The sequence below is a fragment of the Virgibacillus litoralis genome, assembly GCF_017873675.1.
GTDB lineage: Bacteria > Bacillota > Bacilli > Bacillales > Amphibacillaceae > Lentibacillus > Lentibacillus litoralis.
Genome location: NZ_JAGGKK010000003.1, coordinates 115,343 through 173,013, shown reverse-complemented (window position 1 = coordinate 173,013; position 57,671 = coordinate 115,343). Strand labels below are relative to the sequence as shown.

Annotated in this window: 64 protein-coding genes and 1 riboswitch (2 of these 65 running past the window's edge); of the genes, 57 read left to right on the top strand and 7 right to left on the bottom strand. The window is 38.2% G+C overall.

Annotated elements, in window-relative coordinates:
• Positions 1–299, bottom strand: the 5' portion of a protein-coding gene (locus J2Z82_RS04640; RefSeq protein WP_209479613.1) for a YheC/YheD family protein. It extends 2,218 nt beyond the left edge of the window; the window shows 299 of its 2,517 coding nt (coding positions 1–299); the start codon lies at positions 297–299; the stop codon falls past the left edge of the window.
• A gap of 235 nt (positions 300–534) precedes the next feature.
• On the opposite strand from J2Z82_RS04640, the gene fabI reads away from it, so the two are divergent.
• Positions 535–1,314, top strand: a complete 780-nt coding sequence (gene fabI, locus J2Z82_RS04635) for an enoyl-ACP reductase FabI (protein ID WP_209479612.1) — start codon at positions 535–537, stop codon at positions 1,312–1,314.
• 340 nt (positions 1,315–1,654) lie between these two features.
• The gene (locus tag J2Z82_RS04630; RefSeq protein WP_209479611.1) at positions 1,655–1,750 is read left to right on the top strand and encodes a putative holin-like toxin; all 96 of its coding nucleotides are present in this window, start codon (positions 1,655–1,657) and stop codon (positions 1,748–1,750) included.
• Between the two features lie 288 nt (positions 1,751–2,038).
• Here J2Z82_RS04630 and J2Z82_RS04625 read toward each other — a convergent pair whose 3' ends face one another.
• Positions 2,039–4,081: a methyl-accepting chemotaxis protein gene (locus tag J2Z82_RS04625; protein WP_209479610.1), complete on the bottom strand. Its 2,043-nt coding sequence runs from the start codon at positions 4,079–4,081 to the stop codon at positions 2,039–2,041.
• A 250-nt stretch (positions 4,082–4,331) separates the two neighbouring features.
• Between J2Z82_RS04625 and J2Z82_RS04620 the strand changes: the two genes are divergently transcribed.
• The 6 genes from J2Z82_RS04620 (at position 4,332) to J2Z82_RS04595 (ending at position 9,566) form a co-directional block, all read left to right on the top strand.
• Positions 4,332–5,531 (top strand): CynX/NimT family MFS transporter, encoded by a 1,200-nt coding sequence (locus tag J2Z82_RS04620; RefSeq protein ID WP_209479609.1) that lies wholly within the window; start codon positions 4,332–4,334, stop codon positions 5,529–5,531.
• Positions 5,532–5,581: 50 nt separating this feature from the next.
• Positions 5,582–6,304, top strand: coding sequence for a 5-oxoprolinase subunit PxpB (pxpB, locus tag J2Z82_RS04615; RefSeq protein ID WP_209479608.1), 723 nt, complete (start codon positions 5,582–5,584; stop codon positions 6,302–6,304).
• Positions 6,288–7,052 (top strand): LamB/YcsF family protein, encoded by a 765-nt coding sequence (locus J2Z82_RS04610; RefSeq protein WP_209479607.1) that lies wholly within the window; start codon positions 6,288–6,290, stop codon positions 7,050–7,052. The genes pxpB and J2Z82_RS04610 overlap by 17 nt, the downstream gene beginning before the upstream one ends.
• 288 nt (positions 7,053–7,340) lie before the next feature.
• Positions 7,341–8,279, top strand: a complete 939-nt coding sequence (locus J2Z82_RS04605) for a 5-oxoprolinase subunit C family protein (protein WP_209479606.1) — start codon at positions 7,341–7,343, stop codon at positions 8,277–8,279.
• Positions 8,280–8,298: 19 nt separating this feature from the next.
• Positions 8,299–8,793 carry a DUF1648 domain-containing protein gene (locus J2Z82_RS04600; RefSeq protein WP_209479605.1) on the top strand — a complete coding sequence of 165 codons (495 nt, stop codon included), beginning with the start codon at positions 8,299–8,301 and terminating at the stop codon, positions 8,791–8,793.
• Positions 8,794–8,834: 41 nt separating this feature from the next.
• The gene (locus J2Z82_RS04595) at positions 8,835–9,566 is read left to right on the top strand and encodes a Cof-type HAD-IIB family hydrolase (RefSeq protein WP_209479604.1); all 732 of its coding nucleotides are present in this window, start codon (positions 8,835–8,837) and stop codon (positions 9,564–9,566) included.
• A 28-nt stretch (positions 9,567–9,594) separates the two neighbouring features.
• Here the strand turns inward: J2Z82_RS04595 and J2Z82_RS04590 are convergent, their stop codons facing one another.
• Positions 9,595–10,596 (bottom strand): YeiH family protein, encoded by a 1,002-nt coding sequence (locus J2Z82_RS04590; RefSeq protein WP_245251097.1) that lies wholly within the window; start codon positions 10,594–10,596, stop codon positions 9,595–9,597.
• 188 nt (positions 10,597–10,784) lie between these two features.
• Between J2Z82_RS04590 and J2Z82_RS04585 the strand changes: the two genes are divergently transcribed.
• The 15 genes from J2Z82_RS04585 (at position 10,785) to J2Z82_RS04515 (ending at position 24,480) form a co-directional block, all read left to right on the top strand.
• Positions 10,785–10,967: a cold-shock protein gene (locus tag J2Z82_RS04585; RefSeq protein WP_209479603.1), complete on the top strand. Its 183-nt coding sequence runs from the start codon at positions 10,785–10,787 to the stop codon at positions 10,965–10,967.
• 347 nt (positions 10,968–11,314) lie between these two features.
• Positions 11,315–12,835, top strand: coding sequence for an aldehyde dehydrogenase (gene adh, locus J2Z82_RS04580; protein WP_209479602.1), 1,521 nt, complete (start codon positions 11,315–11,317; stop codon positions 12,833–12,835).
• 183 nt (positions 12,836–13,018) lie between these two features.
• Entirely contained in the window at positions 13,019–13,354 is a 336-nt protein-coding gene (locus J2Z82_RS04575) for a DUF779 domain-containing protein (RefSeq protein WP_209479601.1), read from the top strand.
• A gap of 135 nt (positions 13,355–13,489) precedes the next feature.
• Positions 13,490–13,786 (top strand): hypothetical protein, encoded by a 297-nt coding sequence (locus J2Z82_RS04570; RefSeq protein ID WP_209479600.1) that lies wholly within the window; start codon positions 13,490–13,492, stop codon positions 13,784–13,786.
• A gap of 34 nt (positions 13,787–13,820) precedes the next feature.
• Positions 13,821–14,774, top strand: a complete 954-nt coding sequence (locus J2Z82_RS04565; protein WP_209479599.1) for an ABC transporter ATP-binding protein — start codon at positions 13,821–13,823, stop codon at positions 14,772–14,774.
• Positions 14,771–15,547, top strand: a complete 777-nt coding sequence (locus J2Z82_RS04560; RefSeq protein ID WP_209479598.1) for an ABC transporter permease — start codon at positions 14,771–14,773, stop codon at positions 15,545–15,547. Before J2Z82_RS04565 ends, J2Z82_RS04560 begins: the two co-directional genes overlap by 4 nt.
• Positions 15,548–15,613: 66 nt before the next feature.
• Positions 15,614–16,396 (top strand): carbon-nitrogen family hydrolase, encoded by a 783-nt coding sequence (locus J2Z82_RS04555; RefSeq protein WP_209479597.1) that lies wholly within the window; start codon positions 15,614–15,616, stop codon positions 16,394–16,396.
• An 89-nt stretch (positions 16,397–16,485) separates the two neighbouring features.
• Positions 16,486–17,493 carry a hypothetical protein gene (locus J2Z82_RS04550; protein ID WP_209479596.1) on the top strand — a complete coding sequence of 336 codons (1,008 nt, stop codon included), beginning with the start codon at positions 16,486–16,488 and terminating at the stop codon, positions 17,491–17,493.
• A 156-nt stretch (positions 17,494–17,649) separates the two neighbouring features.
• Positions 17,650–18,087 carry an IDEAL domain-containing protein gene (locus J2Z82_RS04545; RefSeq protein WP_209479595.1) on the top strand — a complete coding sequence of 146 codons (438 nt, stop codon included), beginning with the start codon at positions 17,650–17,652 and terminating at the stop codon, positions 18,085–18,087.
• Positions 18,088–18,462: 375 nt separating this feature from the next.
• Positions 18,463–20,337 (top strand): OPT family oligopeptide transporter, encoded by a 1,875-nt coding sequence (locus J2Z82_RS04540; RefSeq protein ID WP_209479594.1) that lies wholly within the window; start codon positions 18,463–18,465, stop codon positions 20,335–20,337.
• Between the two features lie 167 nt (positions 20,338–20,504).
• Positions 20,505–21,068, top strand: a complete 564-nt coding sequence (locus J2Z82_RS04535) for a chromate transporter (RefSeq protein ID WP_209479593.1) — start codon at positions 20,505–20,507, stop codon at positions 21,066–21,068.
• Positions 21,065–21,592: a chromate transporter gene (locus J2Z82_RS04530; protein WP_209479592.1), complete on the top strand. Its 528-nt coding sequence runs from the start codon at positions 21,065–21,067 to the stop codon at positions 21,590–21,592. The genes J2Z82_RS04535 and J2Z82_RS04530 overlap by 4 nt, the downstream gene beginning before the upstream one ends.
• A 281-nt stretch (positions 21,593–21,873) precedes the next feature.
• A complete protein-coding gene (locus tag J2Z82_RS04525) occupies positions 21,874–22,212 on the top strand; it encodes a hypothetical protein (RefSeq protein WP_209479591.1) in 339 nt (112 codons plus the stop codon).
• 444 nt (positions 22,213–22,656) lie between these two features.
• On the top strand, positions 22,657–24,081 hold the full coding sequence (locus J2Z82_RS04520) for a zinc ribbon domain-containing protein (protein WP_209479590.1): 1,425 nt from the start codon (positions 22,657–22,659) through the stop codon (positions 24,079–24,081).
• A 12-nt stretch (positions 24,082–24,093) separates the two neighbouring features.
• The gene (locus J2Z82_RS04515; RefSeq protein ID WP_209479589.1) at positions 24,094–24,480 is read left to right on the top strand and encodes a zinc ribbon domain-containing protein; all 387 of its coding nucleotides are present in this window, start codon (positions 24,094–24,096) and stop codon (positions 24,478–24,480) included.
• Positions 24,481–24,517: 37 nt separating this feature from the next.
• Here J2Z82_RS04515 and J2Z82_RS04510 read toward each other — a convergent pair whose 3' ends face one another.
• The 3 genes from J2Z82_RS04510 to J2Z82_RS04500 all read right to left on the bottom strand — a co-directional run bounded on the left by J2Z82_RS04510 (position 24,518) and on the right by J2Z82_RS04500 (position 28,252).
• Positions 24,518–26,539: a penicillin-binding transpeptidase domain-containing protein gene (locus J2Z82_RS04510; RefSeq protein ID WP_209479588.1), complete on the bottom strand. Its 2,022-nt coding sequence runs from the start codon at positions 26,537–26,539 to the stop codon at positions 24,518–24,520.
• A 96-nt stretch (positions 26,540–26,635) separates the two neighbouring features.
• Positions 26,636–27,580, bottom strand: coding sequence for an LCP family glycopolymer transferase (locus J2Z82_RS04505; protein ID WP_209479587.1), 945 nt, complete (start codon positions 27,578–27,580; stop codon positions 26,636–26,638).
• A 75-nt stretch (positions 27,581–27,655) separates the two neighbouring features.
• Positions 27,656–28,252, bottom strand: coding sequence for a class D sortase (locus tag J2Z82_RS04500; protein ID WP_209479586.1), 597 nt, complete (start codon positions 28,250–28,252; stop codon positions 27,656–27,658).
• 193 nt (positions 28,253–28,445) lie between these two features.
• Positions 28,446–28,530: riboswitch (cyclic di-GMP riboswitch) on the top strand.
• A gap of 24 nt (positions 28,531–28,554) precedes the next feature.
• Here J2Z82_RS04500 and J2Z82_RS04495 point away from each other — a divergent pair.
• The 8 genes from J2Z82_RS04495 to nagB all read left to right on the top strand — a co-directional run bounded on the left by J2Z82_RS04495 (position 28,555) and on the right by nagB (position 34,042).
• On the top strand, positions 28,555–28,683 hold the full coding sequence (locus J2Z82_RS04495) for an anti-repressor SinI family protein (RefSeq protein ID WP_209479585.1): 129 nt from the start codon (positions 28,555–28,557) through the stop codon (positions 28,681–28,683).
• Between the two features lie 79 nt (positions 28,684–28,762).
• Positions 28,763–29,095 (top strand): helix-turn-helix domain-containing protein, encoded by a 333-nt coding sequence (locus J2Z82_RS04490; protein ID WP_209479584.1) that lies wholly within the window; start codon positions 28,763–28,765, stop codon positions 29,093–29,095.
• 190 nt (positions 29,096–29,285) lie between these two features.
• On the top strand, positions 29,286–29,810 hold the full coding sequence (locus tag J2Z82_RS04485) for an RNA polymerase sigma factor (protein ID WP_209479583.1): 525 nt from the start codon (positions 29,286–29,288) through the stop codon (positions 29,808–29,810).
• Positions 29,800–30,837, top strand: coding sequence for an anti sigma factor C-terminal domain-containing protein (locus J2Z82_RS04480; protein ID WP_209479582.1), 1,038 nt, complete (start codon positions 29,800–29,802; stop codon positions 30,835–30,837). The genes J2Z82_RS04485 and J2Z82_RS04480 overlap by 11 nt, the downstream gene beginning before the upstream one ends.
• Before the next feature lie 12 nt (positions 30,838–30,849).
• The gene (locus tag J2Z82_RS04475) at positions 30,850–31,335 is read left to right on the top strand and encodes a VanZ family protein (RefSeq protein WP_209479581.1); all 486 of its coding nucleotides are present in this window, start codon (positions 30,850–30,852) and stop codon (positions 31,333–31,335) included.
• A 112-nt stretch (positions 31,336–31,447) separates the two neighbouring features.
• Complete coding sequence (locus J2Z82_RS04470) at positions 31,448–31,597, top strand: hypothetical protein (protein ID WP_209479580.1); 150 nt, start codon at positions 31,448–31,450, stop codon at positions 31,595–31,597.
• A gap of 547 nt (positions 31,598–32,144) precedes the next feature.
• Positions 32,145–33,311, top strand: coding sequence for an N-acetylglucosamine-6-phosphate deacetylase (gene nagA, locus J2Z82_RS04465; RefSeq protein WP_209479579.1), 1,167 nt, complete (start codon positions 32,145–32,147; stop codon positions 33,309–33,311).
• Between the two features lie 5 nt (positions 33,312–33,316).
• On the top strand, positions 33,317–34,042 hold the full coding sequence (nagB, locus tag J2Z82_RS04460) for a glucosamine-6-phosphate deaminase (RefSeq protein WP_209479578.1): 726 nt from the start codon (positions 33,317–33,319) through the stop codon (positions 34,040–34,042).
• Between the two features lie 55 nt (positions 34,043–34,097).
• Here nagB and J2Z82_RS04455 read toward each other — a convergent pair whose 3' ends face one another.
• Positions 34,098–34,730 (bottom strand): YigZ family protein, encoded by a 633-nt coding sequence (locus J2Z82_RS04455; protein WP_209479577.1) that lies wholly within the window; start codon positions 34,728–34,730, stop codon positions 34,098–34,100.
• Between the two features lie 151 nt (positions 34,731–34,881).
• Between J2Z82_RS04455 and J2Z82_RS04450 the strand changes: the two genes are divergently transcribed.
• The 26 genes from J2Z82_RS04450 to J2Z82_RS04325 all read left to right on the top strand — a co-directional run.
• On the top strand, positions 34,882–36,021 hold the full coding sequence (locus tag J2Z82_RS04450) for a sensor histidine kinase (RefSeq protein ID WP_209479576.1): 1,140 nt from the start codon (positions 34,882–34,884) through the stop codon (positions 36,019–36,021).
• Between the two features lie 138 nt (positions 36,022–36,159).
• Positions 36,160–36,852 (top strand): response regulator, encoded by a 693-nt coding sequence (locus tag J2Z82_RS04445; RefSeq protein WP_280922967.1) that lies wholly within the window; start codon positions 36,160–36,162, stop codon positions 36,850–36,852.
• 188 nt (positions 36,853–37,040) lie between these two features.
• The gene (locus J2Z82_RS04440; protein ID WP_209479575.1) at positions 37,041–37,883 is read left to right on the top strand and encodes a DegV family protein; all 843 of its coding nucleotides are present in this window, start codon (positions 37,041–37,043) and stop codon (positions 37,881–37,883) included.
• 346 nt (positions 37,884–38,229) lie between these two features.
• The gene (locus J2Z82_RS04435) at positions 38,230–39,345 is read left to right on the top strand and encodes an ATP-dependent helicase ComFA (protein WP_342453599.1); all 1,116 of its coding nucleotides are present in this window, start codon (positions 38,230–38,232) and stop codon (positions 39,343–39,345) included.
• Between the two features lies 1 nt (position 39,346).
• Positions 39,347–40,030, top strand: a complete 684-nt coding sequence (locus J2Z82_RS04430) for a ComF family protein (RefSeq protein ID WP_209479573.1) — start codon at positions 39,347–39,349, stop codon at positions 40,028–40,030.
• Between the two features lie 35 nt (positions 40,031–40,065).
• A complete protein-coding gene (locus J2Z82_RS04425; RefSeq protein WP_209479572.1) occupies positions 40,066–40,479 on the top strand; it encodes a TIGR03826 family flagellar region protein in 414 nt (137 codons plus the stop codon).
• A 108-nt stretch (positions 40,480–40,587) separates the two neighbouring features.
• Positions 40,588–40,851: a flagellar biosynthesis anti-sigma factor FlgM gene (gene flgM, locus J2Z82_RS04420; RefSeq protein WP_092491963.1), complete on the top strand. Its 264-nt coding sequence runs from the start codon at positions 40,588–40,590 to the stop codon at positions 40,849–40,851.
• Between the two features lie 17 nt (positions 40,852–40,868).
• Positions 40,869–41,357: a flagellar protein FlgN gene (locus tag J2Z82_RS04415; RefSeq protein WP_209479571.1), complete on the top strand. Its 489-nt coding sequence runs from the start codon at positions 40,869–40,871 to the stop codon at positions 41,355–41,357.
• Positions 41,358–41,390: 33 nt separating this feature from the next.
• The gene (gene flgK / locus J2Z82_RS04410) at positions 41,391–42,929 is read left to right on the top strand and encodes a flagellar hook-associated protein FlgK (protein ID WP_209479570.1); all 1,539 of its coding nucleotides are present in this window, start codon (positions 41,391–41,393) and stop codon (positions 42,927–42,929) included.
• Between the two features lie 10 nt (positions 42,930–42,939).
• A complete protein-coding gene (gene flgL / locus J2Z82_RS04405) occupies positions 42,940–43,845 on the top strand; it encodes a flagellar hook-associated protein FlgL (RefSeq protein WP_209479675.1) in 906 nt (301 codons plus the stop codon).
• Between the two features lie 140 nt (positions 43,846–43,985).
• On the top strand, positions 43,986–44,558 hold the full coding sequence (locus J2Z82_RS04400) for a DUF6470 family protein (RefSeq protein WP_209479569.1): 573 nt from the start codon (positions 43,986–43,988) through the stop codon (positions 44,556–44,558).
• Between the two features lie 21 nt (positions 44,559–44,579).
• The gene (gene fliW, locus J2Z82_RS04395) at positions 44,580–45,029 is read left to right on the top strand and encodes a flagellar assembly protein FliW (protein WP_209479568.1); all 450 of its coding nucleotides are present in this window, start codon (positions 44,580–44,582) and stop codon (positions 45,027–45,029) included.
• A gap of 2 nt (positions 45,030–45,031) precedes the next feature.
• Positions 45,032–45,262 (top strand): carbon storage regulator CsrA, encoded by a 231-nt coding sequence (gene csrA, locus J2Z82_RS04390; protein WP_209479567.1) that lies wholly within the window; start codon positions 45,032–45,034, stop codon positions 45,260–45,262.
• 94 nt (positions 45,263–45,356) lie between these two features.
• Entirely contained in the window at positions 45,357–45,707 is a 351-nt protein-coding gene (gene flaG / locus J2Z82_RS04385; RefSeq protein ID WP_209479566.1) for a flagellar protein FlaG, read from the top strand.
• Positions 45,708–45,722: 15 nt separating this feature from the next.
• On the top strand, positions 45,723–47,264 hold the full coding sequence (locus J2Z82_RS04380) for a flagellar hook-associated protein 2 (RefSeq protein WP_209479565.1): 1,542 nt from the start codon (positions 45,723–45,725) through the stop codon (positions 47,262–47,264).
• A 21-nt stretch (positions 47,265–47,285) separates the two neighbouring features.
• Complete coding sequence (gene fliS / locus J2Z82_RS04375) at positions 47,286–47,687, top strand: flagellar export chaperone FliS (RefSeq protein ID WP_209479564.1); 402 nt, start codon at positions 47,286–47,288, stop codon at positions 47,685–47,687.
• The gene (locus J2Z82_RS04370) at positions 47,687–48,040 is read left to right on the top strand and encodes a flagellar protein FliT (RefSeq protein ID WP_209479563.1); all 354 of its coding nucleotides are present in this window, start codon (positions 47,687–47,689) and stop codon (positions 48,038–48,040) included. The genes fliS and J2Z82_RS04370 overlap by 1 nt, the downstream gene beginning before the upstream one ends.
• A 201-nt stretch (positions 48,041–48,241) precedes the next feature.
• On the top strand, positions 48,242–48,793 hold the full coding sequence (gene hpf, locus J2Z82_RS04365; RefSeq protein WP_092491974.1) for a ribosome hibernation-promoting factor, HPF/YfiA family: 552 nt from the start codon (positions 48,242–48,244) through the stop codon (positions 48,791–48,793).
• Between the two features lie 429 nt (positions 48,794–49,222).
• A complete protein-coding gene (locus J2Z82_RS04360) occupies positions 49,223–49,378 on the top strand; it encodes a hypothetical protein (RefSeq protein WP_175476714.1) in 156 nt (51 codons plus the stop codon).
• A gap of 290 nt (positions 49,379–49,668) precedes the next feature.
• Positions 49,669–52,182, top strand: a complete 2,514-nt coding sequence (gene secA / locus J2Z82_RS04355; protein WP_209479562.1) for a preprotein translocase subunit SecA — start codon at positions 49,669–49,671, stop codon at positions 52,180–52,182.
• A gap of 70 nt (positions 52,183–52,252) precedes the next feature.
• A protein-coding gene (gene prfB / locus J2Z82_RS04350; protein ID WP_209479561.1) for a peptide chain release factor 2 occupies positions 52,253–53,354 on the top strand; the annotation gives its coding sequence in 2 pieces (ribosomal slippage) (positions 52,253–52,324 and positions 52,326–53,354; 1,101 coding nt in all).
• A gap of 187 nt (positions 53,355–53,541) precedes the next feature.
• Positions 53,542–53,925 (top strand): cytochrome c551, encoded by a 384-nt coding sequence (gene cccB, locus J2Z82_RS04345; RefSeq protein ID WP_209479560.1) that lies wholly within the window; start codon positions 53,542–53,544, stop codon positions 53,923–53,925.
• 383 nt (positions 53,926–54,308) lie between these two features.
• Positions 54,309–54,995, top strand: coding sequence for a cell division ATP-binding protein FtsE (gene ftsE / locus J2Z82_RS04340; RefSeq protein ID WP_092491978.1), 687 nt, complete (start codon positions 54,309–54,311; stop codon positions 54,993–54,995).
• A complete protein-coding gene (gene ftsX, locus J2Z82_RS04335; protein WP_092491979.1) occupies positions 54,985–55,878 on the top strand; it encodes a permease-like cell division protein FtsX in 894 nt (297 codons plus the stop codon). Before ftsE ends, ftsX begins: the two co-directional genes overlap by 11 nt.
• Before the next feature lie 46 nt (positions 55,879–55,924).
• Positions 55,925–57,235 carry a murein hydrolase activator EnvC family protein gene (locus J2Z82_RS04330; protein WP_209479559.1) on the top strand — a complete coding sequence of 437 codons (1,311 nt, stop codon included), beginning with the start codon at positions 55,925–55,927 and terminating at the stop codon, positions 57,233–57,235.
• A gap of 203 nt (positions 57,236–57,438) precedes the next feature.
• Positions 57,439–57,671: the 5' portion of a S41 family peptidase gene (locus tag J2Z82_RS04325; protein ID WP_209479558.1), read on the top strand. It continues 1,228 nt past the right edge of the window; only the first 233 of its 1,461 coding nucleotides appear in the window; it begins with the start codon at positions 57,439–57,441; its stop codon lies beyond the right edge, outside the window.

Sequence of the window (57,671 nt, the reverse complement as noted above, 5' to 3'; positions counted from 1 at the left end):
AGTGGTATAAATGAAAACTGCAGTATTTCTGCAATCTTGGTAAGCTTCCCATTTTCAAGGTTCTGTGCGATTAAGAGTAATTGCTTCTCTGCTTTATCTTTTTGTGGAGTAAATTCAGTCATTGAGGAAGTGATGATTTTATTAACCGTCTCAGCCCCTTCAAGCATGGAACTAAAGATGAATATACTTTGATTTAATTCTTTATTTTTTACCAATTTATAGAAGTGATCTGACGCTTCTAATAATGTATCTATTATATTTAATGCCTGGTGAAGTTGTTTATCTTTTGTATTTTCCATAATATCTGACACTCCTGTATATAACTTATTTCTAATAAGAGGACTTATATATATTATCGGACAATCATCATAATTATTAAAGGTGATAGTAGTAGCAATTGTTATTTGTTATGTACGTTTTTGCTAAATGACTTATATAATTAAGTGTAGGGTAAAATTAACTTCCCATTTAACACCTGGTCCTAATTATGCTACATTATAAGTAAGACATATCCAATCAATCGGAGGTACATAAATGAACACATTATTGAAAAATAAAAACATAGTTGTTATGGGTGTTGCAAACAACCGCAGTATTGCGTGGGGTATTACTAAATCGCTTCACAATGCTGGGGCGAACTTGATTTTCACCAACCGCCAGGAACGTTCGAAACAAAAGCTGGAAAAACTCCTCGCGCAAAATGAAATTGATCCAACACTAATTGTATCTTGTGATGTTGCTGATGATGAGAGTATCGTTAATGCATTTCAGGAAATTGGTGAGAAAGTGGGCACCATTCATGGGCTTGTCCATTCGGTTGCGTTTGCGAACCGTGACGAGCTGAATGGTGAATATGCTGATACGTCTCGTGAGGGTTATCTTCTAGCACAAAATATTAGCTCGTATTCGCTCGTTGCTGTGACGCGAGAAGCTAAAAAGCTGATGACTGAGGGTGGCGGTATAGTTACGCAAACATACCTTGGTGCTGAACGTGTTGTGCCTAATTATAATGTAATGGGTGTTGCTAAGGCTGCGCTTGAAGCGAGTGTGCGTTACTTGGCTGAAGATGTTGGTAAGTATGGTATTCGTGTGAATGCTGTTTCTGCTGGTCCGATTCGCACGCTGTCAGCTAAAGGTGTGTCTGGATTCAATGACAAAATGTCGGTTATTGAAGAAAAAGCGCCGCTTCGTCGTCAGATTGATCAGGACCAGGTAGGCGATGCTACAGCATTTTTACTTAGTGACATGGCACGTGGTGTTACTGGTGATGTGCTGCATGTTGATTCTGGTTTCCATATTATCGCTGGATCTTAATACTAGGCGAGCATTCTAACATAGGGTGCTCGTTTTTTAATTCCATCCTCCAAATGCATTACGAACTCCCACACGTCAGTGCATATACTAAAGTATACAAGCACACTATAGAGTTCCTTCTATTACTACTATTATCGAACCAGAGTCTTAAAAAGTGGCATCAATTCCTAAACTAATTCTATATACCTAAAGTCTAAAGGCTTAGCAAGAACTTGTACCAAGACTTAAAACCAAACATTTGTTCGTATTTTTACGGAATTTTATGCTATACTATCTAGTAGATAAAGTTCCTTATAGGGATGAATCAGCTACCCCAGTATAATAAAAGGGGGTGAGGCGATTGGGTGTTTTTGAAGTCTTTTTCTTGCTGATCGGTTTTGGAACATTTATGACAGGTTTTCTGACGCTGATTGTGCACATGATCAATAAAAAATAGACCTCCCTGTAAAGCCGCAAAGCGTTAATGGGAGAGGCCTATTTGTGGATAGCTGATCCCCCTAAGGGAACCGCTTATCACATGGCCACAGCTGTAACTGTGGCCTATTTAGTATATGCATATTTCTACCTACATTATACCACAAAGTTGGGTGATGAAAAGAAATAAGATTGAGGTATTAATTACCATTAGAGTGCGGGAAACTAGTATCGACATGATTCGATAATTATTTCCTGGGCAATAATACCCTTTAAAAAGAGGGACGAGTTATACCGTCCCTCTACAAAATTAATTATTTTCGTCTATTTTAAACTTGTTTACCTGCTGCTGCATTTCTATAGCATATGTTTCCAGTTCTTCTGCAAGGTGGTTTAATTGTTCCATTGATGCTGTTTGTTCTTCGATTGATGCTGAGGTTTCTTCTGTTCCTGCTGCAGTTTCCTCGCTTATTGATGCGATGCTTTGCGTATTGCCGGAAATAATCTGCTCCTGACTTATGATTGTTTCCATTATATCCATTACCTTGTTAATTAATTGGTTATTGGTATGAATTGTTTGCTGTATACTTGTGAATGCTTGTTCTGTTTCACCAACTGATTGTGATTGGGTCTGGATGACTTTATTAGTTTTACCAATCAATGTTACAGAATGCTTTGTTTCAGCTTGCATTTCTCCGATTAACGTGGATATATCTCCAAGTGCGCTTTCGGATTGTTCTGCTAGCTTCCTTACTTCATCTGCTACTACTGCAAATCCGCGTCCATTTTCACCAGCGCGGGCAGCCTCGATTGCTGCATTTAATGCGAGAAGATTTGTTTGACTGGCGATATCAGCGATTTTGGTGACAATCTCATTTATGTTTGTTGATTTGTCATCAAGTGATTGGATTGCTCTGACAACTTCACTGGTTATCTGGCCTGTTTCTTCGGATTGTTTACGGAGACCGCTTACTGTTTCTGCTCCTTTTTCAGAGACTTCATCCATGACTCGAGCTTCATCATATACTTTTTTATTATATTCTTCTATTTGTTTAATCAATGTTGACAGTTTTTCGGTTGCAGCTGCATTTTGTTCCATAATTTCTGATTGCTCGCCAGCACCTGTTGCAATTTGTTCCATGGTTGTTGCGACTTCATTTGAGGATGCAGTATTCTCTTCTGCACTTGCAACTAGTGTTTGTGATGCTTCGGACACATTGAATGAAACATCTTTAATTTTAATCATCATCATCCGCATTTGCTGGAGCATATTATCAAAACTTTCGGAAAGCTGGCCGATTTCATTATGCGTTTGGATAGTTGTTTTGGCTAAAAGATTCCCGTTCTCAACTTCCTTCATCGTTCCTTGCAGGTTCTTAATAGGTTTTGTGATTCTTCGTGTTGTAAAAAAAGAAATGACGATTGCCAGCAGCAAAATAATTAGCAAGGTAGCGATAATCGGAATTAAAATACTGCTTGCTTGGTCACTAAAATCACTTTTAAATACTGTTTCTCCAAGAACCCATCCTGTTGTGTTGTTCGTGGTGAATCCTAGGATTTTTCCTTCGTCATTTTCCGTATATTCAATAACACCGTTTTCCCCATTGCTGCTAAGTTTACTATAGAATGCGGCCTTTTCAGCACTTTTTCCAACAAGTTCATCATTAGGGTGAGCAATGAATGTTCCTTGCTGATCAATGATCATCGCATATCCTGATTCACCAGTTTGAATGTTGTTTGTCATGGATATTAACGTATCGACAAGAACATCAGCACCAATTACACCAACGACTTGTCCATATTTGCTATAGGATTGTGCAGCAGTAACAATTGTTTTTCCTGATGCAGCATCAACGTAAGGCTGAGTCCAAATTACTTCTCCGTCAGCTTCAAGGGCGGCTTTATACCAGTCTCGTTCACGCGGATCAAAGTCATCTGGCAGGTCCGTTTCTGGATAAATGGTTGTTTCACTGGAAAGTTCAACACCTGTATAGATGTTTGCAATATTGGTATTCGCCTCTACAGTCTCTCCTAAGTAATTGACAATAGCTTGCCGGTTGTTTTCGTCATAGTCAATAAATAATTCGTTTTGAGTAAGACGGTTTAAGATACTTGTCGTATTGTCAAAAAATACATTAAATGTATCGTTAAGGTTAGTCATTTGTGTTTCAACACTTTGTGCTTTTTGATCAATTATCATGTTTTTGCTTAACGTGTAATTGGTGAAAGCTATCACTGCTCCGGCAATAATAATTAATGATAAAAAAGGTATAAGTATTTGTCGCTGTAGTGATTTACTTAGGAAGCTGCCTTTTTTCTTTATCTCCTGTTTCTTTTTCTTATTTTCCCCCATATATGTATCTCCTTCTGCTTTTGCTATGAATATTATTTATATCGGAAAATTTTGCCTGAAGTTGTAGTGGATTATGACGTTTAACCATTTAAATTATGAGGCATATAGTGATAGCGAGGAAGTTTATCTGCCAAACGTTGTACGGGGGAGAGGTTTTTCTGATTCGGCAGGGAATCGTCTTTTTTAACTATGTAATTCTGTTATGCTATATTGTTAGGAAGAGGATTTTTGGAAGGGATTTGTACATATAATGGCAGCAACTGATAATCAAAAAAAGATATATAATTTTTTACTTATAGCAGGTATTATAATCGTGGCGTTTAATCTGCGACCAGCAATTACATCTGTTGGTCCGTTAATTGGAATTATACGAGATGATGTGGGGCTTTCCAATTGGAGTGTAGGGATTTTGACTAGTCTGCCTCTCGTTGCGTTTGCGGTGATGTCGCCAGTTGCGCCTAAGCTTGGTAACAAGTTTTCGAATGAACGAACATTAATTGCAGGTCTTATTCTTCTTTTATTTGGTATTACGGTTCGTTCGTTTCCATTTGCAGCACTACTATTTATTGGAACATTATTTGTCGGGCTTGGAATTGCAATTTGCAATGTTCTTTTGCCTGGTGTCGTAAAAGAAAAGTTTCCGACAAAGGTAGCATTAATGACTAGTGTATATTCAACAGCTATGGGGATCTTTGCTGCGACGGCTTCTGGATTAAGTATTCCATTTGCACGTGGGTTGAATATGGGCTGGCAATTTGCACTAATCATATGGACAGTCCCCACAATCGTTGGAATTATCATCTGGATGTATCTGTCCAAAAAGAATAAAGCAGACAATGATGTCGAGATGCAATATGTTACTGTGAGTGACAATCGAATGTGGAAATCACCGCTCGCATGGCAGGTTGCCTGTTTTATGGGGCTTCAATCGTTCATGTTTTATGTGACGATTTCATGGCTTCCAGAAATTTTGCATGATTATGGTGTTAGCATGGGAACTGCTGGATGGATGCTTTCATTTATGCAATTTATCGGATTACCTGCAAGTTTCTTCGTTCCGATGATTGCTGGTCGTTTCAATTCACAGCGGGGAATTGTGCTTGTCATGACAACCTGTGCATTGGGAGGCTATGGAGGTCTTTTAATAGGAGAGTCATATGCTGTTATGGTTATTAGTACGATATTAATTGGAATTACGTTAAGTGGAACGTTTGCTCTGGCATTGGCTTTTTTGGGAATGCGGGCGCGTAACTCACGTCAGGCTGCAGAACTGTCAGGTATGGCGCAGTCGCTCGGTTACACACTTGCCGCAGTTGGTCCTGTGTTTATCGGGTATTTATATGATGTAACCCATGTCTGGACGGTTCCATTGCTTACTTTAATAGGGGTAGCACTATTGGTCATGGTTTTCGGAATGGGTGCTGGCCGTAATCGTTATGTGTTGGATTAGGTTTGAATATGCTATCATGCTAGTAACAGAGATTCCGGGAGGCGTTCGGTATGCATTTTACCTTGCACGCTATGGGTGATTCGGCAATTAAGGTAGACTTTGATGGTGAAGTTTCACCTGAGTTAAACAGGGATATCCAGTTTTTTTGCAGTAAATTAGGTTGTGCTGCAATTCCTGATATCGTGGAATGGGTGCCAGCATTTGATTCGGTTACAATTTACTATCGACCACATCGTTTAAGCTACACGGAAGTTTGTGACAAAATTTATCAGATTAATCGAATGAATATTGATAGAGTTGAGCGTAAGTCACGACTAATCTCGATTCCGGTTGTCTACGGTGGGAAGTATGGTCCAGATTTAGGACGTGTTGCTGAATCGAACAAGCTCTCAGAGGATGAGGTTATACAGATTCATAGCGAACAGGAATACCTTGTTTTTATGCTAGGTTTTTTGCCAGGCTTTCCATACTTAGGAGGTCTTAATAAACAGATTGCAACGCCACGTTTAGATGAACCTCGGGCAAAGACGGTTGCAGGCTCTGTAGGAATCGCCCACGAACAGACGGGAATTTATCCGATAGACTCGCCAGGTGGCTGGAACATTATTGGAAAAACAGCCCTTACGTTATTTGATAGGGAAAAAGAAGATGCTTTTCTGTTTCGTGCAGGTGACCGTGTTACGTTTTACGAAATATCGGAAAGTGAATTTGAAAAACAAGCATGGAGCGGGGAGTTAGTGGTAGAGGAGGTTGACGATGGCAAAGCGGATTGACTTGAATTGTGATATGGGTGAGAGCTTTGGTGCCTATACAATTGGTTCGGATGAAAAATTACTGGAATCTGTTACATCAGCGAATATTGCATGTGGTGCACATGCTGGTGACCCTACTGTTATGGACAGGACAGTTCGCTTGGCAAAAGAACATCACGTTGGTGTTGGCGCACATCCAGGATTTCCTGATATTGCTGGATTTGGACGACGTATGATCGACTTTTCGCCAAATGAAATTTATCGGATGGTAGTTCATCAGATTGGTGGCTTGCAGGCGTTTTGCAAGGTGCATAGTGTTCAGATGCAGCATGTGAAGCCTCACGGTGCGATGTATAATTTGGCAGCCAAGAATCGCGACGTAGCAAATGCTGTCGCGCGTGCTGTGTATGACGTCGACTCCAAATTGATGTTGTATGGTTTAGCCGGGAGTGAACTGCTTGTGGCTGGCCGTGAACTGGAATTAACTGTTGCATCAGAAGTTTTTGCTGACCGGACATATCAAGCTGACGGCACCTTAACCCCCAGAGGCAGAGCGGATGCCGTGATTAGTGATGTGGATGATGCTGTTCAACAGGTAGAGCGGATGGTGAATGAAGGTGTTGTGCGCACAGTAAACGGAGAAACTGTAGATATTAAAGCAGACACGATTTGTGTTCATGGTGATAGTGCACATGCTGTATCGTTTGTCGAGAAGTTACGCGTGATGTTAGAGAGTGCTGGGATTGTGGTTCGCTCGATGGTCGATTAAACTCGAGCGACGGAGAGCCGAACTCAAGCGACGAAACCTCAAACTCGAGCGACGAAGCCTCAAACTCGAGCGACGAAGCCCCAAACTCGAGCGACAGAGGTCCAAACTCGAGCGACGGCGAGCCAAACTCGAGCGACAGAGCCCCAAACTCGAGCGACGGAGGACCAAACTCGAGCGACGGCGAATCAAACTCGAGCGACGGAGCCCCAAACTCGAGCGACACCTCACCCAATCGTCAATCAGCACGGGCTCCAAAGTTCCAAATACATAAGTGAAGTGGTGAATAGGATGCAGAGTGAGAAAATATTCCATGTTATAAAGCCTGGTGTTCTTACAACTTTTCAGGATCTTGGTCGGACTGGCTATCAGAAATTTGGTGTGCCTGTTTCTGGTGCGATGGATACTTTTGCACTGCAAATAGCTAATATTCTGGTTGGGAATCAACGGTCTGCTGCATGTCTTGAGGTGACGCTTGTTGGACCTCATCTTGAAATGACTGCACCGAATCCAATCACGGTTGCTCTTACAGGTGCGGGACTGGAGCCGAAACTTAATGACAATCCCATCAAGATGTGGAAAACATTTACAATGGAGAAGGGGGATAGGTTAAGCTTTGGCAAGCATCAATCAGGGGTGCGTGCATACATTGCGGTGGCCGGAGGATTTGATGCACCAGTGTTTTTTGGCAGTCAGTCAACTGATGTGAAGAGTGGGTTTGGTCGTTCGCTGGATAAAGATGATTCTATTTATGGGTATCCGGCTAAAGCAATATGCGGTATCGGGTTCACCAATCCGCCAACCTATCAAAAGTCGGTAGAGGTTGCTGTTATTGAAGGGCCGCATACAGATTTTTTTACGAAACAAGGGCGAGATAATTTTTTTAACAATCCTCATACTGTAAATGCGAATTCGAATAGAATGGGGTATCGCCTGAAATCTGAGCCGGTCACACATGAAGAAAATATGGAAATTTGGTCTGATGCTGTTCCCTTCGGCGGCATTCAAATTCCGAGTAATGGCTCGCCGATTATCCTAATGGCTGACAGGCAGACGACAGGAGGATATCCCAGGATAGGAACTGTCATTTCATCAGATCTGCCAAAGATTGCTCAGCTTGTACCTCAAGGAGAAATTCGCTTTACTCCAATAACAATTGAAGAGGCTCAACGGCGAGCAATTCAAATGGAAAAATTCTTATTTAAATTAGAAACATTTAAGCTAAACTAATGGTGAAGGGGGAGAAGTCTTGAAGAATCACCCAAAAATAAAAGTTTCTGCAACTAAATGGGAGAAGTTTTTTAACACAGCTTCAGTAATCATACTTATTTGTTCTATTGTATACGTCGTACAGGCGTATAACAGTTTGCCGGAATCAGTTCCCACTCATTTTAATGCAAAAGGTGAAGCGGATGCGTGGGGAAACAAAGGTACAGTTCTTCTTATGCCGGCCATTGCGTTTGTTTCCTTTATTATTATGTATTTTGTAACAAAAGCACCACACACATTCAATTATATGGTAAAAGTGACTGAAGAAAATGCAACACGATTGTACACCCCGGCACGAACGTTTATGGCAGCAATCAATTTAGAAATGGTCGCAATTTTTTCCTATATTGCCTGGGCTATGGTACAATCTGCAACAAGTGGGACAGGGCTCGGAATAAGCTTTATTTTTTTCGTAATATTAGTCCCTATCGCAACAATTATTTCTTTCATGATTAAAATGAATCGAGTAAAATGACTTTATACCAAGATGGCATAGCAGAGTGGAGGAGCGTATAAATGGATGAACTAAAATTAGTAGCATTAGATATGGATGGAACATTGTTGAATAGCGAGGAAGACGTTTCAGATTATACGAAAGAAGTGATTGCAAAAGCCTTGGTGAAGGATGTGCATGTTATATTGAGCACAGGTCGCTGGCTTGATTCCTGCTATCCGTATGCCGAATTACTCGAACTGCCCTCATATCTGATTACAAGTAATGGCGGCGAAATCTGGACTGTAAATAAGGAACTGAGAGATCAGCATTTACTTGATCCGGAACGAGTTCAAATGATGTGGGAATTAGGTGATAAGCTTGGTTTACATAGCTGGATGGTGGCAACTGATGGCGTATTTCGTGGAACACGTCCTGACGATTTTTTTGCCCATGAATGGTTGAAATATGGTTGTGACTCGCTTGATACGAAAAAGCTTGACATGGTTGTTGAGGAGCTATCGCATTACGATGAACTTGAGCTTACGAATTCGCTGCCGACAAATGTTGAAGTTAATCCAAAAGGGGTTAACAAGGCAAGTGCTCTTAAGAAAGTATGTCATGAAATTGGCATTACTATGAATAACGTAATGGCTGTTGGCGATAGCTTGAATGATATTAAAATGATACAGCAAGCCGGACTTGGCGTTGCGATGGGAAATGCGCAGGAGGCAATAAAGAATGTTGCAGATCATGTGACAGATACTAATAATAATGATGGTGTCGCTAAAGCAATCGAAAAGTTTGTGCTATAGAAAAGCTCCCTAACATTAGGGAGCTTCTTTAGATTCCAGCAATCCAGTACATTACAAATGAAAGTAATATGGAAGTAGTCACCATCGCGATTAGCGGTCGCATTGCTTTATTTCTTACATCTTTCAGGCTGACATTTAATCCTAACCCTACCATCGCAGCAGTTAATATAAATGTCGTAATCCGACTTACAGCGTTCATAGTGCCATCTGTTACAGGAATTATATCACCTAAAATATAGCTCCCGAAAAGACTCATTCCAATAAAACCAATTAGAAACCAGGGAAAGCTGACTTTTGTATTACCGTCATCATTTCGGTTTCGCATCCAAAATATAAGGATGAAACAAAGCGGGACAAGCAGGAAAACGCGGCCGAGTTTTGCTAGTAAAGCAATTGCCAACGCATCCTCCCCAGCTGGTTCTGCTGCAAGTGCGACATGGGCAAGTTCATGTAAGGAAATTCCTGACCAAATACCATATTGCAAATCAGTAATTGGCAACAGTGGCTGTATAAGGGTATAAATAATAGAAAAAACAGTTCCAACTAATGCGATGATTCCTACACCTATTGCAGTGTCCTCATCTTTAGCCTTGATAATCGGTGATACAGCGGCAATCGCTGCAGCACCACAAACGCCTGTGCCGACTCCAAGCAATAAGGCAAGCTGTGTGTTTGCTTTTAATTTTTTTCCGATATAAACGGTGAGTAATATGGAAAAAATAATTGCAACAGCACCTTTAGCAAGCAATCCAAGACCATCCTGCAAAATAATATCAACATTAAGTTTTAAACCATATAAAATAATGGCGAACCGTAATAAATATTTTGATGAAAACTGTATTCCCGAACGGAAAAATTCAGGATAGCCGAAAAATTGTCTGAATATGATCGCGATAATGATTGCACTGGCTAGCTGACCAACACGGCTAAACCCTGGAACTAGCGCAAGTAAGTAACCGGTAAAGGCAATGAGAAATGTGAATCCGATTCCGGCAATCATTTTTGTGAACGGATGTATCTTTAATGTCATAGCTGCTTGTTCCCTTTCTAATGTGCAAGTTTCAGAATAAATTTAAGTATAATCGTTATAGATGATGATTGTCCAATAGGTATATTTTAACTAATTTACGGATATAATGAATTAATGTTGCTTGTTCCCTTACTTTTTTTGCTATAAAGGAGTATAATGGAAGGAGTACCATGAAAGGGGTTGCTGTTATGTCATTTTCTCGCGGGCCAAAAGAGCCAGTGCCAGAAGTGGACACAAATGTATGGTCTTGTACTAGTGAGGACTGCTCAGGATGGATGAGAGAATCATACAGTTTTGAAGAAGAGCCAGAATGCCCACTCTGTAAATCTTCAATGGAACAAGAAGTACGTGTACTTCCAGAATTGAAGTAGTTAATATGGTATTGAAGCTATAGTAAAAGCAATTTATATTAATATTTCGTTAAGATGTCATTATAGGCATCTTTTTATACTTTCTTAAAGTATAAGGGAAACTTTGGTTATAGGCTTAAGATTTCCTGTTTGTGGCGCTGGGAGACCGGCGTCTTTTACTATATATGCTTCTACATTGTATCAAGTCAACTCTTTTAATTTAGGGTTGGCTTATTTTTTAGCTAAATAATTCTAATAGTTGTCATAATTCCAAATTTATTGGTATAATCTGATATAGAGGCTTCATCAGGGGATTCTTCATCAAGTTAATTGTAAGCGTTTACAACATATGGAGGAGGAATGGTTGAATGAAGTATGCGAATCCAAACACTGACGGGTCCAAGGTGACCTTTAAGGATCGTTATGACAATTTTATTGGAGGGGAGTATCGGGCTCCTGCGAATGGAAAATATTTTGAGAATGTAAGCCCGGTTACCGGGAAGGTATTTTGTGAAATGTCCAGATCGACGAAAGAGGACGTGGAGGCCGCTGTTGATGCGGGAGAAGCTGCCATGGATGCTTGGGGAAAAACAGCTGTAGCAGAACGAGCAAATATTTTAAATAAGATTGCAGATCGTATGGAAGAGAATTTAGAAACACTAGCGGTTGCTGAAACATGGGACAATGGTAAAGCGGTTCGGGAAACATTGAATGCGGATTTACCACTGGCAATTGATCATTTCCGTTACTTTGCTGGAGCAATACGCGCGCAAGAAGGCGGTCTAAGCCAAATTGATAATGATACAGTAGCATATCATTTCCATGAACCTTTGGGGGTTGTGGGGCAAATAATACCTTGGAACTTTCCACTCTTAATGGCAACTTGGAAGCTTGCACCAGCACTTGCAGCCGGTAATTGCGTCGTCTTGAAACCAGCTGAGCAAACGCCTGCGTCAATTCATATATTTGTTGACTTGATAAAGGACCTATTGCCAAATGGTGTATTGAATGTTGTGAATGGATTTGGTTTAGAAGCAGGAAAGCCACTCGCGTCCAACAGCCGTATTTCTAAAATCGCTTTTACAGGTGAAACTACCACAGGTAGATTAATTATGCAGTACGCTTCGGAAAATATCATTCCGGTTACACTTGAGCTTGGTGGAAAATCACCAAACATATTCTTTAAGGACGTAATGGATGAGGATGACGGATTCCTGGATAAAGCAATTGAGGGGCTGGTCATGTTTGCCTTAAACCAAGGTGAAGTTTGTACATGTCCTTCACGAGCGTTAGTTCACGAATCCATCTATGATGAATTTATGGAACGGGCGATCGCACGGGTAAATGAAATTAAAATCGGTCATCCACTTGATACCGACACGATGATGGGTGCACAGGCATCAGAAGAACAATTGGAAAAAATCAAGTCGTATCTCGATATCGGAAAACAGGAAGGTGCAGAAGTGCTTGTTGGCGGCGAGGTCAATAAACTTGATGACGACATGACGGATGGATATTATGTTCAACCTACGATATTTAAAGGAAACAACAAAATGCGCATATTCCAGGAAGAAATTTTTGGACCAGTACTTTCGGTAACAACTTTTAAAGATAACGAAGAAGCAATGGAGATTGCCAACGATACATTATATGGCTTAGGTGCTGGAGTATGGACTCGTAACATAAATACGGCATATCGCTTTGGGCGTGGAATTGAAGCGGGTCGTGTATGGACGAATTGTTACCATCAGTATCCGGCACACGCTGCTTTCGGTGGCTATAAAAAATCAGGTATTGGACGTGAAAATCACTTAATGATGCTTGACCATTATCAGCAGACAAAGAATCTATTAATTAGCTATAGTGAAGGTGCTGCTGGATTCTTTTAAGAGTTATGAATGCAGTTCGCACTTAAAGCTATAAGAGGTTCTAAGGAAGTTAAATACGCTTTAATAGAACCCTTTTCAAAAGACTAGTTATGCTTATGGGGGGTTTTGGGAAAAGGGGCGCGATGCTTCTTTTCCGCATATAATAAATGAGATAAGAAATTTTAAAATAGAAAGGGTGTAAAAATGGCTGATCGTGTAACGGCAACTGAAGAAGCGTTAAGTCTGATTAACACATTAGCTGAAACACATGGGCCACTCATGTTTCATCAATCAGGTGGCTGCTGTGACGGAAGCTCACCGATGTGTTATCCAAGAGATGAATTTCGCATTGGTGATTCAGATTTGTTACTAGGTGAAATTGGTGAAACACCTTTCTATATCTCAAAGGACCAATATGAGTACTGGAAACATACCCAGCTTATTATCGATGCTGTAAAAGGTCGTGGTGGAATGTTTTCATTGGAGGGACCCGAGGGGAAGCGGTTCCTGACAAGATCAAGGGTGTTTACCGAGGAATAACGAGCGGAATTACAGTGAAGAAAAAAGTCATGCGGAGAGCGAGACTCCGCATGACTTTTTTAATGGGATGAGTTGGGTCGTATCACCCAGGGATGAGAACATCGACAGAAGAGTGCGAACATCAACAGAAGAGCGGTGAACATCGACAGAAGAGCGGTGAACATCAACAGAAGAGCGGTGAACATCAACAGAAGAGCGGTGAACATCGACAGAAGAGAGCGAACATCAACAGAAGGGAGCGGAACATCAACAGAAGAGCGCGGAACATCGATAGAAGAGCGTGAACATCAACAGAAGAGCGGTGAACATCAACAGAAGAACCCAGAACATCAACAGAAGAGCACAGAACATCAACAGAACGTTATCTCATCCCCTGGACTGAGGATGAAAACATCTTTACGACTGATGTACTTCTCTAACAAATCGGTATAATGAAGTTAACAAAGTTTGGAAGGGGTTTGGGAACATGGGGAGTATCGTAACGGTAGATGGCATTAAAAAGAGCTATAAGAAACGGAAGTCTAAGGAAGAGTTTGTTGCGGTTAAAGGGGTTTCTTTTGAAGTTGGGAAGGGGGAGATTGTCGGCTTGCTTGGGCCTAATGGTGCAGGTAAAACAACAACAATTAAAACAATTTGCGGACTGCTTGTTCCTGACGAAGGGTCGGTCACAATAAATGGCTTCGATAGTGTGAAGGACCGCAACAAAGCATTGGGCCATATAAGCGCGGTTCTAGAAGGGAATCGAAATCTTTACTGGCGCTTGAATGTGCTTGAAAATATGGAGTATTTTGCAGGCAATCGCGGGGTTCCGAAAAAGGAAATTAAAACGCAGGTAAATAAATTGCTGAACCTCTTTCAGCTTCAAGATAAAAAATATGAATTGGTAAATAACTTATCACGTGGCATGCAGCAGAAGCTGGCAATTTGTGTGGCAATGCTTGCAGACACAGATGTAATCCTCCTGGATGAACCAACACTTGGACTTGATGTGGAAACAGGATATGAAGTTCGTGAATTACTTCGAACTATTGCCCGTGATCAAGGAAAAACAGTTATCATAAGTACGCATGACATGCCGGTTGTGCAGGACTTATGCCAACGGACAATCATTATTAATGATGGGAAAGTGATTGCAAATGAACGTGTAGACCAGTTGCTGCGATTATTTGAGACAAGTGCATATCAGGTGAACCTGAAGGAAGAATTGACTGCAGAACAGCGGGAGATTCTAGAGTTGAAGTTCCCGATTCACAGGTGGGAAGGGTTGAAGCTTGAAGTCAGTTTTGAGCAGGAACAGGACATTTATGAGTTGATGGAGATTTTTAAAAAGAACCAGACGCCAATTGAAACAATCAATCGTACCGAGATTAATTTTGAACAGGTATTTCGAAAGCTTGTTAAAGAGGAGGTGGCTTCATGACTTCTTTCTGGAATGTTTTACGCGTTAATACGAAAATGGAATTTCTTGAATTAGTACGATATAAAGCTAATACGATAAGTCTTCTTTTGACATTTTATATTATTTTTATTGCGATGATGTTTGGGATTCAGGTTATTGGTGATCCTGCCCAGGCTGGTACAAATACTCAGTTTGTCATTGTGAACTATATATTTTGGTATTTTGCCATGATGGTTCTCCAGTCAATTGGATGGACGATATCCGATGAAGCAATGAAAGGTACATTGGAGCAGCTTTTTATGTCGCCAGTAAGTCCATGGAAAATATTTCTATCCAGAATGTTTGGGATGATTTTTAACCATTTTGTATTAGTCATTTTTCTGTTATTTGTATCAATGGCGACTGCTGGTCAATGGTTAAATCTTAATCCGTTTGCCATCATTCCAATACTTTTATTAACGCTAGCGAGTATGATAGGTGTCAGTTTTGTCATAGCAGGAATGGCTCTTATTTTTAAACAAATCAGTGCATTTCTGCAAATTCTTCAGTTCATCATCGCTGGACTGACATTTGTTCCATTATCTGTTGCGCCATTCATGGTTGCTGCTCCATTTGTAAAAGGTGTGGATATGACAAGACAGGTGATGATTAATGGCTATACTTTAGCTGATTTTACAATGGTAGATTACGCCTGGCTGATTGGGAATTCCATTGTTTATGGAATTATTGGAGTTGGTATTTACCTGGCGTGTGAAAAATATGCCATGAAAAAAGGCTTGCTTGGACATTATTAATAAAAAAATCGTTATCCCTAGGGTGACGATTTTTTACATGGTAAAGTAGGGGAAGGAGGTGTTCTTTTGAAGAAAAAAATTGCGATGATTCAGATGGATATTGTATATGGTGAACCAAAAGAGAACTTTAAGCGAGTAAAAAAAGAAATTACAAATGCAGTGAAAACAGGTGCCGAGGTTATTTTATTGCCTGAACTGTGGACGACTGGCTATGACTTAACAAGATTAGATGAAATAGCTGATAAGGATGCTCAGGAATCGATTGCGTTTTTAAGTGAATTGGCAAAAGAGTTCAATGTAACTTTAATTGGTGGGTCCGTTGCAGACCAGCGGGATGATGGTGTGCGGAATACATTGCTCGTAATAGATCAGAAAGGAAAGCTGATCCACAAATACAGCAAGCTCCATCTATTTCAACTAATGGATGAACATCTGTACCTGGAAGCAGGACAGGACGAAGCAGAATTTACTTTGGATGGAGAGCCTGCTGCGGGATATATTTGTTATGACATACGCTTTCCGGAATGGATGCGCAAGTCAGCAGTTAACGGTGCCAAAGTAATGTATGTTGTGGCTGAGTGGCCAAAGCCAAGAATCGATCATTGGCGCACACTTTTACAGGCACGTGCCATTGAGAATCAATGTTATGTAGTTGCTTGTAACCGAGTTGGTGCTGATCCAAAAAATGAATTCGGTGGTATGTCGCTTGTAGTTGATCCATGGGGAGAGATTGTCGCTGAAGGCGGAAGCGGCGAAGAGATTGTCACTGCAACTGTAGACTTTGATCTAGTAGATGAAGTTAGAGGTCGGATACCAGTATTCCGGGATCGGATTGTGGAGAAGTACTAGGGTATAAAATAACCTAATCACCAAAACCCAACAGCAATCATAAAATGAATAGGCTATACTTATACTTTTAAAAAAGGAAGTGTTCTATATTGCCTAATCTACAATATTACGTCACTGGTAATACCGCTCGCGGCTTGGCTAATTTTTTGGAAAGCAATTTAATTGGGATCGATCAGGTTATTAAGCTGAAACATCCTTCAGCATCCCTTAAAACGAAAGTGATACAGAATTTGCTTGAGTATTATCATGATAATGCGATTGAAGTTCTTCATAGTCCTTTAGGGAGTAGGCACCTGGACGGAATCATTATTCGCGAAGAATCACTGGCATTTTTAGATGAAACCATCGTAAAAAATAATTCGACTGCGATTAACCTGGAAGAAGCGGTCCCAATAAAAAGACATTCAGATCTAACAGATTTCAATGTTCTAACCCAATCTGCATATGACAGTTTTGCCAAAGGCTTAAGTATTCATGATGAGTTGGAGGAAGTCTATATTAATCAAATGGACTTTAACCATGCGGATCAATTTACCGAGGAGTTTATTTCTACACTTTTAACAGGTGTTTCGAAAAAAGACCGAACAGCTCATACCTTCCACAGACTTTTTGGAACTAATACTGTTGATGGGGTTGTCAACGTTGTTCCGCATCTTAAGGGAAATATCACAAACGTATTTTTCATTAAGGGTCGTGCCGGAACAGGTAAATCTACGTTTATGAAGAAAATTACGGAAGCATGCACGGAATGTGGGTTTGATGTAGAGATGTATCATTGCAGTTTTGATCCAGATAGCATTGATATGGTATTAGTCCGGGATTTAGATGTATGTATTTTTGACAGCACTGATCCACATGAATTTTTCCCGGTGCGTGATGGTGAAAGAATTGTAGATTTGTATGAGGAACTTGTCACGCCGGGTACTGATGAACGGTTTGAAACAGAAATTAATGTGTTGAATAATAACTATAAATCCTATATGAAACAAGGTATTCAGTACCTGCAGCAAGCCGGTATCAAGTTTGAAAAAAGTAACCAGAATTTTTCGGATAGCGATGTCCAAAGAGCTGTTCAATATACGTTGAATAGCATATAAACTACCGTCGAGCAGGCAAGTTATTTTAACTGCAACCAATGAATTGATAATTTATGTCTTTTATTTTCCAAAAATTTCACTTGTGTTTTTGTACGTTATATAGTAGAATGAATTTACAGAAAATTATGAGTATAATATGCTCAGGGAGGTGCAAGAGTGGTTACAGTGAAGATGTTGAAGCCTTATTATATCAAAGCAGATGACAATTATGTTCGAGTAATTTTGGCCTATCAATATTTTGCGGTATTCATTAATAACAAGGTATACCAATTCGTGCCCATCGAGTCAAAGGAGATTCGTATTAATCGCAGAACAAAAAAAGTCGAAAATCTTGGTGCAAGATTTGCTTTTCAAAAAGGTAAAGACATCATTTACATGGCTATGAGTGAGCTTATTTCACTTCCTGACTTTTTAGTTCAATTACACTCTATTGCAGACCCGTATTATTTAAAAACAGAGGAAAAAAGTGAGCCAGATTATGAAAATAAAGCTATTATTGACGAATTAGAGCAATTGAATATGAAAAGATTAATTGATAAAGCATTAGATAATCGAGATTACGAAGCATTTCAATCATTAGTGAAATTACTTTAACACACTTCCTTAAATTGGGAAGTGTTTTTTTGCAGTGAAGAAACTAACATGTTGTATTAAGGCATGCACCCCAAAGTAGAAGGGCTTCTAAGAAAGTGAGATACGCTTTTATATGATTCCCCCTAAAGATATTTTTTAATTAGATTTATTTCGTAACAGTCTAAAGTGTGATATTATATTAAAGGCTATAATTACTTGGAATGCCAAGTGTTAAATTTTTTAAAAAATGAATCGGTTCTCTCCTTGCTATAATTTTATAGTAAGGTTTTTCTATTTTTGTGGAAATTTATCATTATATTGAAAATTATCATACATTTTTGAGAATTAAACCGACTCATTTTTTCAGCTAGAATTTACGTAAGGAAGGTGTTTACTTTGTCAAAGCAGGATCCAAATCCAGAATTTAAGCCTTACGTACCGGCATCCCAAAAACCACCTGAGCTCACATGGGTTGCAATGGTTATTGGTGCGGTATTGGCAATCGTATTTGGTGCAGCAAATGCATATTTAGGTCTTATCGTTGGAATGACTGTTTCTGCGTCAATTCCAGCCGCAGTAATTTCAATGGCAGTACTTCGTATTATTATGAAGCGAACGTCAATTTTAGAGAATAATATTGTGCAGACGATCACATCAACTGGTGAGTCGCTTGCTGCTGGTGTTATTTTTACTTTACCTGCCTTATTCATTTGGCAGCTTGAGCCAAGTTTGACAACAATCGCTATTATTGCTCTAGCTGGTGGTATTTTAGGTGTTGTTCTAATGATACCGCTACGCCGCGCATTGATTGTTAATGAACACAAAACACTGCCTTATCCAGAAGGAACAGCATGTGCTGAAGTACTTCATGCCGGTGAAGAAGGCGGAAAAGGTGCTAAGCTAGTATTTAAAGGGCTTGGTATTGGTGCTGGTTTTAAACTGTTAACGGATGCCGTTAAAGCATTCCCTTCTTCAGTAGAATGGGAAATTTATAAATTTAAGAACGCAGCAATTGGTATGGATACCTTACCTGCACTACTTGGTGTTGGGTATATTATTGGTCCTCGTATCGCAGGAATAATGTTTGCTGGTGGTGTATTGGGTTGGTTAGGAATTATCCCGCTTATCAGCTATATTGGTGATTTTGCAACAGCACCAATTTATCCTGCTGAAGTTCCAATATCGGAAATGGACTTCCATGCTATCTGGGATAATTATCTACGGTATATCGGTGCCGGTGCGGTAGCATTTGGCGGTATTGTAGGGCTCCTTAAAACATTGCCAACTATAGCATCTTCTTTTAGTGGTGCAATAAAAGGATTTTCATCATCTGGTGATGGTGAAGACCTGCGTACAGATAGAGATATGCCAATCACGCTAATTGTCGTATTAGTGGTAATATTTATGGGTATTCTCATGTTCTACCCAACAATAGATTTAGGATTTATAGGAGCAATTCTGCTATTTATCTTTGGATTCTTCTTTGTAACAGTATCATCTAGAATTGTTGGTATTGTCGGGAGTTCCTCAAACCCTGTATCTGGAATGACTATTGGAGCATTAATCTTCATTTCACTTGTATTATCCGCTGTTGGTCAGACTGGACAAGCAGGGATGGTTACAGCGATTATTATTGGTTCTGTTGTTTGTATTGCGGCAGCTATTGCCGGGGATACCTCACAGGACTTGAAGACAGGCTATATTGTTGGAGCAACACCAAAATGGCAGCAAATTGCACAGCTTTATGGTGTGTTGATTACAAGTGTTGTAATTGGCTTTATCTTAATTTTACTTGATAATGCGTATGGATTCGGCTCAGCTGAACTTCCAGCGCCACAAGCGGTTCTTATGTCAATGGTTGTTGATGGTATTATGAGTGGTGATTTGCCATGGAACCTAATCTTTATTGGTGCTGCAGCTGCAGCAACTGTGGAATTGTTTGGCATTGGATCATTGCCATTTGCAGTCGGATTATACTTGCCAATTCATTTAACTTCTCCAATAATGGCTGGTGGACTTATCAACGCTATTATTTCTCGTAGCACAAAAGATAAAGATGAGTTTAAGGAGAAGAATGAACGTGGAATTCTACTTGCTTCTGGTTACATTGCCGGTGAAGCATTAATGGGTGTTATTGTTGCATTAGCTGTAACTGCTGGTGTAGTATTCCCTAGTGAAGCATTCTTCGGTCCGCTTGCATCAATTATTGCGTTTGCACTTGTAGCATGGTATCTATTCCATACTGCAAATAAAAAATCATTAAATAAATAATTTTAACCTATTTTAGAGCCAGTCCTTTTGTTTGTGGACTGGCTCTTTTTAATATTAATGGGATAACCAAATTTTCTAATCTAAGGCAACTTCTGTTATGATTGTTTTTATAACGAAATGGAATTCTGCTACATACATAAAATAAATCCAGGACAGGAGGTATTCCATTGCAGCAGTGGCATTTATTTATTGCTTTTTTTCGAGTGGGGATGCTGGGCTATGGTGGTGGCCCAGGTTCGATACCGTTAATACATAAAGAGGTCGTTGATAAATATGAGTGGATGAGTGATGAGGATTTCGGTGACCTGCTTGCACTAGCAAACACACTCCCAGGACCAATTGCTACGAAACTGGCCGGCTATATTGGGCATCGTGTATCTGGATTAGTTGGCATGGTAAATGCTGTTCTTGCAACAATTATACCCACTATTATCCTGATGATTATCCTGCTGTCGTCATTATCGAGCATAAAGGATGTTGGCTGGGTTCAGGGTATGACTGCAGCAGTTATTCCTGTTGTGGCAATGATGCTTGCAGTTCTCACGTGGCAATTCTTTGATAAAGCCAGAAAAGGTATGGGGTGGACGCAAACCCTTGTTATGTCAGCGGTCATATTTATTTTATTTCAATTCCTGAATGTCCATCCGGGGATAATAATCGGCGTCCTAATTTTAATAGCCCTTCTCAAAAAGGATACCGTATCTGCTGATAAGGGTGGTGCTTCCAAATGATATATTGGCACATTTTTTTGGCCTTTTTTATACCTGGGATACTTGGTTATGGTGGGGGGCCTGCATCAATCCCACTAGTCGAAAATGAGGTTGTACGGCGGTATGAATGGATGTCTGTTCAGGAGTTTAGTGAAATGCTCGCACTTGCTAATTCACTTCCTGGACCGATTGCGACTAAGCTTGCTGGCTATATCGGATATGTAGAAGGTGGTCCGCTTGGTGCTGTTATTGGTGTGTTCGCGGCAGTGGCACCGTCACTTATTATCATGATATTACTGTTAGGTGTATTGTATAAGTATAAAGATTCACCAAAAGTACAGCGGTTAACATTATATGTGCGTCCAGTTATCGCGATTTTACTCGGTGTCATGGCATGGCGTTTTTTTCAGACGTCATATGAAGGAATTGGATTTTGGCAGGTTCTGCTAATAACCGTATCAAGCTTTCTTTTAATTGAGCGAATGCGTATTCATCCCGCAATTGTAATTGGAATCACATTAGTATACGGAGCATTTTTATTATAGAGAGGTATTCCTTAAATGGGGATGCTTCTTTTTTAGCAGTTAAGAAAGTATAACTACTTTCTTACTGCATAAGTGCAACTAAGGCTTATCTATATTAAAGCTTGGAGATAAGCCAAGTTTTCTAATGAAAAAATTGATTTGCATCAAGGAATTATTGACCAATTCATATGATAATAAAAATAAGGAGGAGTTGATGAAGGGCTGGCAGGCGGATATTTAAATGAGAGATATGGCGATACACAACTTGAACTACCAGAAAATGAAAAGGATAGGTGATGATTATGAATATATCATTAGATTTACTCATGCAGGAATATTCATTGGTTTTTATTATAGCAATTATAACAACAGTTTTGACAATTATGATGCGTTCCTTCCTGGTTACTTCTATACAAGTGCTGCTACTATTAAGTTTATCTGTTCTACCAGAGAGTACGGGGATAATCCAGTTCATATTCATAGCAGCCCAGATTGCGCTCAGTGGAATAGTAGTTTACAAGATTTATAAGGCGATAGATATGAACTACCGGCTTGTGCTCGAAAAAACACACCAATCACGCCCCAATCTAATAAATGACGAGTCAAGGGGAAGCAGATTTTCATTTTGGAGGACGAATTAGTTAATACTACCTTTTAATAGGTAGTATTTTTTTGCAATTAACTACTGTATAAGCGCTACAAAAGCGGGGTTTTCAAGTGTTGCACTGTAACCTGTTGAACAGTTTAGTGAGCAGGAAGTGAACCAGCGCGTGTTAATTGTGAACTTGAGCGGGGAAATTGTGAACTTGACCGGGGAGATTGTGAACTTAAGCCGATTTTGTGTCCATATGAGCCGATACGCTATGAACTTAAGCCGAATGTGTGACAGTTTGAGCCAATTCACAATCATACCACAATATACCGTGCTGCATTTTGGATAAAAACCTTCACCAAGTCCTCATAAGATATATTATCCTCGTATTTCTAGTACGTTTCGTCCATATTTTTCAAAAGAATACAACAATTAAAGACAATTATTTGGTATTATAAATCTATATTACTTTTTACCTAAAGGGGGGGATCGGTTGTATTGCAGTGAATGTGGAACAAATAATGACCCACATGCATTATATTGTGTGGAAGATGGATATCCACTACAGACTCATTTTAGTAGAAGTCTACGTGTTGATATAAATTCATATTGCGGGTTATGTGGTACCGAAAATAACAGTAAAACGGGATATTGTACGGAATGTGGCAGCTCATTTGAAAGTTATGAAGGATTGAAACATTATTCTAAAAGCCATACATATTTTGATATAGATCTTGGAAAAAAAGTTCTGCCGGGCTTTCTGTTGTCTATTGGCATTTTATTTTTACTTAATATTATTATTGATTCTTTTAAAGGTAGTAGTTTAATTGATCTATTTATGAAAATAATTATACCTTTCAATGAGGAAATATTGGATCAGCTTAGTGTATTGGATTTTGCTTTACTTATCAATTTTACTAGTTTCTCAACTGAAGTCGGTGATGCAGAGTTCTCTCAACAGCTTATATTTTCTTCCGCTGGGTTAGCTTACCTTGGCATTATTGCAGCAATTCCTTTAATCGCTGGAGGGTTATTTCTGAAGTATCGCAATCCAGCCATTGACGAGTGGAAGGCAGCTGTGCTTTTTGCTATAGGGTATGGTGGTTTGTTGGGAGTCATCTCACTCATCACAGGTAATAAAACGATTGGTAGTGAATTTTATAATCTTACTATTGATTTCCACTTTATTAGTGCAGTAATAAATGGGGTGTGTATTGGGTTCTTTTTTAGCTATCTTGGAATGGTTATTATCAAAGGACAATTAAAGGAAAAATCACACTATATTCCGTATCAGAGGGCTATGCATTACAGTTCTTTAGCCTTTGTGGGTGTGATTGTTACAGTTGTCATTTTAAGTTTATTTCAGTTCAATCAGTACACTTCAGTTATTTCTGATAATAGGATGTTTGAAGATGTTATTGGTGATTCAATATTTGCTGATATAACGTTTGTTGGAAGGATTGCAATTTATTTGCTGAACCTTGCAATGTTTAATACATTTATTTTCCAACGTACACAAATGGAAGAGGTACAATATTCTTTTTACGCAGGAATTTCCAATACAATGAATGAAAATATGGGAGGATTAACTGATTTAATAATTCCTAACAAGCTGTTTGAAACCTATGAGATGATATCAATCATAATTGTGGCTATATTCTTTATTACTATCGGGCGTTTAATAACTAAATCGCTAAAAAACTATATAAGCACGATTATCATGTACAGTATTTTCTTCGCTGTTATCGCTTCATTTTTCACATACCATGCAACGCTAAACTTTTCTATCCAACATGAAGAAATGGGTGGTTCACAGGCGTTCTTTGCAGGTTTTAAACTAATTCAAACGTTTTTCATAAGTTTATTATACGCCGGGGTGACAGGGTTTATTGGTGCATATTCCAGAAAGCTTTTCTAAAAGGAGGATTACATGAATAATACGATGGTAGATAAACGAACTGTTCAAGACCTGACGGCTGCCAAAACCAAAGTTCTGGTTGAATTAGGGCAGGAAGTCTATTTAGCTTATCGGCGTGGTGACAAATTTACGTCAATCTTAGTTGAGAAAGGTGAGTTTTTAAAAGATTTGGATAAAAAAATTCACTCGGCTATAGAACAAAAGGAACCAGAACCGGGCGACATGATGGAATGCTCATGTGGTGCTGTACTTACAGAGGATGATTTATTCTGCCAGCAATGTGGAAAAAAAGCGGATGTGCCAAATATTCAACAACAAAAAACTACTTTGTGCTATCATTGTGACAATGAAGTGCCTGCTGATGCTAACTATTGTAATGTTTGTGGTGTGAGAATGTAATGTTAAAGCCTACTCAATAAATTGAGTAGGCTTTATACTATTTCACAGCTTTCAGTAATTCAGTTACTTTTCCCACGGTAAAGGCGCTACCACCTTGTTTTTCTGTGTTTTCAATCATCATCGATATTAGTATGTCCTGTTTATTAGTTGGGTAGCCCACAAACCAGCCATTTTCTGGACCAGATTCCTCACCTGATTTCTTAAGTTCGGCTGTTCCAGTCTTACCAGAGATCGCCAAGTCGTCAATATGTGCACCTTTAGCTGTTCCATTTGGTGCGGCAACCACATTACGAAGTGCTTCTTGTATAAGTGTTGCTTGCTCACCGGTTATCAATTTTTCCTGCCAAACCTGGCTTTTTTCTGCATCGGCAAGGATTGTAGGTTTAAGCAGGTTACCTTTATTTAAAAATGGAGTATAAGCCATAGCCAAATGGAGTGCGCTCATCTGGATTTCTCCTTGCCCGTAACTTGTATCGGCAAGTAAAACCTCATCATTGAGGTTTCCATTGGATGAAATAGTCGATGTTTCAATCGGATATTTAAATGGAAAGTCTTTAGCAAACCCAAATTGCTGTAACCCATTTACATATTTTTCGCTACCCATTTCTACTGCCTTCTTAGCAAAATAGATATTATCTGAGCGAACCAGTGCATTTGTAACATCTACAGGTCCGTTAGACTCTGATACACGGCGAACTTGATAATTTCCCCAGCCTTCACCATTGCTCCATGTTAGACCATTAATTTCGATGCCTTCACCAGGAATAATACTTTCATTATTTAGCCCGATAGCCGCAGTTACCGGTTTAAACGTAGATCCAGGTGCATAGGTAGATGTAAAGCGATTTAATAATGGTTGCTTGGGATTATTTTGCAATTCATCTCGTCTTGATTGAGAGATTCCAAAGCCCATTTCATTAGAATTAAATGAAGGACTGCTCACTAATGCCAATGTTTCTCCTGTTTTTGGATGAATTGCAGCTGCTGTACCAGCTTTGCCATCATAGCTTTCATAGATTTTCTTTTGTAAATCAGCATCGATCGTAGTTACGACATCTTCACCATTTTTAACTGGTTTCTCAGCCAGGATAGTATCTTCTTCATTTTCTTTCGATACAGTTATTTCAACGCCTGCTTCGCCACGAAGTTTGTCTTCATATAGTAACTCAAGACCGCGTTTACCAATGATGTCGTTAGCACTGTAGGCGCCAGAGTCCATTTCCTCCAACTCTTCCGCAGTTACGGGACCTGTGAAGCCGACAAGGTGGCCTAATGATTCACCATACGGATAAACACGACCGGTTACTTTACGCTCGGTTACGCCACTAACTTCCCATAACTGATTAAGCGTTTCTTCTTCTGATTTAGGTACTTTTTTAAGCGGAACAAATAAATCTGGCTCCACCCAGCCAGCATCTAGGTTTTTATTTATCGATTCAACAGACATCCCCAATAAGTCAGAGATCTTCTGTTTCGCTTGTTCAGGATTAGAACCTAATTTCCCTGGAACGACACCGACATTATGAACGGTATCATTTAAAGCTAGTGGCAACTGATTCCGATCGAGTATTTCTCCCCGTTCAGGTTTTATGTTGGATAGACCAATTTCACCACCATCTTTTATTGCTGGGAAGATAAAGCCTGGGTCCCATTTTACAAACCAATTAGCATTTTCTTCTTCTCCTTCTACAATAAGTGTTGCTTTATAATCAAATGTAATAGGGCCTGCAATGGTTTCCATTTCGACTGTGAAAGGAAATTGAGCTGTTCCTTTTTCCATTGCAGTTTCCATTTTTTCTTCAGATAATTTGTCATACGTAATGTCTAGATTATCAATGTTTAAATCTTCATAAATATTTTTAAATCGTTCAACGTAGTCTTCTTTAGCATATTTTTCAGTTGAAGTAGTAGTACTCATATTGTACATCTCGTTAAATTCCTGCTCATTCCAATGTTTCACATATTGATCAAAGCGCTCTTGTGGTGTTACCTCATCATTAGAACACGCAGCAATAAGAACTAACAATACAATAGGAATTAAAGCGATTATTTTTTTCATAATGACCCCCTCAATCTTCTATAAACTCTAAATTAATCATACCACTTTCCATATACAAAAACATGTATATAAAAGCAAAAAGCCATCCTTGGATGACTACTTCGCTTTCATGTGCTCTTGTATTTCAGTTTGAACACGGTTCATTTCTTCATCGGGAACAATATAGTACCAAATATTTTCAATCATTTGACCACTGCCGCTTATCTCCATAGTATCGATGTTGTTTCGTGTTTGACGATAATCTGAAAACAGTGTTTGCATTTGATCCATGTTAAGGTCGGTTTTTACATTACCCCCAAGAATTCCTAGAATGTCAGTAATTTTCGTAATGCTTGAGAAACTGGCAGCTTCACCGATAGCGGCTTTAATAACACTACGCTGGCGTTCATTACGCCCGATGTCTCCTCTTGGGTCACCTTTACGCATGCGAATGTATTTTAATGCTTCTTCACCGTTCAGGTTAACTTCACCTGTAGGGAAGTCTACTCCACCCTGTGAAAATGCACGGTCATTGGTAATCGTTACGCCACCTAAAGCATCAATACCTTGCTTGAAACCTTCCATATTAACTTTCACATAAAAATGTATGGGCACATCAAAATTATTCTCCACAGTCTGTACGGATAAACCGACACCCCCGAACGCATAAGCATGATTGATTTTATCCATTCCGCGGTCAGGAATATCAACGTACGTATCACGTGGTATACTCAACATTTTCATTGAATTTATTTGGGGATTTAATGACATTAATATCATTGTATCCGAACGTCCCTTGTCATTTTCCCGTTCGTCTACTCCAAGTAATAGTATATTTATAGAGTTATTTTCGTTAAAAAGAGAATTAATTTCTTTTTGGCGATCCGGATTTTCATCCCGTGCAAGTGGTTCATGCATTACATCAACGGTATCTCCGACCTTATCGTAAATATAGAATAAATAGGTACCAACTATTAAAAGTAAAGCTGCAATAATACCAAATACCCAATAAGGCCATTTGCGTTTCTTTTTTTCATATCGTTTTTCAATTCTTGAATCCACAAGTTATTCTCCTCTGTCGTTTCAGAAATAATCAAATATAAGATAAATTATATCGAAACAAGTCATTTTAGTCTATTATTCTTTTATAATTGGTAAAGCTGTGATGATGTAGCGATCTGGTGAGTTGCCAACAAATGAGAATGGATAGCACGTCGTAACGGTCAAGACTTCTTCTGGTGATGTTGGAACAATTATTGAGCGGTCACCAGCATCAACAATCTCTGTTTTTACAATTTCATAGGAAAAGCTACCATATTCTAATTGTAACGTTAATGTATCACCAAGTTCGAGTTCTCCCATTCTGCGAAATACTGTGTCACGATGACCTGATAAGACAATTTGATCATTTTGCGTTGGAAATGCTGTACCTGCATAATGGCCAACCCCTTTTTCAAGTTCATCTTCGTCAGTACCTTCTACAATGGGCAAATCTGCATCGAGTTGTGGTATATGTAATATTCCTACCGTTTCACCAATAGAATGAGAAATATTCTCCACTATAGTAGTAGACGTTTTTGTGGTGTCAGATGTTTCATAATTTTGTTTTGCAATTATAGTTTGAGCTTCTTCAAGACTATTTTCTTGTGCCTGTTTTGTTCCGAGCCATTGGTAGCCCCCAATCGATATGGAAACAAAACCTATAGCAAATAGTACTAAAGCAAACTTTTTCATTTTTGCCTCCATTAAAAATGACTTATATTGAATATAATCCTATATCGAAAAGTTTTCAATAGCAAAAATGATTCAAATGACCTATATCGATAAAATATTTTCCGAAAATTACAAAACTAGTTGAATTATGACAAAACAAGACACCCAATAACCCCCATAAATATAGTATAGTAGTCTTATAAAATGATGGTTCCTCAGAAAATAGCAAACTTATTGAAAAATGAGGGCGCAAAGTCACGGGTCTAAAGCTTTATAGCTATGGCGGCTGGATTGCCTGGGAATTTAAATGGGGGACGATAGGGATGATAAATGTAAAAAAGAGCAGTGAGATTGATTGTGAGTGGTTGGAACTGATGAAAGAGGCAAAAAATATCGGGTTAACTTTGGAGGAGGTTAGGTTATTTTTAACTGAAGTTAGGCAAAATGAATAAATAATTAAAAAAGTCTTGTGCTTTATATAGAACCATACACCTTTTTATGTTATAATTTTTTTGAAAGAAGGTGTATTACTTGATCGGTGAAAAAATAAAGCAACTACGTCAAGAAAAGAAGATGTCGATTTCTGAACTCGCAGAAAAAGCTGGTGTAGCCAAATCCTATTTAAGCTCTATTGAACGAAGCCTTCAAACCAATCCATCGATCCAGTTTATTGAAAAAATCAGTTCAGTACTGGGAGTCCCAGTGAATGAATTGATATTAGAAAATAAATGGAAAGAGACAGAAGAACAATTAGATGGCGAGTGGTTGAAAATTGTTCAGGAAGCAATGGAATCGGGTGTCTCAAAAGACCAATTTAAAGAGTACCTTGAATTTACTAAGTGGCGAAAAGAACAGGATAAATAAGTGCTGACCGTAAAGCTGATGGCTTGCGGTTTTTTATTGTGCAAATATTTTCTTACGGTTTAAGTGCAACAATGTGCATTTATAAGAATCCTTTTAAAGATAAGTCGGTTAGGCGACAAATTATATAAAAATTTTATGTAACAAATGTATTGTTCAATCGTTTAACTATATAGAAGGGGGTGGGAGTTGATTGAAAAAATCCATATTCACAGATTTGTTTGAGGCATATCAACTTCCACTGTACCGATATTTATTGCAGATGAGCCGAAATAAACAGGTTGCTGAAGAGCTTTTGCAGGAGACGTTTTATCGGGCGATGATTTCGTTAGAGGTAAAAAATATGGCACAGGCAAAAGCGTGGCTTTTTAAGGTAGCACGTAACCTTTACATCGATTGGACAAGAAAGTCGAAGTCGGAACAGCGTATGGTGGAACGAATTCAACTAGAACGTACTGACAATGACAGTATCGGTAATCCTGAGGCACAGCTGGAGAACCTTACGAAACAAGAACATATTGAAGAAGTTCTAAGCAGATTGCCTGAACGAATGCGTACCATTCTTTACATACGTGAAATTCAAGGTTTTACATATCAGGAAGTTGCTACGGCTATGAATCTATCACTTAGTCAGGTTAAAACAACACTGTTCCGTGCGAGGAAAAAGTTTCGGTATTATGATCAGCTGCTAAAGGGAGGATGTCCAGATGAAAGATGATAACGTTTTGGAAGATTGGGAAGAGAAAGACCAAGCTAATTTAGATAAAAAGAGCGCGAGAAAAATGGTATGGCGAACAAGATTGTCAATAGGGTTTACTGTCATTAGGACACTTTTACTTATTTTTCTTATTTATATTGCTTATATGATTCCTGTGAGCATTTATTATGATATGTCAGGCAAACAAGGAGAATTTGACAGGCTTATAACAACACTTATTGAAACAAGGTATCCTGGGGTGGAAGTGAATCACATGTTCAGTAATCATGCGGAAATTAATTCTTTCCTGACACAGTCAACTACATTAAAACTTTACCGTAACGTCGGGGAGTGGGATGTGGTTATTGGTGAAGTTCAAGCGGAAAAGCATTTGTTTGGCAAGGTAAGTTACTCGTTAAATTTTGATGAAAAATATTTAAATGAGAACAAAGTCCACAATTTTGCCATACCACCGAAGATACTAGGAAGGCAAAGTTCGGATGCTGCTGAGTCAGGGAGTAAAGAAAATTTAAGAAAACAGCTAACGAAAATAGATGACGGTCATGTTGCCCAAGCGCAATTTTCTGTGAAAACGCCAATGAAATCCAGAGAATTATTAGAAAAGCTTGAAGCATATGACATCCAGGTATACCGCATGCCAATTTACGGTGGCGAGCTAACAGAAGTTGAGACACCTAGCCATGGAAGTGGACAATTTACGTTTGTTCAGTCCCTATTGTTAAGGCCACAAATTATTTATGATGATAAGAACAGGCATTCATCCTCTGTTAGTCCTCTGAATAAAGTAACGATAGAACAATCAATTGATCAATTTTACAAGGATATTAAGTGGCTTACGGAAAATGGGAATTACCGTGGTATAGATATTGATCAAAAGCGATTGAACTATATTCGGGAAAATGGAGTTCAGGTCTATGGTGCGGTAGTGACTGGGCCAATTCGTGAGATTGAAAAATTATTGGATGAGGAACAATTCCATCAGTTTTACTTAGGCGGAATTGAAGTGTGGAACTGGTATGAGAATTAAGGTGAATTTACTATGAAAAAATATTTATATTGGCTGCTTCCAATTAGTTGGATGGGGATAATTTATTATTCCTCAGCACAGCCTTATGAAGACCAGGATGTAAAGCCACTTTTGACAAATACAGTTGATCTATCCTTTTTAACGCCTTTCGTTGATTGGATATCCTTTACCTACCATCATTCCGAGGTAAGTGTAGCAGAGTTGGGGACTGCGGGTTTCATTGAGTTCTTCCTGCGAAAAGGCGCACATGTTGGGGTATTCTTTGTGCTGATGTGTTTATTTTATGTCGCTTTGAATAGAACATGTGATTTGAAGTTCCGTTCACTTATGATAATATCGTTTTGCTTAACAGTTGCATATGCTGGATTAGATGAATTCCATCAAGGATTCACAGCTAATCGAACACCGTATATAAGTGATGTTGTTCTGGATGGAGTCGGTGCTGCAATAGCCGCCCTATGTTTATTGTTGATTAAATGGAAAACAGCCACAAAATAAATCCTGATACGAATAATTTGTAGAAAAAGTCCAGTAGCCGACATTATTCGACAACATAACTGTTTTAAACATGGTATAATAGTCTTGGATTTTGACAAAAGGCGGTATAAAAATGGTAGAGCAGGAACGATATAAGAATATGCTTAAAAGGATGATTGATGAAACAGAGAATTTGAAATTTCAATCATCTGAGGAACTTATTCAGGCGTTAATCAATGAATTAACAAATGGAAAAAAGAATACGAATAAAGTCTCAAATTGAATTTATAAACTACATTGCTATCTTAGCGAATGTAGTTTTTCTTTTAGGGTTGATTCAATTTCATAAAATAAAGCCGTAAATGTGCTAGGCTTGTTGATTTCCGTTGCAGGCTGACGATTTCCCGAGACATGGTTGCGTCTCCTTGTGCTATATCTTTACTTAGCCTTTATATTCTAGCGGACACAGGAGGCCCTATTTCTATAGAAAAGTCCTCTTTTTGAAGTTATTCGGACACAGAAGCCCTTAATTTACATATATCATGGTTAATAGAGGGGATTTGTAACAAATAAGGTCCCAGGTGTCAGCAAAATCTCAAATTTACTCAATATTAATTATAAGAAAACACCTCTCTAATTCGATTACAAATTCATGATGGCGGTTGTACGCTCTGCTGCCATGTTGGTTTTTTAACTGCATAAACGCAACTAATGCAATTCGCCCAAAGACTTGGCGAATGCCAAGTTTTCTAATAGTGGTTGGTTTCTAGACATGTGTGTTGCTAATATGCTACCTTAAAGATTAGCAAATACAAAGGGCTGATGAATTTATGAAGCAATCGTTGTTTATTAAAAATGCCAGCATATATACTGAAACAGAAGGTATTGTTAAGGGTTCAATACTTATAGAGGATAGTAAAATAAAAGGAATACATAATAACGTAAACACAACAACTCCAGAAAATGCGCAAATTATCGATGGACAAGGACTAAATCTTATACCTGGATTTATCGATGGGCATATTCACGGTGCTGCAGGCGCAGACGTGATGGATTCAACTGAGGAAGCGTTGGATACAATGGCAGAAGTTTTACCAAAAGAAGGTACAACCAGTTTTTTAGCAACAACTATTACCCAATCACCTGAAAGTATTGAGGATGCTTTGCGAAATGTGGCGGAATATACATCTAAGCGTGGTCAAGCGGAAGTAATGGGGGTACATCTTGAAGGCCCCTTTATTGAAGAAAGTAAAAAAGGTGCACAGCCACTTGAATATATTATGAAGCCGGATATTGGGCAGTTTAATAAATGGCAACAGTTGTCAGGGGATAAAATTAAAACTATTACACTTGCCCCTGAACATGATGAAGATGGCACATTTATTAGGTCTTTATATGAGTCAGGTGTGAACGTCTCAGCGGGACATACAGGGATCGGTTTTGATGGAATGAAAACAGCGATAACTCATGGGGTTCGTCAGGTAACACATATATGTAATGCAATGACAGGGATACATCATCGTGATATAGGAGTTGTAGGTGCTGCTTTTCGACTGGAAGAATTGCGTGCTGAATTAATTGCTGACGGAATTCATGTAGCACCCGAAATGCTTCAGCTTATCTATTCAAATATAGGAAGTGAACGGTTAATTTTAATTACTGATGCAATGCGCGCAAAATGCTTGCATTCTGGTGCATACGAGTTAGGTGGGCAACCTGTAAATGTAACAGAGGACCGGGCTGTTCTAAGTGATGGGACCCTTGCTGGAAGTATACTGAAAATGTATCAGGGTGCACAACAAATGCTTCAATTAAAGGATGTATCGATTAAAAATGTTATCGAAATGGCTTCTTCAAATCCAGCCAAACAACTAGGCATTTTTGACAAAAAGGGGAGTATTAAAGTTGGGAAGGATGCAGATCTTTTGCTCGTAGATAATAACTTACAAATCAAATATACGATTTGCCGTGGAGAAATTGCGCACGAGGAGGAATAAGCTGAATGGAAATTCTTAAAGTCAGAAATTATGATGAGATGAGCGAGAAGGCTTGTGATTTAATAGTGGAGAAGATAAATAAGCTTGATAATCCTGTATTGGGTCTTGCAACAGGTTCTACACCAGAAGGGATGTACCAGCAGATTATTGATTCATATCAAAGGACCAAGGTTTCATTTACAAAAACGACAACTTTTAACTTAGACGAATATGTTGGTTTACCAGGAGAAAACCCTAACAGTTATCGTTTTTACATGAATGAAAAATTGTTTAAGCATATTGACTTGCCTGACAATCGTGCTTTTTTGCCTGATGGTGATGCCGATGATCTTAAAAAGGAATGTCGGGATTATGAAACATTAATGTATATAGCTGAGTATATTGATGTACAGGTTTTGGGATTAGGGCTAAATGGTCATATTGGATTTAATGAGCCTGGAACTGCTTTTGACAGTCGTACACATATTGTAGAATTAGACGAGACTACCCGTAAAGCAAATGCCCGTTTTTTTGATTCATTGGAAGATGTGCCAAAAAAAGCTATAACGATGGGGATTGAGACAATTATGGAGAGTAAAAAAATACTTCTGTTAGTCTCCGGTGAAAAGAAGGCAGAGGCTGTTTTTAGACTGGTAAATGGAGAAATTTCTGAGGATTTCCCAGCATCTATTTTGCAGAAGCATGAAAATGTCATACTGATTGCAGATGAAGGAGCACTGTCAAAGCTTTGAGACAGTGCTCCTTTTCCACTTAAATACTTAAATACTTAAATAGAGAATAACAGGGCTAAACATCAATCTCCACATATGCTGTTCCTTTTGCTTCAAATGTAGCTTGATTGCTAGTGAGATCAGTAATCCATTCGCGGAAGTTTGTTTCCTCGCCATCACGCACATAAACAATAAATTCTACTTGTTCAAGATAATTAATGGAATCTAAAACATAATCAGAGTTACGTAAAACATTTTCCAGTTTGCCTAGTAATGGGTAACTGACAACAATGGACAGACCTTGCATTAGTTGACGTTCCACTACTCCAGCGGCAGCTATTGCTTGTGATGTAGTACTGCCATATGCCCGGATTAAGCCACCAGCTCCGAGTTTTACGCCACCAAAGTATCTAGTCACAACGATAACGGTGTCCTTTAAGTTCTGTTTCTTTAACACTTCCAGCATAGGTACACCTGCAGTACCGCTAGGCTCACCGTCATCATTGGCCTTTTGAATTTGATTATTCTCACCAACCATGTATGCTGAGCAATTATGGTTTGCGTCATGGTGCTTTTTTTTAATTTCCTGAATAAAGGATTGGGCAGCTTCTTCTGTTTCTACTCGCTTTACATAGCCAATAAAACGTGACTTTTGTATGATTAGTTGATAAATTCCTGCATTTTTTACGGTAAAATAATTCGATAACATCTTGCTTTTAACCTCCTGACAATCCATTATTATAAGTAGGGATATAATTTGACCTATAATTAAAGGATAAACTTTCCTAAAAGTATGCTAAAAGACCCTATTAAAAAAATAATTCATTTCGAATAATTATATCATAGGTTGGTGGGACAAGATGGTTCAAAAAATGGAAGAAAAAGCATTGGATTATGTTATTGATGAAATGATCGATGTTGTTCAAAAAAGTAAAGATGAAATTTTTAACATAAGTGAAGAAGCACGAGGCGAGCATGAAAATTTACTTAGAGAATTAAAAGACACGAAAGAAAAAGTCATCGAGCATATAAATGATGGCGATGCATTGGAACAAAAGGTAAAGTATTCCAGGCAGCGGCTTTCCGAGGTGAGTAAGTACTTTGATCGCCATTCAGAAAGTGAAATACGCGAAGTTTATGAAAACACACACACAATGCAAACAGAGCTTGCAATGTTACGCCAAGAAGAAAAAGGACTACGCGATCGCCGAGATGATCTTGAACGCCGCTTACTTACATTGGATCAAACCATTGAACGTGCTGAAGGATTGGCTAGTAAAATATCAGTTATTCTCACTTATCTAAATGATGATTTTAAACAAGTCAATGAAATGATTGAAGAAGCTAAAGAAAAGCAGGAGTTTGGCCTAAAAATTATTGAGGCCCAAGAAGATGAACGTCGAAAAATATCCAGGGAAATTCACGATGGACCCGCCCAGATGCTGGCAAACATACTGCTCCGTTCAGAGCTAGTGGATCGCACATTTCGTGAAGGAACGGTTGACGATGCATTAAAAGAAATTAAAAGTGTGCGAAAAATGATTCGTTCATCTTTATATGAAGTAAGACGCATTATTTATGATTTGCGCCCAATGGCGTTGGATGACTTAGGACTAATACCTACAATAAAAAAATATGTTGCTACAATTGCTGATTATAATGATACAGAAATCGAGTTTTCATCGATGGGACTTCAAAAAAGATTAAATCAAAAATATGAAATTGCTTTTTTTCGTTTAGTACAGGAATCCATTCAGAATGCCATTAAGCATGCAGATGCTACTTTGATAAAGGTGAAGCTAGAGGTTGGAACCAAGGATTTAGTGATGGTAATTAATGATAACGGTAAAGGCTTTGACCCAGCATTAAAACGAGATAAATCGTTTGGATTAATTGGTATGAGGGAACGTGTTGAAATGTTGAATGGTAAGCTGACAATTAACTCTACAATTGGTGAAGGCACAAAAATTATGATTAAAGTCCCATATGAACTTTCATGAGAAAATTTACTAATTTCTAACTATTCAAGTATAATAGATTTAAACCGATATAAAGATAAAGTACGAAATTAGACTACCATTGAAACGTAATAGGGTATAGATAAATAAATAGCTATTAATCTAGGAGGAACAAAATCGATGAATATGAAACAAACAAAAATTGTATTAATTGATGACCACAAATTATTTCGTGAAGGTGTAAAGCGAATCCTTGAATTTGAACAATCATTTGAGGTTGTTGCAGAGGGTGATGATGGTCTTGTTGCTTCTTCTTTAGTTAGAGAACACAGTCCTGATGTTGTATTGATGGATATCAACATGCCTACAATGAATGGTGTACAGGCAACTGCAGATCTCGTAAGACATTTTCCAAACACGAATGTTATTATACTTTCGATTCATGATGATGAAAGCTATGTAACGCATGCATTGAAAACAGGTGCACAAGGATATTTACTGAAGGAAATGGACTCAGATTCGTTAATCGAAGCTATAAAAGTAGTTAGTGAAGGGGGTTCCTATCTTCATCCGAAAGTGACCCACAACCTGGTTCAGGAATATCGTCGTCTAGCTCAGGAAAATGTTTCTAATGTGGCAGAAAACGCTATTGAGTATCATAAACCGCTTCATCTGCTTACAAGACGAGAATGTGAAGTATTGCAGCTTCTTGCAGACGGGAAAAGTAATCGAGCTGTTGCCGAAACATTATACATTAGTGAAAAGACGGTCAAAAACCACGTCAGCAATATTCTGCAGAAAATGAGCGTGAATGACCGAACGCAGGCAGTTGTATCAGCAATTCGCAAAGGCTGGGTAGAAGTACAATATTAGTATTTGTTCCTTTAAATTTTGATAGGTATTCTGTACTCTGTTGCTTTTATAGTAACAGAGTATTTTTTTGGCAAATAAGAAAGTATAAATCCTTTCTTAGTGCATAAGTGCATATATTTCTGGTGCAAAATTATTTTTCTTCATGTAAAATAAATTATAGTACAAGTGAGAAGAGGAGAAGGTAGACAATGAAAGTCGCTGTAATGACTGATAGTACGGCATATATATCTGATCCGCAGAAAGATCAGCATAATATTCATGTCGTCCCGTTAAGTGTCATGTTTGAAAATACAACGTATCGTGAGTCAATTGATATTACAACAAAGGAATTTTACCAGAAGGTCAAGGAATCGGAGAGCTTACCAAAAACCTCACAGCCCTCAATCGGTGCAATTGCAGATAAATTTGAAGAGCTTGCAAAGGATTACGATGCAGTTATAGCCATCCATTTATCAAGTGGAATTAGTGGAACATACCAAACTGTTGTCAGTGGCGGAGAGATGGCTGAAGGGATAGAGGTTTATCCGTTTGATTCCGAACTCAGTGCGATGGCACAGGGTTTTTATGTGCTGGAAGCAGCAGAAATGGCTGAGGCAGGAAAAGAACCAAATGAAATTATCAATCGCCTCGAAGAAATTAAACAAAGTATTCGAGCATATTTTATGGTAGATGATTTAAGTCATTTGCAGCGAGGCGGTCGTTTAAATGGTGCCCAAGCAATTGTTGGAAGTTTATTGCAGGTTAAACCAGTTCTTCATTTTGTTGATAAAAAGATTGTTCCTTTTGAAAAAATCCGCACACGAAAAAAGGCATTAAATCGAATCATTGGTATGCTTGAGGATGATGCTAAGCAAGGCAAAAACCTAAAGGTAGCCTTCATACACGCTAATGATGTGCAGACCGCAATTGATTTAAAAAATAGTGTAGATTCCATGTATCCAAATATTGACAGTTCGATTAGCCACTTCGGACCTGTAATTGGCACACATCTTGGTGAAGGTGCCGTTGGCGTTAGCTGGTATAAGAAATAATAATTTTTTCATAGCTGCCAGTCCCCCTGACTGGTATGCTCTTAATCCTCTTAATCCTCTGAAGAAGGAGAGTTAGTCCATGCCTTACAACCCCGACAAAGAAATTATCAGCCACTATTCAGGAAAACTTTTATTAAGAAGAGAAATCCCAATAGATGAAGCCACATTTAAGCAACTTCTTCATAATTCTTTTTTTACACCAAGGTCTTCGATTAATAAGAAATTTCACCAATATCAGTGTCAGCGATGTGGTAACTACAAACGGTCTTTATTTGGTAGCATACCTTGTAACAAATGCGATAAAACACATTTATATTGCCGAAAGTGCATTGAAATGGGACGCGTCATGGAATGTGAGCCGCTATATGAATGGACTGGTCCAAAGGTTGAATGGCCTGCTCATAAGAATGCATGTACATGGAATGGAGAACTCACGGAAGCACAGCAAAAGGCTGCTGACCGTATTACAGAAGCAATTTTCAATAAAGAGAAGGAATTACTTGTATGGGCTGTTTGTGGTGCAGGTAAGACAGAAATGCTTTTTCCAGGAATTGCTGAATCATTAAAACGCGGTAAGCGTATTTGTATCGCTACACCACGAACAGACGTCGTACGTGAATTGCTGCCAAGGCTACGTGAAGCCTTTTCGGGTATTTATATCCAAGGTCTTTATGGAGGCAGCCGGGATATGGATGGGGCTGCTCAATTCGTAATTGCAACAACACACCAGTTGTTACGCTTTAAGAATGCGTTTGATGTCATTATTATTGATGAGATTGATGCTTTTCCATACCATGCTGATAAATCTCTTTCGTATGCTGCTAATCGTTCAAAAAGAGAAGATTCGAACACGACCATTTATTTAACAGCTACTCCGCGACAGAAACATCAACTTCAAATTGCCCGCAAGAAGCTCCAACATATTTTCGTACCAAGTCGTTTTCATGGCTATCCATTGCCAGTACCTGCTTTTCATATGTGCAATTCCTTGCAAAAGGATATGAAAAGTTTCCAGCCTCCAAAATCTTTTTTAAAATGGTATACTCACCGGAAAACTCCAGAACACCAATTATTAATCTTTGTTCCATCAATTATACTCGCAGAAAATTTGTGCAAGAACCTTCGACAAATACTACAAGATGACAATGTAGTCGCTGTTCATGCATCTGACAGTAATCGTGAAGAAAAAATCCAGCAATTTAGAAATAAAAAAATTAGGGTTTTAGTTACAACAACTATTTTGGAACGTGGTGTGACCTTTCCAGCAGTTGATGTAGTCGTATTTGATGCGGGGCATTCAGTTTTTGATGAGGCAGCACTAGTTCAAATAGCAGGAAGAGCGGGAAGAAGTCCAAAGGATCCGACAGGGGAAGTGGTCTTTTTTCATAATGGTAAAACAGAAGCAATGGTACAAGCGGTCCGTTCCATTAAAACGATGAACAAACGGGGAGGGTTTCGGTAAGATGAATTGTCTGTGGTGTGATGCTGAAATTATTCCCGAAGCTAATTGGGAAAACCTGTTAATTTTATCCAAACCGAAGAATTTATGTTCAGATTGTGAGAAGGAGTTCTCTGTATTAGAAGGAAAACGATGCAGAAAATGCAGCCGTAAAAGTGAAGAATCTTTATGTCAAGATTGTAAAAGATGGAACGAGCTTTGCGATAATGATGATCCACTTGTATTAAATTTCTCCGTTTTTCATTATAACGAGCAGATGCAGGATATGATCTCAAGGTGGAAGTATCGCGGGGATTACTGCCTTGGTAATTCTTTTAAAAGGTATTATACAAAAGCGTTCGACCAGGAATTCAGTTATTTACCAAAGGACATAATTGCTGTTCCTATCCCTTTAAGCAATGAACGTATGAAGGAGCGGGGGTTTAACCAGTCACTGCAGCTCGCACGTTTCTTGCCATTAAAAACTTGCGAATTGCTTACCCGTGAACATGGTGAAAAACAATCCAAGAAAACACGAAAAGAACGTATTTCTACATTGAATCCATTTAAAATAACCAAAACTATAAACAAACCAGTCATACTTACCGATGATATATATACAACGGGGTCTACGTTGCGTCATGCGGCATCACTATTAAAGGAGAAGGGGTGCCCGGCAATTTATGCCCTGACACTAGTTCGTGGATAGCGGATAGTGTTAATATATAATAAGGGGGAGTTACAATGGCTGAACTAGCAAATTGCTCTCGCTGCCAGGCAGTTTTTGTGAAAACAATTCGAGATGTTTGTCAATCATGCTATAAAGAAGAAGAAAGAGCATTTGAAACAGTATACCGTTTTTTAAGTATACGGAAAAACAGAGAAGCAACTATGATGGAGATTGTGAAGGCTACAGAGGTAAATCAAAATCTTATTATTAAATTCATTAAAGAAAAGCGATTGCGGACATCACAGTTCCCAAAATTAGCCTATCCATGTGAACGATGTGGCGTCGATATAATTCATGGAAGATTGTGCGGCGATTGTTCTGATGATATTAAAAATGGTTTGGAGTACTATGATAAAATGGAAAGCCAAGCAAAAGAAAAGGAAGAAAGAACAAATATTTACTATACATATGAAAACCGTAAAAAATAATCGCATATAGCTTTAAAAAATATAAAATCAGCCGATATAAAAAGTAAGATATAAATATACATGAAATGATAATATAATGAATTGTAACGGAAAAAATGAGGTGATTTAATGAAAATTAATGGGCCAAATCAAACAAATTTTAACCCATATAAAAATCAACTGCAAAAGCAGATGGACTACTCTAAAGATATCAATAAAAAAGATCAGCTCGAAATTTCAAATCAAGCTAAGGAAATGCTTCAAAATGAGAAACCAAGTGAGAAACGTGCTGCATATGTTCAGAACATTAAAGATGCAGTAGATGCTGGAGAATATCAAGTCAATCATGAGAAAACAGCACAGAAAATGGTTGATTTCTGGTCGAAGCAATAGTAAAGGAGGACATCAAATTGTCCGTTCAACCGATAATACAATCATTGGAAAAATTGATTGGTCTGCATGAATCACTCCTTGAGATTTCTAAACAGAAAACAGCTGTTGTGAAAGAGGGATCTGTCGAGAGTCTGCAACCGCTTCTTTTGAAAGAGCGCAAACACGTACAAGCATTGGAACAAGCTGAGGTTAAGCGTCAGAAGGAAGTTGAGGCATGGGTTGCCCAGCACAATGCTAATCTGGAAAATGCAACAATCACAGGTATTCTTGAGATTATAAATGATGAGCAAACTAAAAATGAATTGGAAGAAATAACAATCACGCTAACTAAGACAATAACTGAATTAAAACAGCAGGAACAACTGAATCAATCGCTAATCCAGCAATCAATGCAATTTGTCGAACTATCGCTCAACATGATGAAACCCTCTATTCGTAATATGAACTACGGTGGAAACAAATCATCTGATTCTGCAGAGCGTTCTGTTTTCGATTCAAAAGCATAATCAGGAGCGGATAACGATCGGAGGGAGTAAGCAATGAGTACTTTTCATGGGTTAGAAATGGCTAAGCAAGCTTTATCTGCACAGCAATCAGCACTATATACAACTGGACACAATATTTCCAATGCAAATACAGAAGGGTATTCCAGACAGCGTGTGAATTTTGAGACGACATCACCATTTCCGGCTGCTTCAAGGAATCGCCCGGAGATACCTGGCCAAATGGGTACAGGGGTGGAAGCAGGATCGGTACAACGGGTTCGAAATCAATTTTTGGATTATCAATATCGTGCAGAAAATAGCAAATCCCATTATTGGGATACAAAAGCAGATGCTCTTAGTAAAATGGAAGGCCTGCTGAATGAACCATCTGAGAATGGATTGAATAAAACAATGGACAAGTTTTGGCAATCACTTCAGGATTTATCAGTTAACCCGGAAAATACCGGGGCACGATCTGTTGTCGCACAAAGAGGGCTTGCAGTAGCAGAAACCTTTAATTATATGTCTGACTCATTAGGATCGATGCGAACTGATTTAAAGGATCAAATTGATGTTAAAGTAAAAGACGCGAACTCTATATCTGACCAGATCAATTCATTGAATAAACAAATTAAGAATATAGAGACACACGGTTCCTTGGCAAATGATCTTTATGATGAGCGTGACCGTTTAGTTGACGAATTATCTGGAATCGTTAATATCGAGGTATCCTATTCAAAAAGCAGTGATAGCGCTCTTGATACTGCAGATGGATTAGCAACTATTAAACTTGCAGATGAAAGTGGCAAATCACTGGGTTCAACGCTGGTTAATGGTGATTTATCACAAGGTGATCTGGGTTTTAATGAAATAAACGTCAAGGTAACAGATGATGCTGTTGAATCAATTAGTGCTGATGGTAAAACCTATACAGCAACAGAGTTCACTTCACAAGGTTCCCTTAAAGGGTTTATTGAATCCTATGGTTTTACGGATGGCGTAGATGGTGCAGGCAATGCTGTTGTTAAAGGTGTATACCCTGATATGCTGGCAGATTTGGATAAAATGGCTAAAGCACTTGCCGATAAATTTAACGATGTTCATAATGATGGTGCGAATTTAAATGGTGAACAGGGTACCGCTCAATTTTTTCAAAATGCGGATGATGAAACTGCTGCAAATATAACAGCAGGAAATATCACCGTGAGTGAAACGATATTGAATAATCCGGATGAAATAGCTGCTAGTAATGGTGGTGGTTCTGGAAATGGTGAAAATGCTTCCGATTTAGCTGATATATTTGATGCAGAAAATGGCGATCTAGATAATGCTTCTGTTAGAAGTTACTATGAATCTATTATTGGTGATATGGGAGTAAACGCTCAAAAAGCAAATAGTATGGTAGAAAACTCTGAAATTCTAAGATCCCAAGTAGAAGATCAACGAATGTCGGTTAGTTCTGTTTCATTGGATGAAGAAATGAGTAACATGATTAAGTTCCAGCATGCGTATAGCGCAGCTGCACGAAGTATGACAGCTGTAGATGAAATGATTGATCGTGTTATTAATAATATGGGATTAGTAGGAAGGTAGGTAAGTATTGATGCGAATTACACAAGGTATGCTTTCGAATAATATGCTCAATAACTTGTCGAATAGTTATTCCAAAATGAATACGTATATGAATCAGTTATCTACAGGTAAAAAAATCAACCGACCCTCTGATGATCCTGTAATTGCGATGAAGGGAATGGGTTATCGGACAGAGTTAAAGGAAGTTGAGCAATTTAAACGGAACACAAACGAGGTCCACAATTGGATGGACAACTCAGATGCTGCATTAGATAAAACAACTCAGGCATTGCAAAAGTTACGGGAATTAGCTGTTCAGGCAAGTAATGATACATATGATGATGGACAACGCGAAAACATTATGGAAGAGGCAGAACAGTTAAAGGAGCATCTCGCTGATATTGCTAATACCCAGGTCAATGGTAAATATATTTTTAATGGGACGTCTACTGATACAAAGCCTGTTACCATTAACGAGAACGGTGATATTACAAAAATTGCGATTAATTCAGATCCAGTTATGATTGAAGTTGCAAATGGGACTAAATTACAAGCAAATGTTGATGCTGGAAGTGTATTTGCTGGAGACCCAGATAGTACTGGTGATCTGTTTGGTGAAATCGACACATTTATTAATGCGCTTGCTGATGGTAAAGATCAATCTGCAATTGAAGCTAATATTAAAGCCCTTGATGCAAATATCGATAATGTCGTTAATGCCCGTGCAGACCTTGGTGCCCGAATGAACAGATTAGAATTAGTGGAAAATCGGTTAAGCGAGCAAGAAGTGATCGCTACCAAAACAATGTCTGAAAACGAAGATATCGACTATGAGAAAGTAATTACTAAACTTACATCACAGGAAAGTATACATCGCGCTGCCTTATCAGCTGGATCCAGAATAATACAACCAACTTTAATGGATTTTTTACGCTAATTAATCAGCAAGCCCTGGCCTTTATGGTACAGGGCTTTATTAACAGTAAAGAAAGTATAAATACCTTTAAACTGTATAAGTGCAACGAAGGCTTGGCGATAAGTCAAGTTTTCTAAAATACTAGCCAAGGATTGATGGATATGGAACTACCACAAATACGAATGGAGTCGCAAATGGCACGGTTACAAATTCAACAAACAGCTGGTAAACAGGAAATCCAGCAGCCAAAGGCTCAAATTTCAATTCAACAGCCTAAAGCGGAAATTTCCATGAGGACGACACCCTCCAAGTTAAGCATTGATCAGACACAAGCCTGGGAGGATATGGGTCTAATGCATATTTCTAAGCGAATAGAAAAGTTTGCAAATGACGGGCGCCGTGAATTGCTAGAAGGAATTGCTCGGAGGGTCCAACAAGGTGCAGAGCTTATGAAGATAGAGAATAACGGTAATCCCATTGTTAATCAGGCAACAACAAATGCACATGACCAAATGAAGCAATTAGGCATTAAATTTATTCCATCACATTTTGCTGTTAAAATTGATTATCAGCCATCTGAAGTAAAAATTGATACAGTAGTAAATCAGCCTATTATCGATAATAAACCACAAAAGCCGATAATCAATTACCAGCCTGGAGAAGTATCAACAAGTATGAAGCAATATCAGGATCTGCAAATAGATTTTATTAACCTATTCTCTGAATCTGTTTAGGAAAGGATGTTTAAAAATATCATGAAAATAGAGACTAAATATTTAGGTGACATGGAAATAGTGGATAGTAAAATTATTCAATTTCCATCAGGATTACCTGGGTTTATTGATGAAACAAAGTTTGTATTACTGGACTTGCCAGATAATGCTGCCTTTCAAATTATGCAATCAGTTACCACTCCTAGTATCGCGTTCATTGTTACAAATCCATATCAATTTTATCAGAACTATGTAATTGACTTGGACGAGGGTATTATTGATAATCTGCAAATTGAAAATGATAAAGATGTGATTGTATTGGTTATTGTGACGGTAAAAGATCCATTTAATACAAGTACAATAAACTTAAAGGCACCAATAATTATAAATTCACAAACAAAACAAGGGAAGCAATATATTTTAAATATGGATGAATACCCATCCAAGGCTGCAATTGCTCCATCAACTTCCTCCGCCGGGAAAGGGGAATAACGATGCTTGTACTTACTAGAAAGCAGAATGAATCAATCCAAATTGGCGATGATATTGAGATCAAAGTGTTGGCAATTGAAGGTGATCAGATAAAATTAGGAATTGATGCTCCGAAGTCCATAGATATCCACCGCAAGGAAGTTTACTTGGATATTCAGAACCAGAATAACGAAGCGGCTAATGTTTCACTGGATATTCTTAAATTACTGGAGAGTAAAAACAAAGATAGTTAATAGCATATATAAATTATCACTCAAACCTTAACATTACATAACTATAGTCCGATATAAATAGAAAATAGAATAAATACGAGGAGTTGCTTGGGCAATGAAGTTAGAAAATGCACTAACAGGTACTCACCCCTTGCAAAATGAGAAATTCAGCAGGCAAATGTCAGCAGCAAAGGATAAAGTGGCTGAAAAGAAAACTGCTCTACACGATGAAGAAGTCATTAATACTGATAAAGTCAGGACAGTAGTTGATAAATTAAATGAATTTACCGAGTCACTGCGAACAGATCTAAAGTTCGAATATCATGAAAAATTAAATGAATACTATGTAACTGTTGTAAACCCTCTGACAGATGAGGTTATTAAGGAAATTCCACCTAAGAACATGCTTGATATGTATGCAGCGATGGCAGAATTCATGGGGATTCTGGTGGATGAAAAGATTTAAAGGAGTTGTTATGTTATGCGTATTGGTGGTCTAGCTACAGGAATGGATATCGATTCACTTGTAAATAAGTTAATGAAAGCAGAACGGATGCCTTTGGACCGAATGCAACAGGAAAGTACTACACTTACCTGGAAACGGGATGCTTTTCGTGATATTAATAAAAAGTTATTGGAATTAGATGATATGATGCTTAATATGAAACTGGACAGAACGTATAACGCAAAATCAGTCAGTTCTTCTGATGAAGGTGCAGTAACTGCAACAGCATCAACTGGTACTGATGTTGGGAATTACAATATCGAAGTCACCCAGCTCGCAAAATCAGCTATAAATAGCAGTGAAAGCAGTATTGGGTTTGATCCAGAAAAAACACTTACAGAGCTAGAGCAAAATGGTACACTTACTCTTACAGATGCACAAAAAACATTTGAATTCTCTACTTTTGATAAGGATGGGGAGAATGTGCATTCATACACGTTTGAAGCAGATGAATCATTAAATGATCTGCTAAAACGGATTACAAATGATGATAATGATGTGCGAGCTTTTTATGATAATAATACTGATAAAGTGATAATGGAAACAACGAAAACTGGTAATTATAATCAAGATAACTCAAGATATCTTGGTGCTGAAATTGGTTTTAATGGTAGTTCGGAACACTATTTTTTAACTGATGTGTTAAACATTAAAAATGGTGAAGAAGTTAATCCCGGCGAATGGAAAAAGGTAGAAAATGGTGGAACCGATGCTGAATTTAAATATAACGGAATGACAGACATCATGACCTCCCACAACAATTCATATGAATTAAATGGGGTCAACTTTCAGTTTAATGGTGTAGGGACTGCAAATCTTTCAGTGACAAATAATGATGAGGCAACATTTGATTCCATCATGAAATTCGTTGATAAGTATAATGAAGTTGTTGAAGAGTTAAACGGATCGCAACGGGAAGAAAAATTCCGCGATTATAAACCACTGACAGACAAACAAAAAGAGTCCATGTCAGAAGATGAAATCGAGTTATGGGAAGAAAAAGCGAAAAGCGGTATTCTCAGTGGTGAATCAGCAGTTTCTGATGGGTTATTTTCCATGCGAAGCAGCTGGTATTCCAATGTTGATACAGGTGGTGAGATAACCTCACTAACGCAAGTAGGTATTACCACCTCCAGTAATTTCAGAGATGGTGGAAAGTTAATTGTTGATCCAATTGAATTAAAAGCGGCGTTGAACGACAATCCAGAGGGAGTTAAAAAATTATTTTCAAACAGTAGTGAAGATGGCAGTCGTGGACTAATTAACCGGCTGGATGATGCCTTGGATTCAACTAGAGATCAAATCGAAGCACGCGCAGGTGAAGGTACAGATACGCTTGAAAATTATACAATTGGTAAACGAATGAAGGATTTGAATACTCGTATTTCAGATTTCGAAGATCGTTTAGTGCGAGTTGAAAATCGTTATTGGAGCCAATTCACACAAATGGAAAAAGCAATACAACGAATGAATCAGCAATCAGCACAATTAATGTCCCAGTTTGGTGGAGGCGCTTAAACTTTTAAGGAGTGTTACTTTATGGCAGTAAACAAGCATTACCAAGCATATCAGAATAATTCAGTGAACACGGCGTCTGGTGGAGAACTGACCTTAATGTTATATAATGGTTGTATCAAGTTTATTAAACAATCAATTAAAGATTTACAAAATGAAAGTTTTGAAGCAAAAAACACAAATATCCAAAAAGCACAGAATATAATACAGGAATTAATGGTAACATTAGACCCAGAAGTTGAAATCTCGCAACAGATTATGCCTTTATACGAGTATATTAAGTTCCAATTAAAGGAAGGTAACGTCAAAAATGATATTACGCTTTTGGAAGAAGCCTTAAATTATGTTATCGAGTTTAGAGATACTTGGAAGCAGGTAATAATACAAACGCGAAAAACGCAATATGCACAAGGCGCCCAAGTATAATGAACCGACTTCAGAAAACATACGAAGTAACTAGGCAGCTTGAAGACGTGCTGAATGAGAAGATCAGTGGCAAAGATCGTGATACAGTAATTGAACAGGTTAATCATCTGGTTGAACAGAGAGGTGACTTGCTAAGTGAAATCACTCCTCCTTATTCCGAAGAAGAAAAGCAGCTCGGAAAAGAACTTGTTAAACTGAATGAACAAATTAAAGAGAAGATGAATAACTTGTTTGACGATTTAAAAGTGGAAATGAAGCAAGTGAAAAAACAGAAGAAATCGAATCGTACATATGTAAATCCATATGAAAATGTGAAAACAATGGATGGTATGTATATGGATAGTAAAAAATGACTAGAAACTCCTGCTGATCCCAGGAGTTTTTAGCTATTTTTTTAATAAAAAAAGTGCTTGTACTTCAGTGTTCATAGGGTATCTCAAGATCATCCGACAAAAAGTTACAAAATCTGACACAATTATTTGATAGTTTAAGCAGGAAAAGTACAGGGTAACGTAGTATAATAAATACATAAGGATGAAAGGAGGACACTTTTAATGAAGTACAACATTCGTGGTGAAAATATCGAGGTGACAGGTGCAATAAGGGAATACGTAGAAAAGAAGATTAGTAAACTTGAAAGGTACTTTGATACACCCCCAACATCCGATGTACATGTAAATTTAAGTGTCTATAACGATGAACAGAAGATTGAGGTTACGATTCCGATGACTAACCTGCTACTACGTGCCGAGGAGCAGCATATTGATATGTATGCAGCAATTGATCTGGTGGTAGATAAGTTAGAAAGACAAATTCGTAAGTACAAGACTAAAGTTAATCGTAAGTTTAGACAGGAAGGTTCTCCGAAACACATTTTTGCTGAATTGGAAAAAGAGGCATACGACGAAAAACTTGATTCAGATGAAATTGATATCGTCCGAACAAAGCGCTTTAATTTAAAACCAATGGATTCTGAGGAAGCAGTATTACAAATGGACATGTTAGGTCATGCATTTTATGTGTTTACCAATGCTCTATCTGGTGATACAAATGTAGTATACCGACGGAAAGACGGGAGATATGGTTTGATCGAACCTAACAGCTAAAACCTAATAGATAATCACAGGACGGTTCCATATTATTGGGATCGTCCTTCTAAGTTTTAAAGAACAGTTATGTTGTTGTTTTCTGCTAAAGCAGAAAACTGTACTTCTATAACAACAATCGTTACCCAGCATGAAAAAGTGGCATGAAAGAAATATTTTTTGATAAATACTTTTGGGAATCCTATTTACACAAGGATTGAGAAGTGTATTTAATAATTTGTCGAAATTTGTCGTGCGATATGCCGAAATTTAATTTTGGAAATGAATTATTCCCCTTTTTTTGATAAAGCATGGATATAATTGACCAATTTTTTAATTTTCTTGGAATTTTTTGTCGAATTGATTCCTAAAATTGAAAAATGGCAATTAGCATCCTTACATTGTTTCGTGATATAACTGAATTACACAGAAAAGGAAGGGGATTTTGATGTGAGTGGAGTAAAGTATGATGAACTGCTAAGAAGAGTGCAGCAGCATGAAGAAACCATTACGCAACTAGTGGAAATCATAGCTGTTACAAATCGACGCCTTTCAGAATTGGAAAGGAAGCAAAATGAACAGTCGCATACATATTCGCTTACATAATTTTTCCTCTAAGCAGCAAGAGAACTATAGTTTCCACTAATATGCCTCATACTTACCTCATTTTAAAGAACAGTTCACCCCCGAACTGTTCTTTTGTCTATCATTTGTTAAACGATTAAGCTCTTTAAATCAGTTGTCATGAGACTTTAGATACGTTATTATTAATGGTGGACTATCATATTAAAGAGAATTATATTTCAAATAAATTTTATTGGTACAGTTTAAGAATAACGTTGGCCATCTTGTTGGTTGAAGGCTAAGTTTTTCTTATAATACGAGGAGCGTTTTAAATGGCTGGTTTATTGACAAAGATTTTTGGTGATGGAAATAAAAAGCATCTAACTCGACTAGAGAAGAAAGTTGATCAGATAGAGGCATTGGAATCGGCAATGGAAGCTTTATCTGATGAAGATTTAAGGTACAAAACTGATGAGTTTAAACAACGTTATGCAGATGGTGAAACATTAGAGGATATGATGGTTGAAGCATATGCCGTTGTACGTGAAGGATCAAAACGGGTGCTAGGTATGCGTCCGTTCCCGGTACAGCTAATGGGTGCGATTGCATTGCACGAAGGTAATATAGCTGAGATGAAAACAGGTGAAGGTAAAACTCTTGCATCAACTATGCCTGCATATTTAAATGCGATAGCTGATAAAGGCGTTCACATTATTACAGTAAATGAATATCTTGCTGATCGTGATGCGGAAGAAATGGGAGAGTTATATGGATTTCTTGGCTTGACTGTCGGTTTAAATGGGAACGGGTTGACCAAAGAAGAAAAAAGGGAAGCCTACTATTGTGATATAACCTATGGTACAAATAATGAATTTGGGTTTGACTATTTACGAGATAATATGGTTCTTTACAAAGAGCAAATGGTTCAGAGGCCTTTGAATTTCGCAATTATTGATGAAGTTGACTCCATTCTTATTGATGAAGCTAGAACACCTTTAATAATTTCAGGATCTGCACAGAAATCTGCACAGATGTATCAACAGGCAAATTCATTTGTACGAACACTTAAACATGAAACGGATTATACCTATGATGAAAAAACAAAAGGTGTGCAGTTAACAGAAGAAGGAATTAATAAGGCGGAGAGTTATTATAATATAGAGAACTTATTTGACCTAGATCATGTATCTCTTACACATCATATTAACCAAGCATTGAAAGCACATGCATCGATGCATGTTGATACAGATTATGTGGTACAGGAAGGCGAAGTAGTGATAGTTGACCAGTTCACTGGACGTTTGATGAAGGGGCGCCGTTATAGTGATGGACTCCATCAGGCAATCGAGGCGAAAGAAGGATTACAGATTCAGAACGAGAGTATGACGCTTGCCTCTATTACGTTCCAGAACTTCTTCCGCATGTATAATAAACTTTCTGGTATGACTGGTACAGCCAAGACTGAAGAAGAAGAGTTCCGTAATATATATAATATGGATGTTATTGCAATTCCTACTAATCAGCCCATTATCAGAGACGATAAGGCAGATATGATTTATAAATCGATGGAAGGTAAATTCCGCGCGGTTGTAAATGATATTAAAGAAAGATATGAAAAAGGTCAGCCGGTTTTAGTTGGTACGGTGGCAGTTGAAACGTCAGAATTAATCGCTAATATGTTACAGAAGTCTGGTGTTAAACACAATGTGCTGAATGCAAAGAATCACTACCGAGAGGCAGAAATCATAGAGAATGCTGGTCAAAAAGGCGCAGTTACAATAGCAACAAACATGGCAGGCCGTGGTACTGATATTAAACTTGGTGAAGGTGTTGTAGATGTCGGCGGTCTTGCTGTTATTGGTACAGAACGTCATGAGTCACGCCGTATTGATAATCAATTGCGTGGACGTTCAGGGCGTCAGGGTGATCCTGGTATGACACAATTTTATTTATCAATGGAAGATGAATTGATGCGTCGTTTCGGTTCTGACAACCTTCGTTCCATGATGGAGCGACTTGGAATGGATGATGATCAGCCAATTGAAAGTAAGATGGTTTCACGAGCTGTAGAGTCAGCCCAAAAACGTGTTGAAGGAAATAACTTTGATGCACGTAAGACAGTACTATCTTATGATGATGTTTTACGTCAGCAACGTGAAATTATCTACAAACAGCGTTTTGATGTAATAGATGCTAACGAAAATCTCCGCGATATTATTGAGGCAATGATCATATCAACACTTGAGCGCGTAGTTGGTGCAAATACACAAGATGAGCTCGATGAAAATTGGGAACTTAATTCCATTGTGGAGTATGTCCACGGAAACTTATTGGACTATGACGATATATCTGTAGACGACATCAAGGGTAAAGAACCTGAAGAAATAACAGAATTCATCATGGAAAAAGTGAGAAAACGCTATGATGAAAAAGAAGAAGAGCTTACTACTGAGCAGATGCGTGAGTTTGAAAAAGTTATTTTACTCCGTACAGTTGATACGAAATGGATGGACCATATTGACCAAATGGACCAGCTTCGCCAAGGGATTCACCTGCGTGCGTACGGACAAAATGACCCATTACAAGAGTACCAGGCAGAAGGCTTCCATATGTTTGAGCAAATGGTTGTTGCAATAGAAGAAGAAGTTGCTAAATACGTGATGAAAGCACAAATACGTGATAATCTGCAGCGTCAGGAAGTTGCCAAAAACACGCAGGCAGTATCAGGCGGACAGGATGACAAGAAAAAGAGTCGCAAACCATATGTAAAGTCGGAAAATATTGGACGTAATGACCCTTGTCCATGTGGCAGTGGCAAAAAGTACAAAAATTGTCATGGAAAGTAGTAATGAAAGCAGGCACTCCCTAAGTATGGGAGTGTTTTCATTACACGATAAAATTAATGAGGTGAATGTTATGGAACTAGCGGAGATTGGAAATAAAATTGAATTAATGACAAACAGGATTGAAGATTTCAGGGGGTCTCTTTGACTTAGATGAAAAAAGGGAACGTATTGAAGAGTTGGAACAAATGATGACATTCCCAGACTTTTGGGATGACCAGAATGCTGCACAAAAAGTGATAGCTGAAACAAACGGTTTGAAAAGCTATGTAGATAGCTTTGACGAATTAGAAGAGAAGTTAGACAATCTGAAAGTATCTTTTGAATTGGTGAAGGAAGAGAATGATAACGAACTTTTTGCTGAGCTTGAACAGGAAATTCATACAGTACTTGAAGATATAAATAAATTTGAGTTGCAAATGCTTTTAAGTGAACCATATGATGCAAACAATGCTATTTTGGAATTACATCCTGGTGCGGGTGGTACAGAATCTCAGGATTGGGCCAGTATGTTGCTGCGGATGTATCAACGGTGGGCTGATAGCCGAGACTTCTCGGTAGAAACCCTTGATTATTTACCTGGTGATGAAGCAGGGGTCAAGAGTGTTACGTTATTAATTAAAGGCTACAATGCTTATGGCTATCTGAAGGCCGAAAAAGGCGTACATCGACTAGTAAGAATTTCGCCATTTGATTCATCTGGCCGGAGACATACGTCTTTTTCATCTTGTGACGTATTGCCAGAAACTTCAGATGATGTTGATATTGAGGTTAAAACTGAGGACTTAAAAATTGATACGTATCGTGCTAGTGGTGCTGGTGGACAACATGTTAATACAACAGATTCGGCTGTTCGAATTACCCATTTACCCACAAAAATTGTCGTCACTTGTCAATCTGAACGCTCACAAATAAAAAACCGGGAACAAGCGATGAAAATGTTGAAATCCAAGTTATATCAAAAAGAAATAGAACGTCAGCAGCAGGAAGTCGCTGCACTGCGTGGTGAACAAAAAGAAATAGGCTGGGGAAGTCAAATTCGCTCTTATGTTTTCCATCCATATACAATGGTAAAAGACCATCGAACAAACAAAGAAGTCGGTAATGCACAAGGTGTGATTGATGGTGACCTCGATCCATTCATAGATGCTTACTTACGTGCTCAATTAGACTAAGGAATTTTCGGACAGTATGATTCATTAGAAATTCATGAAATTGACACAATTTGGCAAAGTCATTGCCCCCATAAAGTTTGTTTAATTTTGTATAAAAATCGTATTGTCCAATTGTTTTAATTCTTTGTAATTAGGTTATACTAATGCTGATAACCTTTATACTAAATTATGTTAGGGGGGTTTATGCATGAAAAAATGGTTATTCACAATGCTATTTGGTTCAGCGTTAGTGCTCGGTGCTTGTGGCGGTGGCGGAGATGACGGCGGTAACGAGGGACCAGCTGATAATGGTGGAGCCGATACCGAAGAATCTGCAGGGGATGAAGGTGGTGGCTCAGTAGATACTGCCGCTGCTGAAGAACTATATCAAAATAATTGCGCTTCTTGCCACGGTGGCGATCTTTCTGGCGGATCTGGTCCTAAGTTGTCAGCAATTGGTTCAAAATATTCTGCTGATGAAATTGCTGGTATCCTTAAGAATGGTAAAAATGGTGGTATGCCAGCATTTGAAGGTCAGCTATCTGAAGGAGACATAACAACACTTTCTTCATGGCTGGCAGAAAAGAAATAACGTGATTACTTAGCTACTACTAGCTTGTTCTTCTGGATTAGTTTCCAAGGAACAAGCTTTTTTTGGCAGTTAAGAAAGTATAAATCCTTTCTTACTGCATAAGTGCAACTAAGGCACTCGCCATTAAGGCTTGGCGTATGCCAAGTTTTCTAACGTTCATTTTACAGAACTCTTTAAAAAGATACCTTATATGGATAAGTTATTTAATAAGTTAATGAATTGAAATGAAAATGTAATAATTTTTTTCTAAATTTTTTGCTGAAAAATGTTATAATATATATAATTATATACTAGAGACAGAAAAAAAGGGTGTGTAGTATAGAAAAAATAAAACAAAAATCGACAACAAGAATGACTAAATAAAGGTTAAAGGTGATACATAAATGATTAAAATGAAAGATGTATACAAGACATATGCGAATGGTGTTACTGCACTTAATGGCATCAATATAGATATCGACCAAGGCGAATTTGTTTATATTGTCGGGCCAAGTGGTGCCGGCAAGTCTACTTTTGTAAAACTCATGTACCGCGAAGTTAAACCTTCGGACGGTACCATGATTATAAACGAAATTGATATAAATAACATGAAGGAAAAGAAAGTTCCGTATTTACGAAGGGACATAGGTGTTATTTACCAGGACTTTAAGCTGTTACCAAAACTATCAGTCTATGAGAATATAGCATTTGCGTTGGAGGTTATTGAAGAATCACCTCGAAATATTAGAAAACGTGTCATGGATGTTCTTGAACTAGTTGGCTTAAAGAATAAAGCACGTTTTATTCCTGACGAATTATCAGGCGGTGAACAACAACGTGTTTCAATAGCACGAGCTATTGTTAATCATCCAAAGGTTGTTATTGCGGACGAGCCCACTGGAAACCTGGATCCGGAGACATCATGGGGAATTATGCGGATCTTTGAAGAAATTAATGCCAAGGGTACAACGGTTATCATGGCCACCCATAGCAAAGAAATTGTTAACACGATTAAAAAACGCGTTATTGCTGTAGAAGACGGGTTAATCGTGCGTGACGAGCAACGAGGTGAATACGGCTATGAAGTTTAGAACAATGAAAAGGCATTTAAGAGAAGGAATTAAGAATATTTTCCGTAATGGCTGGATGACAGTAGCTTCTGTTGGTGCAGTAACTATAACGTTACTACTTGTTGGAACTTTTCTTGCGCTGATGCTTAATCTTAATTTTATGGCTGAAGGTCTTGAAGAAGAAGTTCAAATTGATGCATTAGTTGAACGTACTGCAAATGAAGAACAAATCCAGGAAATCAGAGGATCCATTAAAGAAATGGAAGAAGTTAAAAGTGTTGAGTTTTCCTCAAAAGATGAACAGCTTGAACAATTAATATCAGGTATGGGGGAAGAAGGAGAATCGTGGGAACTATATAAGCAGGAAAATCCTTTAAGTCACGCATACATCGTTAAAGCTGAAGATCCAACCAATACAGAGGCATTAGCACAGAAAATTAATTCCTTGGACAATATACAGGAAGTGAATTATGGGAGAGACGTTGTCCATCGTTTATTTCAGTTCAATGAATATGCACGAAATATAGGCTTAGCATTAATTGCTGGTTTACTATTTACTGCCATATTTCTCATTTCCAATACGATAAAACTTACGATAATGGCTCGCAGTAAAGAAATTGGAATCATGAAGCTTGTTGGTGCTACGAATGGATTTATTCGCTGGCCATTCTTCATTGAAGGAATGTTGCTCGGAGCATTAGGAGCTGTCATTCCAATAGCTGGAGTTCTATCTGGTTATTACTACCTTGTAAATAATGTCAGTGAAAAGATTACCTATAGTTTTGTAGATTTATTGCCGTTTAATCCATTTGCATGGCAACTTTCGCTCATTATACTAGCTATTGGCGTTTTCATCGGAATTTGGGGGAGCGTCATGAGTGTTCGTAAATTCCTTAGAGTTTAAAGATTTATACCAACGTGTACATTTTCAGAGGGGGAAGAGGAAAGAAATGAAAAAAACTGTTTACATGTTTATTGCTGTATTGATAATAGGTTCAGGTTTAGTAGATTGGCAGAAAGTGTCTGCAGAATCAGCTAGTCAAAAAATTGATGAATTAGAAGAAAAACAAAACGAATTGGATGACAAGAAAAGTAATCTTAACAGTAAGAAGAATAATACAGAAGAAAAGATTGAAGACAATCTTAATAAGCAGGAAAGTGTCGGTAATGATATAGATGCCATCAATCAACAGCTTAGTGAAACAAGAAACAAAATTAAGTCAAAGGAAAGTGAAATAACTGCAACAAATAATGAAATAAAAGATCTAGAAAAACAAATAAAAGAAATAAACCAAAAGATTGATCAGCTAAAAGAGGAAATAAAAGCAATGAGAGAGCGGATTAAAGAACGTGAGAAGATGCTAAAAGACCGTCTTCGTGCTATTCAGTCAAATGGTGGAAACATGAAGTATATGGAAGTTATTCTAGGATCACGCAACTTTGGTGACTTTATCAGCAGAACTTCAGCAGTAAACACGATAATGGACCAGGACAAAAATATTATGGAAGAACACATGGCAGAAAAGAAATTGATGGAAGAAAAGAAAGTAGAAGTGGAACAAAAGAAAGATGAAATAGAACAAAAGAAAGCAGAAGTCGAGGAGAAGAAAGCTTCACTTGTGAACCAAAAGAGTGAGTTAGAGTCGTTAAAATCTACATTAGACGATCAGGCTGCAGAGAAAGAGAAACTAATGGCTGAGCTTGAAGAAGAACATAATCATTTGGAAGAATATAAAATGAGTTTAGCTGAGCAAAAACAAGTTTTAAATGATCAAGCTGCTGTTATAGAAAAAGCTAAAAAGTCAGCTCTTGCACAACTTGCAAAAGAAAAGAATAAAAATTCCTCATCTAGTGGTGCAAGTCTAAGCGCGGGTGGAAGTGGAATTTTCAGTTGGCCATCACAAGGTAGACTATCTTCCAGGTACGGTTCAAGAAGTCTGGGGTACCACTATGGATTGGATATTGCTGCATCGACAGGAACTACCATACAAACTGCTGCTGCAGGTGTTGTAACAAGATCTGCTTATTCAACTAGCTATGGAAATGTTGTGTATGTTTACCATCCGCAATATAATAAGTCTACTGTTTATGCACATATGTCAAGCCGTTCTGTTGGATATGGTCAAAATGTATCAGCAGGACAGAAATTGGGAGAAGTAGGTAATACTGGGAGATCATTCGGAGCTCATCTTCACTTTGAGGTCCATAATGGAGAGTGGAGCCAACACGGTGGTATAAATCCAATGCCATTTCTAAAGTAATTTTTATGAATGTATTTGCAATTTGATTGAATAAACTATAATATTAAAGGCATCGCACATTACGGTGTGATGCCTTTTTAGATATAAAAAGTATAAACCGACATAGAAGAACTTAACTAGTATTAATGTAATTCATTTATGGTAGTCTTATGCTTTTTACTGGAAAGACCCATCATCAAATACATAAAAGTTGGGGTGAAAGAATGAATCTTCGTAAGCAACATATTATAATTATTTTATTTGCTGCCTTACTCTTAGGTTTTGCAGGTGCGTATTTCGGTGTTAAGTTAGCACAGCCTAATACTATGCCAGAACAGTCACAACAGACTAAAGTAGACATTCCAGGTACATCTCAGGAAACAAGTGCGCCACCAGAAAATATCGAGAAGGTATCACAAGCCTTTAATTTAATAAAAGAAAACTATCTGAATGATGT

Bases quoted from the DNA above. Each gene is read 5' to 3' on its own strand.
- J2Z82_RS04425 (WP_209479572.1), top strand. From the start codon at position 40,066: ATGGCTGAACTAGCAAATTGCTCTCGCTGCCAGGCAGTTTTTGTGAAA.
- ftsE (WP_092491978.1), top strand. From the start codon at position 54,309: ATGATTAAAATGAAAGATGTATACAAGACATATGCGAATGGTGTTACT.
- J2Z82_RS04380 (WP_209479565.1), top strand. From the start codon at position 45,723: ATGCGTATTGGTGGTCTAGCTACAGGAATGGATATCGATTCACTTGTA.
- J2Z82_RS04590 (WP_245251097.1), bottom strand. From the start codon at position 10,596: ATGACATTAAAGATACATCCGTTCACAAAAATGATTGCCGGAATCGGA.
- fliW (WP_209479568.1), top strand. From the start codon at position 44,580: ATGAAAATAGAGACTAAATATTTAGGTGACATGGAAATAGTGGATAGT.
- flgL (WP_209479675.1), top strand. From the start codon at position 42,940: ATGCGAATTACACAAGGTATGCTTTCGAATAATATGCTCAATAACTTG.
- csrA (WP_209479567.1), top strand. From the start codon at position 45,032: ATGCTTGTACTTACTAGAAAGCAGAATGAATCAATCCAAATTGGCGAT.
- J2Z82_RS04525 (WP_209479591.1), top strand. From the start codon at position 21,874: ATGAATATATCATTAGATTTACTCATGCAGGAATATTCATTGGTTTTT.
- flgK (WP_209479570.1), top strand. From the start codon at position 41,391: ATGAGTACTTTTCATGGGTTAGAAATGGCTAAGCAAGCTTTATCTGCA.
- nagB (WP_209479578.1), top strand. From the start codon at position 33,317: ATGGAAATTCTTAAAGTCAGAAATTATGATGAGATGAGCGAGAAGGCT.
- flaG (WP_209479566.1), top strand. From the start codon at position 45,357: ATGAAGTTAGAAAATGCACTAACAGGTACTCACCCCTTGCAAAATGAG.
- secA (WP_209479562.1), top strand. From the start codon at position 49,669: ATGGCTGGTTTATTGACAAAGATTTTTGGTGATGGAAATAAAAAGCAT.
- J2Z82_RS04610 (WP_209479607.1), top strand. From the start codon at position 6,288: ATGGCAAAGCGGATTGACTTGAATTGTGATATGGGTGAGAGCTTTGGT.
- J2Z82_RS04605 (WP_209479606.1), top strand. From the start codon at position 7,341: ATGCAGAGTGAGAAAATATTCCATGTTATAAAGCCTGGTGTTCTTACA.
- adh (WP_209479602.1), top strand. From the start codon at position 11,315: ATGAAGTATGCGAATCCAAACACTGACGGGTCCAAGGTGACCTTTAAG.
- J2Z82_RS04495 (WP_209479585.1), top strand. From the start codon at position 28,555: ATGATAAATGTAAAAAAGAGCAGTGAGATTGATTGTGAGTGGTTGGAA.
- J2Z82_RS04560 (WP_209479598.1), top strand. From the start codon at position 14,771: ATGACTTCTTTCTGGAATGTTTTACGCGTTAATACGAAAATGGAATTT.
- cccB (WP_209479560.1), top strand. From the start codon at position 53,542: ATGAAAAAATGGTTATTCACAATGCTATTTGGTTCAGCGTTAGTGCTC.
- J2Z82_RS04530 (WP_209479592.1), top strand. From the start codon at position 21,065: ATGATATATTGGCACATTTTTTTGGCCTTTTTTATACCTGGGATACTT.
- J2Z82_RS04510 (WP_209479588.1), bottom strand. From the start codon at position 26,539: ATGAAAAAAATAATCGCTTTAATTCCTATTGTATTGTTAGTTCTTATT.
- J2Z82_RS04480 (WP_209479582.1), top strand. From the start codon at position 29,800: ATGAAAGATGATAACGTTTTGGAAGATTGGGAAGAGAAAGACCAAGCT.
- hpf (WP_092491974.1), top strand. From the start codon at position 48,242: ATGAAGTACAACATTCGTGGTGAAAATATCGAGGTGACAGGTGCAATA.
- J2Z82_RS04565 (WP_209479599.1), top strand. From the start codon at position 13,821: ATGGGGAGTATCGTAACGGTAGATGGCATTAAAAAGAGCTATAAGAAA.
- fabI (WP_209479612.1), top strand. From the start codon at position 535: ATGAACACATTATTGAAAAATAAAAACATAGTTGTTATGGGTGTTGCA.
- J2Z82_RS04515 (WP_209479589.1), top strand. From the start codon at position 24,094: ATGAATAATACGATGGTAGATAAACGAACTGTTCAAGACCTGACGGCT.
- J2Z82_RS04620 (WP_209479609.1), top strand. From the start codon at position 4,332: ATGGCAGCAACTGATAATCAAAAAAAGATATATAATTTTTTACTTATA.
- flgM (WP_092491963.1), top strand. From the start codon at position 40,588: ATGAAAATTAATGGGCCAAATCAAACAAATTTTAACCCATATAAAAAT.
- J2Z82_RS04500 (WP_209479586.1), bottom strand. From the start codon at position 28,252: ATGAAAAAGTTTGCTTTAGTACTATTTGCTATAGGTTTTGTTTCCATA.
- J2Z82_RS04440 (WP_209479575.1), top strand. From the start codon at position 37,041: ATGAAAGTCGCTGTAATGACTGATAGTACGGCATATATATCTGATCCG.
- J2Z82_RS04595 (WP_209479604.1), top strand. From the start codon at position 8,835: ATGGATGAACTAAAATTAGTAGCATTAGATATGGATGGAACATTGTTG.
- J2Z82_RS04430 (WP_209479573.1), top strand. From the start codon at position 39,347: ATGAATTGTCTGTGGTGTGATGCTGAAATTATTCCCGAAGCTAATTGG.
- J2Z82_RS04470 (WP_209479580.1), top strand. From the start codon at position 31,448: ATGGTAGAGCAGGAACGATATAAGAATATGCTTAAAAGGATGATTGAT.
- J2Z82_RS04450 (WP_209479576.1), top strand. From the start codon at position 34,882: ATGGTTCAAAAAATGGAAGAAAAAGCATTGGATTATGTTATTGATGAA.
- J2Z82_RS04625 (WP_209479610.1), bottom strand. From the start codon at position 4,081: ATGGGGGAAAATAAGAAAAAGAAACAGGAGATAAAGAAAAAAGGCAGC.
- pxpB (WP_209479608.1), top strand. From the start codon at position 5,582: ATGCATTTTACCTTGCACGCTATGGGTGATTCGGCAATTAAGGTAGAC.
- J2Z82_RS04585 (WP_209479603.1), top strand. From the start codon at position 10,785: ATGTCATTTTCTCGCGGGCCAAAAGAGCCAGTGCCAGAAGTGGACACA.
- ftsX (WP_092491979.1), top strand. From the start codon at position 54,985: ATGAAGTTTAGAACAATGAAAAGGCATTTAAGAGAAGGAATTAAGAAT.
- J2Z82_RS04455 (WP_209479577.1), bottom strand. From the start codon at position 34,730: ATGTTATCGAATTATTTTACCGTAAAAAATGCAGGAATTTATCAACTA.
- J2Z82_RS04445 (WP_280922967.1), top strand. From the start codon at position 36,160: ATGAATATGAAACAAACAAAAATTGTATTAATTGATGACCACAAATTA.
- J2Z82_RS04370 (WP_209479563.1), top strand. From the start codon at position 47,687: ATGAACCGACTTCAGAAAACATACGAAGTAACTAGGCAGCTTGAAGAC.
- J2Z82_RS04435 (WP_342453599.1), top strand. From the start codon at position 38,230: ATGGAATGTGAGCCGCTATATGAATGGACTGGTCCAAAGGTTGAATGG.
- nagA (WP_209479579.1), top strand. From the start codon at position 32,145: ATGAAGCAATCGTTGTTTATTAAAAATGCCAGCATATATACTGAAACA.
- J2Z82_RS04575 (WP_209479601.1), top strand. From the start codon at position 13,019: ATGGCTGATCGTGTAACGGCAACTGAAGAAGCGTTAAGTCTGATTAAC.
- J2Z82_RS04330 (WP_209479559.1), top strand. From the start codon at position 55,925: ATGAAAAAAACTGTTTACATGTTTATTGCTGTATTGATAATAGGTTCA.
- J2Z82_RS04400 (WP_209479569.1), top strand. From the start codon at position 43,986: ATGGAACTACCACAAATACGAATGGAGTCGCAAATGGCACGGTTACAA.
- J2Z82_RS04475 (WP_209479581.1), top strand. From the start codon at position 30,850: ATGAAAAAATATTTATATTGGCTGCTTCCAATTAGTTGGATGGGGATA.
- fliS (WP_209479564.1), top strand. From the start codon at position 47,286: ATGGCAGTAAACAAGCATTACCAAGCATATCAGAATAATTCAGTGAAC.